We start from the raw sequence: 57,671 nt of genomic DNA, 5'->3' as shown, positions 1-57,671 counted from the left end.
CGCCGATCGCAAACTCATCCAGCATGCTCAACAAACGCAGTCGCGCCTGTTCACGGTCCTCGCCCCAGGCAATCAACTTGCCGAGCATCGGGTCGTAGAATGGCGAGATCTCATCGCCTTCTTCCACACCGCTGTCGACCCGACGTCCCGGACCATCGGCCGATTCGCGATACAACGCCAGGCGCCCGGTGGCCGGCAGGAAGTCATGGCTCGGGTCCTCGGCATACAGCCGCACTTCAATCGCATGGCCGATCAGCGGAACCTGTTCTTGAGTCATTGGCAGCGCTTCACCACGCGCCACGCGAATCTGCCAGGCGACCAGGTCGAGGCCAGTGATCGCTTCGGTGACCGGGTGCTCGACCTGCAGACGCGTGTTCATCTCCATGAAGAAAAACTCGCCGCGTGAATCCAGCAAAAACTCCACGGTGCCGGCGCCGACATAGCCGATGGCCTGTGCCGAACGCACGGCGGCTTCGCCCATGGCGCGGCGCAGTTCCGGACTCAAGCCGGGAGCGGGCGCCTCTTCGACGACTTTCTGATGGCGACGCTGAATCGAGCAGTCACGTTCGTTGAGGTACAGGCAGTTGCCGTGCTGATCGGCGAACACCTGGATTTCCACATGACGCGGTTTGAGCAGGTATTTCTCCACCAGCATCCGCGAATCGCCAAACGAGGATTTCGCTTCACGTTGCGCCGAGGCGAGGGCTTCGGCCAACTGGCTGACGTCCTCAACCACTTTCATGCCTTTGCCACCACCGCCCGCTGTCGCCTTGAGCAACACCGGATAACCGATGCGTTCGCAGGCATCGCGGAAGGTGTCGAAATCCTGAGCTTCGCCGTGATAGCCGGGCACCAGGGGCACGCCGGCGGTTTCCATCAAGGCTTTGGCAGCGGACTTGCTGCCCATCGCATCAATGGCCGAGGCGGGCGGGCCGAGGAAGATCAGGCCAGCGTCCTCAATGGCGCGGGCGAACCCGGCGTTCTCGGACAAAAAGCCATAACCGGGGTGAATCGCCTGAGCGCCGCTGGCCTTGGCCGCCGCGATCAATTTATCGATTTGTAGATAGCTGTCAGCAGCTTTGCTACCGCCGAGGTCGACGCGGATATCCGCTTCGCGGCTGTGCCGGGCGTCACGGTCAGTGGCGCTGTGCACGGCCACGGTGGTCAGGCCCAAGGCCTTGGCGGTGCGCATCACCCTGCAGGCGATTTCGCCACGGTTGGCCACCAGCAGAGAGGTAATCACAGGTGCGCTCATCAACGCGGCTCCTTGGGGGTGGTCGGTGCTTGCCAGCTCGGCGGACGTTTTTGCAGAAAGGCCCGCAGACCTTCCTGGCCTTCGGGGCTGACGCGGATGCGTGCGATGGCATTCTCGGTGTAACGGCGCAGCGCCGGGGTCAGCGCACCGTTGCCGACTTCACGCAGCAAGTCCTTGCTGACGCGCATGGCGGCCGGGCTGTTGAGCAGCAGGTTGTCGATCCACTTCTCCACGTTCTGTTCCAGCTCAGCGACCGGATAGCTCTCCGACAACAGGCCGATTTCCCGCGCCCGTTGCCCGCCGAAACGTTCAGCCGTCAGGGCATAACGGCGTGCCGCGCGCTCGCCGATGGCTTGCACTACAAACGGGCTGATCACCGCCGGCGCCAGGCCGATGCGCACTTCCGACAGGCAGAACTGCGCGTCATCGGCACCAATCGCCATGTCGCAGCAACTGATCAGGCCCAACGCGCCACCATAGGCCGCGCCCTGTACCACGGCCAGGGTCGGGATTTTCAGTTTGGCGAGGTTGTACATCAATTCCGCCAGTTCACGGGCGTCGTCGAGGTTGGTGTGGTAATCGAGCTCGGCCGATTGCTGCATCCACGCCAGGTCGGCACCGGCGCTGAAATGCTTGCCGCGACCGCGCACCAGCAGAAACCGCAGGCTGGCATCGGTCGACACCTTGTCCAGGGCGAGGATCAATTCGCGGATCATCTCGGCGTTGAACGCGTTGTTCTTTTCTTCACGGCTGAGCCACAGGGTCGCAAAACCTCGTGGGTCGGTCAGCAGTTCGAGGGTGTTGAAGTCGCTCATGGTTTTCTCCCGATCACATCCGGAACACGCCGAAGCGGCTCGGTTCGATTGGCGCATTCAGCGACGCGGACAAGGCCAGAGCGAGCACGTCGCGGGTCTGCGCCGGGTCGATGACGCCGTCGTCCCACAGCCGTGCGCTGGAGTAGTAAGGGTGGCCCTGTTCTTCGTATTGATCGAGGATCGGCTGCTTGATCTCGGCTTCCTGTTCGGCGCTGAAACCCTGGCCACTGCGCTCGGCCTGCTCGCGCTTGACCTGCACCAAAACGCCTGCCGCTTGCTCGGCACCCATCACGCCGATGCGCGCGTTCGGCCACATCCACAGGAAGCGTGGATCGTAGGCGCGCCCGCACATGCCGTAGTTGCCGGCGCCAAAACTGCCGCCAATGATCACGGTGAATTTCGGCACCTTGGCACATGCCACGGCGGTCACCAGTTTCGCGCCGTGCTTGGCGATGCCGCCGGCCTCGTATTTCTGGCCGACCATGAAACCGGTGATGTTTTGCAGGAACAGCAGCGGGATGCCGCGCTGGCAGGCCAGTTCGATAAAGTGCGCGCCTTTTTGTGCGGCTTCGGCGAACAGGATGCCGTTGTTGGCGAGGATCGCAATCGGGTAACCGTGTAGATGTGCGAAGCCGCACACCAGCGTGGTCCCGAACAGCGCTTTGAATTCGTCGAACACCGAACCGTCCACCAGCCGCGAGATCACCTCGCGCACATCGAACGGTTGCTTGGCGTCGGCCGAGACTACGCCGTACAGCTCATCGCTGGCGTAGAGCGGGGCGATGGGTGTGCGCTGCTGCAGTTCGCCGAGCTTGCGCCAATTGAGGTTGGCGACACTGCGCCGCGCAATGGCCAGCGCGTGTTCATCGCTCTCGGCGTAGTGGTCGGCGACACCGGAAATCTTGCAGTGCACATCGGCCCCGCCGAGGTCTTCGGCGCTGACCACTTCACCCGTCGCGGCTTTCACCAACGGCGGGCCAGCGAGGAAAATGGTGGCCTGCTGGCGCACCATGATCGCTTCGTCGGCCATCGCTGGCACATAAGCGCCACCGGCGGTGCAGGAACCCATCACCACGGCAATCTGCGGGATGCCCATGGCGCTCATGTTGGCCTGGTTGAAGAAGATCCGTCCAAAGTGCTCGCGGTCTGGAAACACTTCATCCTGACGCGGCAGGTTGGCGCCGCCCGAATCCACCAGATAGATGCACGGCAGGCGATTCTGCTGGGCGATAGTCTGGGCACGCAGGTGTTTTTTCACCGTCAGCGGGTAATACGAGCCACCTTTCACCGTGGCGTCGTTGGCGACGATCATGCACTCGACGCCTTCGACACGGCCGATCCCGGCAATCACGCCCGCCGCCGGAACGTCTTCGCCGTAGACCGCGTAGGCCGCCAGTTGGCTGATTTCCAGAAACGGTGAGCCCGGATCGAGCAGACGATTGATCCGCTCACGTGGCAACAACTTGCCCCGCGAGGTGTGGCGTTCTTGCGCCTTCGGGCCGCCACCTTGCTGCACTTGGGCGAGCAGGGTGTGCAACGCGTCGACTTGTTTGAGCATCGCCGCGCTGTTGGCCGCGAACTCCGCCGAACGGGGGTTGAGCTGGGTATGCAGGATAGCCATGGACAGCTCCGTTTAGCGGGTTTCGTTGAACAGTTCGCGACCGATCAGCATGCGACGGATCTCACTGGTGCCGGCGCCGATTTCGTACAGCTTGGCGTCACGCAGCAGACGACCGGCCGGGAATTCGTTGATGTAGCCGTTGCCCCCAAGAATCTGGATCGCGTCGAGGGCCATTTGCGTGGCGCGTTCGGCGCTGTAGAGGATCACGCCGGCGGCGTCCTTGCGGGTGGTTTCGCCACGCTCGCAGGCTTGGGCCACGGCATACAGATACGCGCGGCTGGCATTGAGTTGGGTGTACATGTCGGCGACCTTGCCCTGAATCAGCTGGAACTCGCCGATGCTTTGGCCGAACTGCTTGCGGTCGTGGATGTACGGAACGATCAGGTCCATGCAGGCCTGCATGATCCCGGTCGGGCCGCCGGACAGCACGACGCGTTCGTAGTCGAGGCCGCTCATCAGCACTTTCACGCCGCCGTTGAGCACGCCGAGGATGTTTTCTTCCGGGACTTCGACGTCATCGAAGAACAGCTCGCAGGTGTTGGAACCGCGCATGCCGAGCTTGTCGAATTTGTTGCTGCGGCTGAAGCCTTTCGAATCACGTTCGACGATGAACGCGGTAATGCCGTGCGGGCCTTTTTCCAGGTCGGTCTTGGCGTAGATCACGTAGGTGTTGGCGTCGGGACCGTTGGTGATCCAGGTTTTGCTGCCGTTGAGCACGTAGTGATCGCCACGTTTGTCGGCACGCAGCTTCATCGAGACCACGTCGGAACCGGCATTCGGTTCGCTCATGGCCAGGGCACCGATGTGTTCGCCGCTGATCAGCTTCGGCAGGTACTTGGTTTTCTGTTCGTGATTGCCGTTGCGGTTGATCTGGTTGACGCAGAGGTTGGAGTGCGCGCCGTAGGACAAGGCGACCGACGCCGAGCCGCGACTGATTTCTTCCATGGCGACCACGTGGGCCAGGTAGCCAAGGCCAGCACCGCCGTATTCTTCCGCGACGGTAATGCCCAGCAGGCCCATGTCGCCGAATTTGCGCCACAAGTCAGCCGGGAACAGGTTGTCGATGTCGATCTGAGCGGCGCGCGGGGCGATCTCTTTGGCGACGAAGGACTGAACCTGATCGCGCAGCATGTCGATGGTTTCACCGAGGGCAAAGTTCAGGGATGGGTAGCTCATGGGTCACCTTTTGGCTTTTTTGTAGGGTGGGGAGGGCAGTGATTCGGCTCTCACCTTTACGTTAACGTAAGCCTGTGACGAATGGCTGTCAATCACCCTTTACGTTAACGTCAACTTGAGCGAGAGTAGAGCCAGTTTATAGAAGGCGAACCACCCCGGTGGGAGCCGCCGTAACACCCACTAATAAAGACAATAGGGGTCGTCATGGATCAACCCAGTGCAAGCCCGCAGCGCAGCTATACCCGTGGTTCCCAAGAGAAAGCCTTGTTGGCGATGACCATCGGTCAGGCTTTCGACAACACGGTCGCGCAATACCCGAACGGGGAGGCGCTGGTCGTGCGCCATCAGCAGTTGCGCTACACCTGGCAGCAACTTGCCGACGCCGTCGACTTGCACGCCAGAGCCCTGTTGGCGCTCGGCTTGCAGGCCGGTGACCGCCTCGGTATCTGGGCACCGAATTGCGCGCAGTGGTGCATCATCCAGTTTGCCAGCGCAAAAATCGGTGTGATCCTGGTCAACATCAACCCGGCCTACCGCAGCTCCGAACTTGAATACGTGTTAAAGCAATCCGGTTGCCAATGGCTGGTCTGCGCCGGTGCGTTCAAGACCTCCGACTATCACGGCATGCTGCAAGGCCTGGTGCCTGAGCTGGCGGAGCAATCCATCGGAAAGCTGCAAAGCGAACGCCTCCCAGACTTGCGCGGCGTCATCAGTCTGGATGCACAACCTCCGTCGGGCTTCCTGCCGTGGTCACAACTGGGCGATCTCGCCGCCAGCGTGTCCGCCGAACAATTGCGTGAACGCCAGGACAGCCTGCACTTCGATCAGGCGGTGAACATCCAGTACACCTCCGGCACCACCGGTTTCCCGAAAGGTGCGACCCTCAGTCACTACAACATTCTCAACAACGGTTACATGGTCGGCGAAAGCCTCGGGCTGACGGCCAATGACCGCCTGGTGATCCCGGTGCCGTTGTATCACTGCTTCGGCATGGTCATGGGCAACCTCGGCTGCATCACCCACGGCAGCACCATGATTTACCCCAACGATGCGTTCGATCCGCTCCTGACCCTGACCACGGTTGCCGAAGAAAAAGCCACCGCACTCTACGGCGTGCCGACCATGTTCATCGCCATGCTCGATCAACCCAAGCGCGCCGAGTTCGATCTGTCGAGCCTGCGTACCGGGATCATGGCCGGGGCGACCTGTCCGATCGAGGTCATGCGCCGGGTCATCAGTGAAATGCACATGAGCGAAGTGCAGATCGCCTACGGCATGACGGAAACCAGCCCGGTGTCGTTGCAGACCGGCCCGTCTGACGAACTGGAACTGCGCGTGACCACCGTTGGCCGGACCCAGCCGCAACTGGAAAGCAAGATCATCGACGAGGCCGGCAACCTGGTGCCGCGCGGCACCATCGGCGAACTCTGCACCCGCGGTTACAGCGTGATGCTCGGTTACTGGAGCAACCCGCAAGGCACCGCAGAAGCCATCGATCAGGCGGGCTGGATGCACACCGGCGACCTGGCGAGCATGAACGACGAGGGCTACGTGTGCATTGCCGGGCGCAACAAGGACATGATCATCCGCGGCGGTGAGAACGTTTACCCGCGTGAGCTGGAAGAATTCTTCTTTACCCATCCGGCGGTGGCGGACGTACAAGTCATCGGGATCCCGTGTTCGCGCTATGGCGAAGAGATTGTCGCCTGGATCAAATTCCACCCGGGCCACAGCGCCACCGAACAAGAGCTGCAAACCTGGTGCAAGGAACGCATCGCGCACTTCAAGACGCCGCGTTACTTCAAGTTCGTGGAAGAGTTTCCGATGACCGTGACCGGCAAGATCCAGAAATTCCGGATGCGCGAGATCAGTATTGAGGAATTGCGCGAAAAGCAGGTCTGACAATTTCACCCTTGTGGGAGCCAGCAGGCTGGCTCCCACAAGCGGTGGTGAAAACCTGGATTGCAGAAAGCACAAAGGGGAGCCGAAGCTCCCCTTTAATTTTTCGTTGCGCGTGCTCTTTTTTTATTATTGAGGGGCGGTCTGTTGTTGTTTTTAGTGACCGTGACCCTTTACTGCTGTTTTTGTCGATCCCCATCCGGGATCAAGAGCAAACGTATTTTTTTGAGCGCTGACCTGCTTTTTCGCTGAGCGATCCAACCAGTTCGGGAGCTACCTGAAAGTAGTTTTATTGTTCTCTGCCCGGTTGCGGGTTACTCCGAAAAGCACCCTGAAAAGCACCCTGAAAAGCACATCCTCTCCAAAAAAATCTGTTAGCTGCGTCTCTGCCGTGTTGTTTTTGTTATGTCAGAGTCGTTACGTCTTATTTTTATTAGGTTTGCCGCTTTTTTTGTTCTTGTTATGCAGTAGAGATAGCAGAAGCCGTGCCAACTTTAAAAATACGTTGAAAATCAACAAGTTATGTTTTTGTCAGATTTTTCGTTCAGACAAAACCAGACAATTTGTTTCCGTGTTACTCGCTTGTGCCCCACGTTTCAGACGTAGCGGTAACACCCGCACGCCTCACTGTGCGCTGCGAGCCTTGGCCACGCGCGAGCCGGTCGGTCGCCCCAGCACGGAGCAAATCTGCTGGCCGGCCAAAATCAGAGCGTCCAGATCAATACCGGTCTCTATACCGAGGCCGTTGAGCAGGTAAACCACGTCTTCGGTGGCGACGTTACCGCTGGCGCCCTTGGCGTAAGGGCAACCGCCGAGGCCGGCGATGGAGCTGTCGAACACCGCGATACCTTCCAGCAGGCTGGCGTAGATGTTGGCCATGGCCTGGCCATAGGTGTCGTGGAAGTGCCCGGCCAGTTTTTCACGCGGCACAACAGCCGAGACCACATCGAACATCGTGCGGGTCGCGCCGGCGGTGCCGGTGCCGATGGTGTCGCCCAGGGAGACTTCGTAGCAGCCCATGGCGTAGAGCTCGCGGGCGACGCGGGCGACTTGTTCGGGCGCGACGTGACCTTCGTAAGGGCAACCCAACACGCAGGACACGTAACCGCGCACGCTGACGCCGTGTTGTTTGGCGGCGTCCATGATCGGCACGAAGCGCGCCAGGCTTTCGCTGATCGAGCAATTGATGTTGCGTTGGGAAAACGCTTCGGAGGCCGCGGCGAACACCGCGACTTCCTTGACCCCGGCCGCGATTGCATCCTCAAACCCGCGCAGGTTGGGGGCGAGTGCGCCATAGGTCACGCCCGGTTTGCGCTGGATCTGCGCAAAGACGTCGGCGGAACCGGCCATTTGCGGCACCCATTTGGGCGAAACGAAACTGCCGACTTCGATATAGCCAAGGCCCGCAGCGGTCAGCGCGTCGACCAGTTGCACCTTGTCCGCAACGCTGATGGGTTGGGGTTCGTTTTGCAGACCATCGCGAGGGCCGACTTCGACCAGGCGTACGTGGGTGGGTAGGGACATGGGAATCGACCTGTGCTAACTGTCTGAATGTTCAGAAAACCCTGTGGGAGCGAGCTTGCTCGCGATGAGGGCGTGACATTCAAAATTGATGTTGGCTGACAGTCCGCCATCGCGAGCAAGCTCGCTCCCACAGGGGACTGCGTGGACTTACTGAACCACTTCCTGGCTCTTGATCGTCTGCTCCAACGCCTGGGTGCAGCGCTCCTGCGCCGTGTCCAGTTCGAGCTTCATCTGCTCGATGTCGAGCATCTGCTGCTCCAGTTGTTCGCGGCGCTCGGCGATCTTGTTCAACATGGTTTGCAGCTGTTTCTGATTGCCGCCGGTGGGGTCGTAGAGCTCGATCAGCTCGCGGCACTCGGCCAGGGAGAAGCCAATGCGCTTGCCCCGCAGGATCAGCTTCAGGCTGACCTTGTCACGGGGCGTATACACGCGTTCCTGACCACGGCGCTCAGGACTGAGCAGGCCTTGCTCTTCATAAAAGCGAATGGCCCGGGTGGTGATGTCGAGCTCGCGGGCGAGGTCGGAAATGCTATAGGTCTGGCTGCTCATGGAAGCGCTCGAAGAAGGTCATGGCGCTAAGCTAATGTCAGGTTGACGTTTACGTCAAGGGGCATGGATCTTCATTGATATCACTGGCCTCTTCGCGCGCAAGCCTCGCTCCTGCAGTACGGCGCAGATCCCTGTGGGAGCGAGCCTGCTCGCGATGAACGATAACGCGGTAACAAGTCTTACACCTTGTCGAGCTTCTTCTCATGCGCCGTCACTTGCTGGCACAACTCGATCATCTGTTCGCGCATCCAGCGGTTGGCCGGGTCCTGGTCAGTGCTTTCGTGCCAGTAGAGGTGAGTTTCCACCGGCGGCACGTCGTTTACCGGCAGGTTCACCGAATACAGGTCATGACGACGGGCGAAGCGCTCCGGCACGGTCATGACCATGTCGGTCTGCTGCAACACTTGCGAGGCCATCAGGTAATGCTGGGACCGCAGGGCAATCTTGCGCTGGATGCCCATTTTCCCCAGGGCCAGGTCGACATGGCCCAGGCCGCTGCGACGGCTGGAGATATGAATGTGGGTCAGCGACAGATAGTCATCGAGGGTGAATTTTTCCTTGCCCGCCAGCGGATGCCCCTTGCGCATGGCACAGACATAACGGTCTTCCATCAACTTGACGTGACGCACCTGCGGGTCGGTGTTGAGCGGCGCATCCACGGCGAAATCCAGTCGCCCGGCCGCCAGTTCCTTGGTGGTCTCGCGGCGTTTGGACAGAAAGCTTTCGATGATCACCGTCGGCGCCAGGCGGCGCAGGCGCTGGAACAGCGGCGGCAAAATTACCGCTTCGGTCAGGTCGGTCATGCTGATGCGATACGTCTTGACCGCTTGCAGCGGGTTGAAAATCCGGCTTTCCTGCACCGACACTCGCAGCAGGGAGAGGGCGTTACGCACCGGCCCTATGATGTTCTGCGCCATCGGCGTCGGCACCATGCCTTGCGCGGTGCGCACGAACAACGGGTCGTTGAAGGTCTCGCGCAGGCGGGCCAGAGCGTTCGAGACGGCTGGCTGAGTAATGCCGACAATCTGCCCGGCACGGGTCAGGTTGGCTTCGGTGTAGATCGCGTCGAAGACGATGAAAAGGTTGAGGTCGACCTTGCTCAGATTCATTACGCGGCTCTCTTGTTGTAGGGCGTTTTTGGCCTTGATAATCACCCGATCATATATCGGTGATGAATGTTAATACACGCCGAGAATAGGCTAGGTAAATTTTCGTAGCTGTTCTAGCATCGATTGCATGACCTGAACAACTCCTCTGAACCCAGTCAAAAAGGTAGAGCTGCCCATGGATTTCGCTTATTCGCCCAAGGTGCAAGAACTGCGTGAGCGCGTGACCGCGTTCATGGATACCTACGTTTATCCCGCCGAAGCCGTGTTCGAGCGCCAGGTCGCCGAAGGCGATCGCTGGCAGCCGACCGCAATCATGGAAGAGCTCAAGCTCAAGGCCAAGGCTGAAGGGTTGTGGAATTTGTTTCTGCCTGAGTCCGAGCTCGGTGCCGGCCTGACCAACCTCGAATACGCGCCACTGGCGGAAATCATGGGCCGCTCGCTGCTCGGTCCTGAGCCCTTCAACTGCTCCGCACCGGACACCGGCAACATGGAAGTGCTGGTGCGTTACGCCAACGAAGAGCAAAAGCAACGCTGGCTCGAACCGCTGCTGCGTGGGGAGATCCGCTCGGCGTTTGCCATGACCGAACCGGACGTCGCTTCGTCCGACGCCACCAACATGGCTGCCCGCGCTGTGCGTGACGGCGACGAGTGGGTGATCAACGGTAAAAAATGGTGGACCTCAGGCGCCTGCGATCCGCGCTGCAAGATTTTGATCTTCATGGGCCTGAGCAATCCTGACGCGCCGCGCCACGCCCAGCACTCGATGATCCTGGTGCCGGTGGATGCCCCGGGCGTGAAGATCGTTCGTCCGCTGCCGGTGTTCGGCTACGACGACGCACCTCACGGCCACGCCGAAGTGCTGTTTGAAAACGTTCGCGTGCCGTATGAAAACGTCCTGCTGGGCGAAGGACGCGGCTTTGAAATCGCCCAGGGTCGCCTTGGCCCTGGCCGGATTCACCACTGCATGCGCTCGATCGGCATGGCCGAACGTGCGCTGGAATTGATGTGCAAACGTGCGGTGAACCGTACCGCGTTCGGTAAACCGCTGGCACGCCTGGGCGGCAACATCGATAAGATCGCCGACTCGCGGATGGAAATTGACATGGCACGCCTGCTGACGTTGAAAGCGGCGTACATGATGGACACCGTCGGTAATAAGGTGGCGAAGAGCGAGATTGCGCAGATCAAAGTCGTCGCGCCGAACGTGGCGTTGCGGGTGATCGACCGGGCTATCCAGATGCATGGCGGGGCAGGGGTTTCCAATGATTTCCCACTGGCCTACATGTATGCGATGCAACGCACCCTGCGCCTGGCCGACGGCCCGGACGAAGTGCACCGCGCGGCGATCGGTAAATTCGAGATCGGCAAGTACGTGCCGAAAGAGATGATGCGTAGCGGGCAATAACAGACACCGCGTTATCGTTCATCGCGGGCAAGCCCGGCTCCCACAGGTTCAGTGCAATCCTGTGGGGGCCGGGCTTGCCCGCGATGGCGTCAGCCCATTAACCACGGCAACATCTGACTCAATACACCCAAACCTCAACCCGCCGATTCTTGATCCGCCCCTCATCCACGCTATTCGCCGCCACCGGCATCTCGGCGCCAAAACCGCGAATCTCGCGAAACACCACGCCGCTTTTCACCAATTCCCGCCGCACCGCCATGGCCCGCAGCTTCGATAACAGATCGGCACGCGCCGGATCGCTCTTGGCATCACCAAACCCCACCAGCGTCACCTGCCGATTGGTTTTGCCGCGCTGCTTTATATAGTCGAGCACCCGTGACAAGTCTTGTCGGGCCTTGTTGTCGAGCGTCGCGCTGCCTTCCTCGAAACGGAAATTCACCGACAACCGCTGGGCGTGGCGGCTGAGTGCCTGATAACCCTCGGGCATCAAGGCGTTCGGCGTGACGCTCATGGCCTGCACGGTCTGCGCAACAAAGCCGTTGTCCGCGACAATCGCCTGGCCTTTGCTGCTTTGCGCGAAGGCCACCAGCGCTTGCGCCCATGGATTTTTCCCGTTGGGCGGCAGGTAAAAGAACAGCCGCCTTGACAGCGGGTAATCCTCCGTGGCAATCAGGCTATTGAGCGGCAACATGGCTTGGGATTGGCCATCGGCAATCGCGACGGCTTTGGCCTGGCGCACGTAAGGCAAGCCGATAAAGCCAATGCCTTGCGGATCCTGGCTGACAGCGTCGGACAATTGTTCGCTGGATTCGAAGCGTTTCGCGGCGTTATTCAGTGTTTTCCCACGGCGACTGAGGACCAATTCCTTGAAAGTGTCGTAGGTGCCCGACTGATCATCCCGCGCATACAGGTGAATCGTCCCACCACGGCCGCCGAGTTCTTCCCAGGTTTTTGCCTCACCGCTGAAAATTCGCGCCAGTTGTTCGGTGTCGAGTTGGTTCAGCGGATTTTGCGGATGAAGGATGATCGCCAGTCCGTCGATGGCAATGACCTGCTCGGCGCCGGGGCTTTTGAGGTCACCCAACGACTTGAGGTCTGCCCGTTCGCTGTCCTTGATCGGGCGCGAAGAGGCGGCGAGATCGGCGGACGCGGTTTTCAAGGCGCTGAAACCGGTGCTGGAACCATGGGCCGCAACGTCCACCACCACCCGGCGTCCCTGAACGGTTTCGCCGACGATGCGTTGTTCGTTGGCTGTATCGGGGACTTCGCTGTGAACCTTGAGCAGGCCCTGTTCGCGCATCAGCCCCTCGACCAGCGCCGGCCCCAGGGCAGCGCCGATGGTGTTGGAACCCTGGATGCGCAGGACCGGGCCGTTTTCGGGAACCGGCAGATCGCCCGCCGAGGCCGTGAAGGGCAACAAGGCGCACAGCATCAACAGGAATAATCTGCGCAGCGTCATGCCGGCACCTTATCTGGCCAAAGGAAGTGCCGGGAGATTAAGTCAGTAAGATGTCCGAAAGATGACAGTTGCTAAATGTGGGAGCGAACTGTCCCGCTCCCACAGTTTATTTATGTCGAAGTCGAGAGGATCAGCTCAACTCAAGCCAGATCGGCGCATGATCCGATGGTTTTTCCATCCCGCGCAGTTCGTAGTCAACGCCCGCATCCTTCACCCGTGGCAACAACCCATGGGACGCCATGATCAGGTCAATCCGCAGTCCGCGCTTGGGTTCGTCCTCGAAGCCGCGGCTGCGGTAGTCGAACCAACTGAAACGGTCGGCCACGTCCGGGTTCAAGTGACGAAAACTGTCTACCAGACCCCAGTTCTTCAAGCGGGCCATCCACTCGCGTTCTTCCGGCAGGAAGCTGCATTTGCCGGTTTTCAGCCAGCGTTTCATGTTGTCCGGGCCGATCCCGATGTCGCAGTCTTCCGGGGAAATGTTCACGTCGCCCATCACCACCACCGGCTGTTCATTGCTGAACTGGCTTTCCAGCAACTGCTGCAGGTCGCCGTAGAAACGCTCCTTGGCCGGGAACTTGGTCGGATGATCGCGGCTTTCGCCCTGTGGGAAATAGCCATTCATGATGGTCACCGGCACGCCATTGGCGTCGGCAAACGTGCCCCAGATAAAGCGCCGCTGGGCGTCTTCTTCGTCGGTGGCGAACCCTTTATGCAATGCAATCGGTTCTTTGCGCGAGAGCAGGGCGACGCCGTAATGGCCTTTCTGCCCGTGGAAATACACGAGATAACCCAGCGCCTGAACCTCGGCCAGCGGGAATTGGTCGTCGTGAACCTTGGTTTCCTGCAGCCCGATCACGTCTGGCTGGTGCTTGTCGATCAGCGCCGCCAGCTGATGCGGGCGAGCGCGCAGCCCGTTGATGTTGAAGGAGACGATCTTCATGGTCGGCAGTCCTGGCAAAAGGGCGATGCTAGCTGACCTGTAGGAATCGGGCCAGTGTTGAGGTGAGGGGATTCACTTCGTTCTGTCAGATCCGTATGGGCAGTGATGGCCTCTTCGCGAGCAAGCTCGCTCCCACAGGTCATGAGTCTGGTCTATACCTTTGTGGGAGCGACGGTGCGACGATTCGACCTGCTCGCGAAGACGGCTTATGCATTAGCACTGATTCGAATCAACAAGGAACTGTGCCGACACTTGTAGGCTCGTACCAATAAGAGCGCCGCCATTTTGAGTGGCGCCCCGGGGAGATCTACCGTTATGCCCGAAACCTCGACCGCCATTGCCGATATCCACATGCTCGACAGCGGCTACGCCCACGAAGCGCGCTCCCTGCTTTACCACGCTTACCGGCACGAACCGACCTTCGGCTACCTGTTCGAGGCCGAACGTCCCGGCTATGAACACCGTGTGCGGGCGACGGTGCGCGAACTGGTCAAACAACACTTTCTTCAGGATCTGCCGGCCATCGGCCTGCTGGTCAACGACCGCCTGATCGGCATCGCGTTGATCGCCCCGCCACAACGTCGCCTGGGCATCACTGAAAGCTGGGCCTGGCGTTTGCGCATGGTGCTCAGCACCGGTTTTCGTTGCACCCGTCGCTACCTCGATTACCACGCCGCCGTGGCGGCCTGCGTACCGTCCGACTCGGTGCATGTCCTGCCGTTGCTGGGGATTTATCCGCAGTTCCAGGGCAAGCACTTCGGCGAGCAACTGCTGCAAGCGGTGCATAACTGGTGCGCTGTGGATGAAACCTCCCAGGGCGTGATGCTTGATACCGGGAACCCGCGTTATCTGGAGTTTTACAAGCGTCAGGGCTATGAGGAAATTGGCGAGGTCGCCGTCGGACCGATCCGCGAACACGTGTTTTTCCACGCCAATCCCCAGGTGTTACAAGCAGCAACGGCATAACGGTAGAACTTTCACGCCACGCCAGGCTCTATCACGCTCCCAAGCTCGTGATAGCATCCGCGCCTATGAAGTTTCCAGGAAGATTTACCAGTGGCGTGCTGATGCTGTTCACCAGCTGCGCGGCACTGGCGCAAAGTGAATTGGATGTGCGGATCAAACCGTCCAACGATGAACTGAAAGCCAATATAGAGGGCTATATCGGCAGCCTCGGCGACCGTGACGAAGAAGCCTTGCTGCGCTTCAGTCGTGGCGCCGAAGAACAGGCGCGCAAAGCTGCCCAGGCCCTGGGTTATTACCAGCCGCAGATCGACAGCGACGTGAAGGGCGGCAAGACACCGCGCCTGATACTCAACATCGATCCCGGCGAGCCGGTGCATTTGCGCAACGTCACAATTCGCATCGACGGCCCGGCGGCCTCCCTCAAAGCCTTTCGTGTCCCCAAAAGCGCTGCACTTAAAACCGGCGCGGTGCTGAACCATGGCCTTTATGAAGACGCCAAGAAACTGATCCAGAACCAGGCTTCGCGCTATGGCTTCTTCAGCGGCCACTTCACTCATCAGACGTTGTCGGTGGACCCCCGCGCCGGCGTCGCCGACATCGACCTGGTCTATGAAAGCGGCCCGCGTTACGCCTTGGGCAAGGTCAGTTTCGAGGGCGACACGCCATTCGACGAAGACTTGCTGCGGCGCATGGTGCCGTTCAAGGAAGGTGCGCCTTACGACTCCGAACTGATCGCCGAGCTTAATCAGGCGATGCAATCGAGCGGCTATTTCGAAAGCGTGCGGGTGGATGCGGCACCCACGGCGTCGAAGAACGATGTGATCCCGGTCGACGTCAAGCTCGAAACCCGCAAGCCACGGACCATGGGCCTGGGGCTGGGGTATTCCACCGACGTCGGCCCCCGGATCAAGGCCAACTGGACACGGCACTGGGTCAATCCGCAGGGGCACAGCTATGGCTGGGAGACCGAAATCTCGGCGCCACGGCAGAACGTCGGGGTGTTCTACGACATCCCCCTGGACCCGCCGCTGACCGACAAATTGCGCTTCGCCGGCGGTTATCAAAACGAAGAAATCGCCGATAAGGATTCTCTCAGCAAACTCCTGACCCTCGGCCCCGAATGGCACAGCAAGTTGCCCAGCGGTTGGCAGCGGGTGGTGTCGCTCAAGTGGCAACGCGAGGAATACCGGCTCGGCGATGATTCGGGACTCAGCACATTGCTGATGCCCGGCGTCAATTATTCCTACTTGAAAAGCGACAACCGCATCGACCCGCACAACGGCTATCGCCTGGAATTCGAGACCAAAGTGGCCAAGGAAGGCTTGGGTTCGGACAACAACCTGGTCTACGGCACCGCGCTGGTCAAAGGCTTGACCACGGTCTTCGACAAGCACCGTTTCCTCGGTCGGGTGCAGGTCGGCGGCAGCGCCACCAACGGCTACAAGTCAATACCGCCGTCGTTGCGCTTCTTCGCCGGTGGCGATCAGAGCGTGCGCGGCTACGACTATCAAAGCCTGTCCCCGGAGAACTCCGAGGGCGACCGCATCGGTGGCCGCTACATGGTTGCCGGCAGCGTCGAATATCAGTACTCCGTCGCTGAAAAATGGCGGGTCGCGACCTTCGTTGACCAAGGCAACTCCTTTAATACACTCGAACTGCCGAACCTGAAGACCGGCGTGGGCATCGGCGTGCGCTGGGTTTCCCCGGTGGGGCCCATTCGCCTCGACCTGGCTCACGCGATGGACGACGACGGCGGCATTCGACTGCACTTTTCCATGGGGCCCGAGCTGTGAAGCGTGGTTTGAAAATAACGCTGCTGGCGATTCTGGCGCTGCTGATGCTGGTTGTACTGGCCGTGACCTCGGTGCTGGGCACCGCGACGGGCAGCCGTTGGGCGCTCGGCCTGGTGCCGGGCCTGACCGTGGAGAATTTCCAGGGCCGACTGGGCGGGCAGTGGAGTGCCGATCATCTGTTGTGGCAGCAGGACACCAGTCGGGTTGAGCTGAGCCAACCGATATTCGCCTGGTCGCCGCTGTGCCTGACGCGCATGACCTTGTGCATCGAGCAATTGAAGGTCGATCAGGTCAGCCTGCAATTTCCACCGGGTAGCGATGAAGACAGCAGCGGCGATATCGAGCTCCCGGAGCTGAAGTTACCGTTGGCCATCGAGTTGGGCGACGTCCAGATCGGCAGCCTGCTGTTCAACGGCAGCGAAGAACTCAAAGGCCTGCAACTGGCTGCGCACTGGACCGCACAGGGCATGCAGATCGACTCGGTGAAGTTGCAGCGTGACGATTTGAGCTTGAACCTTTCAGGCCTGCTGCAACCCAGCGGCAACTGGCCGCTCAAGGCCCAAGGCACGTTGACCCTGCCGGCCCCCGAGCCTTGGAGCCTGGCGCTGAAGGTGGACGGCGACCTGCTGAAAACCCTGAACCTGAAAGCCGACAGCAGCGGTTACCTGAACGGACAACTGACCGGTGAACTGCAACCGCTGGTGGACAACCTTCCGGCGAAAGTACGGATCACCGCCGACAGTTTCAAACCCAGCGCCGACCTGCCGGACACCTTGCAACTCAATCAACTGGAACTCACCGGCGATGGCGACCTGAAAAACGGCTACCAGTTGCTCGGCAAAGCCACGCTGCCCGCAGAAAAAGGCCCGATTGCGTTGTTGCTGCAAGGCAAGGTCGACGCCAACGGCGCGCAGATTGCCGCCCTCGACCTGACCGCCAACGACAAGCAAAGCCTGAAACTCACCGGCAACCTCGACTGGAGCAAAGGCCTGAGCGCCGATGCGAAGATCGACTGGCTGGATTTTCCGTGGCACAGCCTTTATCCACTGATCGATGAGCCCGAAGTGGCGTTGCGCAGCTTCAACGGTGAAGTCTCCTACACCGACGGAAAATACATCGGTCACTTCACATCGGCACTCGATGGTCCCGCCGGTGCGTTCAGCCTCGAAAGCCCGTTCAGCGGCGACCTGACGAAAATCTATCTGCAACAGATTCAACTCGAAGCCGGGCAGGGCAAGGCCGTGGGGCATCTGAACCTGCAGTTTGCTGATGGCATTGCCTGGGACACCGCGCTCGACCTCTCGGCGATCAACCCGGCGTATTGGGTCGCGGAGTTGCCGGGCACGTTGGCCGGGCCGTTGCGCAGCACAGGCGAAATGAAGAATGAGAAGCTCAGCCTGAGTGCCGACCTGGACCTGAAAGGCAAACTGCGCGGGCAACCGGCGGTGATCCAGGCCAAGGCCGACGGCGGCGGCGAGCAATGGAACCTCAACGCGCTGCAAATCCGCCTCGGTGACAACAGCATCAACGGCAAGGGCAGCCTGCAACAGAAGCTCGCCGGCCAGATCGACATCAAGCTGCCACGCCTGGCCCAGCTCTGGCCGCAACTGCGCGGTCAGCTCAACGGTCGCCTCGATGTCGCCGGCACGCTCAAGGCGCCGCAAGGCAAGCTCGGGTTGCAAGGCACGCAACTGGCTTTCGAAGACAATCGCCTGCAAAGCCTGAATCTGGACGCGACCCTCGACGGCGCGCAACGGGCAAAAATCGACCTCAAGGGCAGCGGCATCCAGGCCGGTGACACGTCCTTGGGAACGCTGACCGCCACTGGTCAGGGCGATATCAAGAACCAGAAACTCGCCCTCAACCTGCAAGGACCGAAGCTGAAACTGGCGCTCGGCCTTGACGGTGCGCTGGACAAGGGCAACTGGCGCGGACGTCTGGCCAGCGGTGATATCCAGGCCGGCGGCCAGGATTGGAAACTGCAAGGCCCGGCGAAGCTTGAGCGGCTGGCGGACGGCAAGATCAATTTCGGCGCCCATTGCTGGATGTCCGGCGCGGCCAGTCTGTGCGGCGAAGACCAGCGTCTGATGCCGGAACCGAAGCTGCGTTATCACCTCAAGCAATTCCCGATTGAAAGCCTCGCGCAATGGTTGCCGAAGGATTTTGCCTGGAAGGGGAAACTCAACGCCGACCTGCAACTGGACCTGCCGGCCAGTGGCCCGAACGGCCAGATCAGCGTCGATGCCAGCGGCGGCACGTTGCGCATGAAGGAGAAGGACCAGTGGCTGGACTTCCCGTACCAGACCCTGAAACTCACCAGCAAACTCACGCCCAAACGCATCGACACCGACCTCAACTTCGTCGGCGGCAAGCTCGGCGAACTGATGGTGCAGGCGCAAATCAATCCGCTGCCGAAAAACAAACCGCTCACGGGGTCGTTCCGTCTCAGTGGGCTGGATCTGTCGGTGGCGCGGCCGTTTGTGCCGATGGTCGAGAAGCTCACCGGGCGTTTGAACGGCAGCGGCACGCTTTCCGGTGATCTGCTGGCGCCGCAGGTGAACGGCAATCTGCTGCTCAGCGACGGCGAAGTGTCCGGGCCTGAATTGCCGATGGAGTTGCAGGGCTTGCAGCTACAAGCGCAGATCGCCGGCGAAACGGTTCAGTTGAGCGGCGGCTGGAAAAGCGGCAAGAGCGGGCAGGGCAGTCTCAACGGCCACATCGCCTGGGGGCAGGCGCTGGTGGTGGACCTGACGCTCAAGGGCTCGCAATTGCCCGTCACCGTCGAACCCTACGCCAAGCTGGAAGTGGCGCCGGACCTGAAGATCTCGATGAAGGACGACCAACTGGCGATCGCCGGCAAAGTGCAGGTGCCCAAGGGCGAAATCACCGTGCGCGAGTTGCCGCCGTCGACGGTCAAGGTCTCCGATGACACGGTGATCGTCGGCCAGCAGACCGAGGAGGGCAAGCCGCCGCTGGCCATGAAGATGGACATCGATGTGGTGGTGGGTGAGGACAAACTCAGTTTTGCCGGGTTTGGCCTGACCGCCAACCTGCAAGGTCATGTGCACATCGGCGACAACATGGACACCCGCGGCGAGCTCTGGCTCAACGATGGGCGTTATCGAGCCTATGGCCAGCGTCTGACGGTGCGCCGTGCACGGCTGCTGTTCGCCGGCCCGATTGACCAGCCGTATCTGGACATCGAAGCCATTCGCCAGACTGACGACGTGATCGCCGGCATTCGCCTCAGCGGCAGCGCCGAGCAGCCGACTACGCAGATTTTCTCCGAACCGGCCATGAGCCAGGAACAGGCCTTGTCCTATCTGGTGCTGGGGCGCCCGTTGAGCACTAACGGTGAAGACAACAACATGTTGGCCCAGGCGGCGCTCGGGTTGGGCTTGATGGGCAGCTCGGGGGTGACCGGCAAACTGGCCAACGACCTGGGGATTCAGGACTTCCAGCTCGACACCCAAGGCAGCGGCAACACCACCAGCGTCGTGGCCAGCGGCAATATCTCCGAGAAGCTCAGCCTGCGTTATGGCGTGGGCGTGTTCGAGCCGGCCAACACCATCGCCTTGCGCTACAAACTGAGCAAGAAGGTCTACCTCGAAGCCGCCGGCGGCGTGGCCAGTTCGCTGGATATCTTCTACAAGCGGGATTTCTAAGCCCGCGTTCCTTCAAAAAGACCGAGTCGGCCCAATCGCGGGCAAGCTCGCTCCCACAAGGTTCAGTGTGATCCCTGTGGGAGCGAGCTTGCTTGCGATGGCGTCAGATGCGTCACCGCAAATCCATCGCCATTTATCAGTCAAATAGCAAGCAACCTAACTATTACGTTGACATTCGCTGCCTAGGCAGTAACATCTCGTCATACATTCTCTGCCTAGGCAGCTAATTGGTGGTCAGATGAAACATTTCACCCCGGACGCATTCCACACCTGCCATCTCGGCCTCCTGCTCGGGCGCGCTGCGCTGCTCAAGGACCGGATCATCGACACGCACATGGAGCCCCACGGCATCACCGCCGCGCAGTTCAAAGTGCTGATCATCATGGCCCAGTTCGGCGTCGATACCCCGGCCGAGCTGTGCCGTCACCTGTCGCTGGACAGCGGTTCGATGACCCGCATGCTCGATCGTCTGGAACAGAAAGGTTTCCTCGCCCGCCAACGTTCCGAGGCGGATCGCCGTCAGGTGCAACTGGTGCTGACCGAGCAAGGCCAGCAATTGACTGACCGCCTGCCGGAAATCGGCGCCGACGCCATGAATGAGCTGGCCGGCGCGATCACCCCGGAAGAACTGAAAACCCTGGAGCAGATTCTCAAGAAAATGCTGGTAGCAGCCGGTGACTCGATCACCTTGCTGCGGGTAGGTGACCAATGAGCAGTAAAACCCTGCGTGCCGGCCTGAGCCTGGTGCTGGCGGCCATGACACTGGCCGGTTGCGCCAGTTACAGCGGCCTGACCACTGAAGGTAAAAGCCTCGATGCGAAATCCCTCAAGGCCGGGCAATCCCTGAGCGGCGTGACCTTGTCGCCTGCGGCCTGGCCAAAAAGCGATTGGTGGAAAAGCCTTGGCGATCCGCAACTCGACGGCTTGATCCGCGAAGCGCTGCACGACAGCCCCGACATGCAGATCGCCGACGCTCGCGCTCACCAGGCCAGCGCCGCTGCGTATGCCGCCGATGCCGCGCGGATGCCGACCCTCGATGCCAGCGCCGGCGTCAGCCGTTCGCGCCTGGCCCGCGATCAAGACCCGAGGGGCGAGGGTGATGCGTACTCAACCGTGCGTAATATCGGTGCCAGTTTCAATTACAACTTCGATCTCTGGGGCGGTCAGCGTGATGCGTGGGAGGCGGCATTGGGCGAGGCCCGTGCGGCGGAAGTCGATCAGCAGGCTGCGCAGTTGACCTTGTCCGCCGACGTCGCCCGGGCCTACAGCGACCTGGGCCAGGCGCACATCGTCTATGACCTGGCCAATGAAGACCTCAAACGCACCAGGCAAATGCTCGACCTGAGCCAACGCCGCCTGAGCTCGGGGATCGACAGCCAATACCAGTTCCAGCAAACCGAAAGCCTGGAAGCCAGCTCCGAAGCCAGCCTGATCGACGCCGAAAAACGCCTGCAAAGCGCAAAAATCGCCTTGGCGGTACTGCTCGGCAAAGGCCCGGATCGTGGCAATGAAATCGCCCGGCCGAAGATCCTGCAAGCCAGCGCCGTGGCGCTGCCATCGGTGTTGCCGGCCGAGTTGCTCGGTCGTCGTCCCGACCTGGTGGCCGCACGCTGGCGAGTCGAGGCAGCGAGCAAGAACATCGCCGCCGGTAAAACCCAGTTCTACCCCAACCTCAACCTGAGCGCCGCAGCCGGTGCCGAGTCGCTGCTGGGTGATGCGATGTTTGGGTCGGCAAGCCGTTTCTTCAACGTTTCGCCGACGATCTCGGTGCCGATTTTCGACGGTGGCCGCCTGCGCGCCGACCTCGATTCCCGCGACGCCGATTACGACCTCGCGGTGGCGCAGTACAACAAAAGCCTGGTGAAAGCCCTGGGCGACGTCAGCGACACCATCAACCAGTTGCGCGACATCGGCCGGCAGATCGGGGCGCAGCAGCACGCCACCGACATTGCGCAGGATTCTTACAACACCGTGGTCCAGCGGTACGGTTCCGGCATCGGTAACTACCTGGATGTGCTCAGCATCGAGCAGCAATTGCTCCAGGCCCAGCGTCAGTTGGCCAACCTGAATGCCGAGCAGATCGACCTGTCGATCCAACTGATGCAGGCGCTGGGCGGCGGCTTCCAGGGCGAAACCCTGACCGCAGCCAACGCACTCCCAGCCACGCAGCACAATTAATTCAAGGTATTGGTCATGGCCACTGCAGAAAACACCCAAACCCCTGACAACGCTCAAGACACCAGCAACCCGCGCAAACGCAAAATCATGCTGGTGATGCTCGCGATCGTGGTGATCCTCGCCGGTGTCGGCGTCTGGGGGTATCACGAATTCTACGGGCGCTGGAATGAAAGCACCGACGACGCCTATGTGAACGGCAACGTGGTGGAAATCACCCCGCTGGTGACCGGTACCGTGGTCAGCATCGGCGCCGATGATGGCGACCTGGTCCATGAAGGCCAGGTGCTGATCAACTTCGACCCGAACGACGCCCAGGTCGGTCTGCAAAGTGCCCAGGCCAACCTGGCCCGCACTGTGCGCCAGGTGCGCGGCCTGTACAGCAACGTCGATGGCATGAAAGCCCAGGTCAACGCCCAGCAGGCTGAAGTGCAAAAGGCCCAGGACAACTTCAATCGCCGGAAAAACCTTGCCGCTGGCGGTGCGATTTCCCAGGAAGAACTGTCCCATGCTCGCGACGACCTGACCTCGGCGCAAAACGCCCTGGCCAACGCCAAACAGCAACTGAAAACCACCAGCGCGCTGGTGGATGATACCGTGGTCTCGTCGCATCCGGACGTGATGGCGGCGGCTGCGCAATTGCGTCAGGCCTATCTGAACAATTCCCGCAGCACCTTGATCGCACCCGTTACCGGGTACGTGGCTAAACGTTCCGTGCAACTGGGCCAGCGCGTCCAGCCGGGCACCGCGTTGATGGCGGTTATTCCTCTGGATCAGCTGTGGATCGACGCCAACTTCAAGGAAACCCAGCTGCGCGACATGCGCATCGGTCAACCGGTGGACATCGAAGCCGACCTCTACGGCAGCGACGTGAAATTCAGCGGCACCATCGACAGCCTCGGCGCTGGTACCGGCAGCGCGTTTGCCTTGCTACCGGCGCAGAACGCCACCGGTAACTGGATCAAGATCGTGCAACGGGTGCCCGTGCGGATTCACATCAACGCCGAAGAACTGGCCAAGCACCCGTTGCGGGTCGGCCTGTCGACTCAGGTCGATGTGAACCTGCACGACCAGAGCGGCCCGGTGCTGGCGCAACAGCCGCCGCAAAAAGCTTCGTTCAGCACCAACGTCTACGACCGTCAGCTGGCCGAGGCCGACGCGATGATCACTCAGTTGATCCACGACAACAGCGCGGCGGTCAGCAAAACCGTCCAGCGCTGATTCGCCATCACACCGGTCCTGTGGGAGCGAGCTTGCTCGCGATGGCGGATTTGCATTCAACATCTTTGTTGATTGATCCACCGCTATTGCGAGCAAGCTCGCTCCCACAAGGTCAGCGGCACCCTTTGAAAGGCGCCGCGCCTGCCCAGCTTCAAGGGATTCACAATGAGCAATAACGCGTCTTTCACGCCGCCCAGCCTGCTGCTCAGCACCATCGGCCTGTCGCTGGCGACTTTCATGCAAGTGCTCGACACCACCATCGCCAACGTGGCGCTGCCGACGATTTCCGGCAACCTGGGCGTGAGTTCGGAGCAGGGCACCTGGGTGATCACTTCGTTTGCGGTGAGCAATGCGATTGCGCTGCCGCTGACCGGTTGGCTCAGTCGGCGTTTCGGTGAGGTGAAGCTGTTTCTCTGGGCGACGATTCTGTTTGTGCTGGCCTCGTTTCTCTGCGGTATCTCGACCTCGATGCCCGAGCTGATTGGCTTCCGGGTGTTGCAAGGCCTGGTGGCGGGGCCGTTGTACCCAATGACCCAGACGCTGCTGATAGCGGTCTATCCACCCGCCAGGCGCGGCATGGCCCTGGCGTTGCTGGCGATGGTCACGGTGGTCGCGCCGATTGCAGGTCCCATCCTCGGCGGCTGGATTACCGACAGTTATAGCTGGCCGTGGATCTTTTTTATCAACGTGCCGATCGGCATCTTTGCGGTGATGGTGGTGCGCCAGCAACTCAAGGCGCGTCCGGTGGAAACCAGTCGTCAGCCGATGGATTACGTGGGTTTGATCACGCTGATCATTGGTGTCGGCGCGTTGCAGGTGATCCTCGACAAGGGCAATGACCTCGATTGGTTCGAGTCGAACTTCATCCTCATCGGCGCGGCGATTTCAGTGATCGCGCTGGCCGTGTTCGTGATCTGGGAAATGACCGATAAACACCCCGTGGTCAACCTGCGGCTGTTCGCTTACCGCAACTTCCGCATCGGCACCATCGTGCTGGTGTTGGGTTACGCCGGGTTCTTCGGCATCAACCTGATCCTGCCGCAATGGCTGCAAACCCAGATGGGGTACACGGCGACGTGGGCGGGGCTGGCGGTGGCACCCATCGGGATCCTGCCGGTGCTGATGTCGCCGTTTGTCGGCAAGTATGCGCACAAGTTCGACCTGCGGCTGCTGGCTGGCCTGGCGTTTCTGGCGATTGGCCTGAGCTGCTTCATGCGCGCCGGGTTCACTAATGAAGTGGACTTCCAGCACATCGCCCTCGTGCAGCTGTTCATGGGCATTGGCGTGGCGCTGTTCTTTATGCCGACCTTGAGCATCCTGATGTCGGACCTGCCACCAAGCCAGATTGCCGATGGCGCGGGTCTGGCAACGTTTCTGCGGACCTTGGGCGGCAGTTTTGCGGCATCGCTGACCACGTGGATCTGGATTCGTCGGGCGGATCAGCATCACGCCTACATGAGTGAAAGCATCAGCACTTATGAGCCCGCGACCCGCGAGGCACTGAATGCGCTGGGCGGACCGAGCAATCCAGCGTATGCGCAGCTGGATCATGTGCTGACCAGTCAGGCCTACATGCTGTCCACCGTGGATTATTTCACGTTGCTGGGGTGGGCATTCATGGGCTTGATCGTGATTGTGTGGCTGGCGAAACCGCCGTTTGCGGCGAAGGCGGGGCCTGCGGCCTCCGGCCATTGAGCCAACCACAAACCCTGTGGGAGCGGGCTTGCCCGCGATGGCGGTGGATCAGTCAAAAAAGTTGTTGAATGTGATTCCGCTATCGCGGGCAAGCCCGCTCCCACAGGTTCTTGTGTCCGGCAGTTAGATCGTGGGGGCTGCGAGTTGTGGCGGCGGGGCGAAGTCGAAGGGGGCGAGGGCAAACCCTTGCTCATCCACCTGCAACGCCCAGCCCTGACGGTCCCAATCCCCCAGCACAATGCGTTTGGCTGCTTGTTCGCCAATCTGCAATTTGTGAATAGCCGGGCGATGGGTGTGCCCATGGATCAAGGTCTTCACGCCGTATTCCTGCATGATCCGCGGCACTTCTTCCGGCGTGACATCGACAATGTCATTGGCCTTCATCCGCGTCTGCGTCCGGCTTTCGCTGCGCAGCTTGCGCGCCAGTTTATGCCGCGTGCGCAAGGGCAGGTGCCGCAGGATGAACAGGGTGATCGGATTACGCAGGTAACGACGCAGCTTCATATAAGCTTCGTCGCGGGTGCAGAGGCTGTCGCCGTGCATCAAGAGCACCGGCTCGCCGTTGAACTGCACGACACTCGGGTCCTTCAATAACGTGCAGCCGGCCTGTTTGCAAAAGGCCTGGCCGAGCATGAAGTCGCGATTGCCGTGCATCAGAAATATGGCCGTGCCGCTGTCGCTAAGAGTGCGCAGGGCCTGGCAGATGGAACGCTGGAACGGCGTCATGGCATCGTCGCCAATCCACGCCTCGAAAAAGTCGCCCAGAATGTACAGCGCACTCGCCGAGCGGGCGCGTCCGGCGAGCAAATCCAGAAACGCCCGGGTGATGTCCGGGCGCTCCTCTTCCAGATGCAAGTCTGAAATCAGCAGTATCACGCTTCGATGATCTCGGCTTTCTCGATGATCACGTCTTCTGCTGGCACGTCCTGGTGGCCGCCTTTCATGGTGGTGGAAACACCTTTGATCTTGTCGACAACGTCGGTGCCTTCAACGACTTTGGCGAACACGGCGTAGCCCCAGCCCTGAGTGGTCTTGGCGCTGTGGTTCAGGAAGCTGTTGTCAGCCACGTTGATGAAGAACTGGGCGGAAGCCGAATGCGGCTCCATGGTGCGGGCCATGGCGACGGTGTATTTGTCGTTCGGCAGGCCGTTGTCGGCTTCGTTCTGGATGCTTGGGCGCTTGTCTTTCTTTTCTTTCATGCCTGGCTCGAAACCGCCGCCCTGGATCATGAAGTTACCGATGACGCGGTGGAAAACGGTGTTTTCGTAGTGACCGGCTTTGACGTACTCGATGAAGTTGGCCACGGTAGTCGGGGCTTTCTCGGCGTTCAGTTCCAGGACGATGTCGCCATGGTTGGTGGTCAGTTTGACTTGGGTCATGATCGGTACTCTTTCTAATAATTCGTGGGTTTCGGGGCGTTGAAGCCCTCAACCGGTCCGGCCAAATTCGGCCAAGGTGCGCAGTTTAGCGTGCCGGGCGCGAATTTCGAGGCTGTTTTTCATTTGCATCCGATTAAATGCAACCGTTTTCGGGCCTGCTCTGTCAGCGACTTGACGGCATCGGCTATGATAAGCCCCTTTGTTTTAACAGCCGCTTTGATTTGGCCAACTGGCCGCGCACTTGTACGTTCAAGGATCCTATGAGCAAGCCCACTGTCGACCCTACCTCGAATTCCAAGACCGGCCCTGCCGTGCCGGTCAATTTCCTGCGCCCGATCATCCAGGCGGACCTGGACTCGGGTAAGCACACGCAGATCGTCACCCGTTTCCCGCCTGAGCCCAACGGTTACCTGCACATCGGTCACGCCAAGTCGATTTGCGTGAACTTCGGCCTGGCCCAGGAATTTGGCGGCGTCACGCACCTGCGTTTCGACGACACTAACCCGGCCAAGGAAGACCAGGAATACATCGACGCGATCGAAAGCGACGTCAAATGGCTGGGCTTTGAATGGTCCGGCGAAGTGCGCTATGCCTCGCAGTATTTCGACCAGTTGCACGATTGGGCCGTCGAGCTGATCAAGGCCGGCAAGGCCTACGTCGATGACCTGAGCCCGGAACAGGCCAAGGAATACCGCGGCACCCTGACCGAGCCGGGCAAGAACAGCCCGTTCCGTGATCGCTCCGTGGAAGAAAACCTCGACTGGTTCGCCCGCATGCGTGCCGGCGAGTTCCCGGACGGCGCACGTGTGCTGCGAGCCAAGATCGACATGGCCTCGCCGAACATGAACCTGCGCGACCCGATCATGTACCGCATCCGTCACGCTCACCACCACCAGACCGGCGACAAGTGGTGCATCTACCCGAACTACGACTTCACCCACGGTCAGTCGGACGCCATCGAAGGCATCACCCACTCGATCTGCACCCTGGAGTTCGAAAGCCATCGGCCGCTGTACGAGTGGTTCCTCGAGAACCTGCCGGTCCCGGCGAACCCGCGTCAGTACGAGTTCAGCCGCCTGAACCTGAACTACACGATCACCAGCAAGCGCAAGCTCAAGCAACTGGTCGATGAAAAGCATGTGTTCGGCTGGGACGATCCGCGCATGTCCACGCTGTCCGGCTTCCGCCGCCGTGGTTACACGCCTGCGTCGATCCGCAATTTCTGCGACATGGTTGGCACCAACCGTTCTGACGGCGTGGTCGATTTCGGCATGCTCGAGTTCAGCATCCGTCAGGATCTGGACCAGAACGCTCCGCGCGCGATGTGCGTGCTGCGTCCGTTGAAGGTGGTGATCACCAACTACCCGGAAGACCAGGTCGAGAACCTCGAACTGCCGCGTCATCCGCAGAAAGAAGAACTGGGCGTGCGCAAGCTGCCGTTCGCCCGTGAAATCTACATCGACCACGATGACTTCATGGAAGAGCCGCCAAAAGGCTACAAGCGCCTGGAGCCGAACGGCGAAGTGCGTCTGCGCGGCAGCTACGTGATCCGCGCCGACGAAGCGATCAAGGACGCCGATGGCAACATCGTCGAACTGCGTTGCTCGTATGACCCGGAAACATTGGGCAAAAACCCTGAAGGCCGCAAGGTCAAAGGCGTGGTTCACTGGGTGCCGGCTGCGGCCAGCGTCGAATGCGAAGTGCGCTTGTACGATCGCCTGTTCCGTTCGGCCAACCCTGAGAAGGCCGAAGACAGCGCCAGTTTCCTGGACAACATCAACCCTGATTCGCTGCAAGTCCTCACCGGTTGTCGTGCTGAACCCTCGCTGGGCAACGCACAGCCGGAAGACCGTTTCCAGTTCGAGCGCGAAGGTTACTTCTGCGCGGATATCAAGGACTCGAAACCCGGTGCTCCGGTATTCAACCGTACCGTGACCTTGCGTGATTCGTGGGGCCAGTGATTCAAGGAACATAAAGTGCTTACGATCTACAACACGCTCACCAAGAGCAAAGAAGTCTTCAAGCCGCTGGATGGCAACAATGTGCGCATGTACGTCTGCGGGATGACCGTGTACGACTACTGCCACATTGGCCACGGCCGCAGCATGGTCGCGTTCGACCTGGTGACCCGCTGGTTGCGTTTCAGCGGTTATAACCTGACGTATGTGCGCAACATCACCGACATTGAAGACAAGATCATCAATCGGGCCAAGGAGAACGGCGAGCCGTTCGACGTGTTGACCGAACGCATGATCACCGCGATGCACGAGGACGAGGCGCGCCTCAATATCCTCAAGCCGGACATGGAACCGCGAGCCACCGATCACATCGCTGGCATGCAGACCATGATCCAGACCCTGATCGACAAGGGTTACGCCTACGCACCGGGCAATGGCGACGTGTACTACCGCGTCGCCAAGTTCATGGGCTACGGCAAGCTGTCGCGCAAGAAGATCGAAGACCTGCGCATCGGTGCACGGATCGAAGTCGACGAGTCGAAACAGGATCCGCTGGACTTCGTGCTGTGGAAAGGCGCCAAGCCGGGCGAGCCGAGCTGGCCATCGCCGTGGGGCGACGGTCGTCCGGGCTGGCACATCGAGTGCTCGGTGATGTCGACCTGCTGCCTCGGCGAGACCTTCGACATTCATGGCGGCGGCAGCGACCTCGAGTTCCCGCACCACGAAAACGAAATCGCCCAGAGCGAAGCGGCCACCGGCAAGACCTACGCCAACGCGTGGATGCATTGCGGCATGATTCGCATCAATGGCGAGAAGATGTCCAAGTCCTTGAACAACTTCTTCACCATTCGCGACGTGCTGGAAAAGTACCACCCGGAAGTCGTGCGTTACCTGCTGGTGTCGAGCCACTACCGCAGCGCGATCAACTATTCGGAAGACAACCTCAAGGACGCCAAAGGCGCACTCGAGCGTTTCTACCATGCGTTGAAAGGCCTGCCGAACGTGGCGCCGGCCGGCGGCGAAGCCTTTGTCGAGCGTTTCACCCAGGTGATGAACGACGACTTCGGTACGCCGGAAGCCTGCGCGGTGCTGTTCGAGATGGTGCGCGAGATCAACCGTCTGCGCGAGAGCGATCTCGATGCAGCGGCGGGTCTGGCGGCGCGCTTGAAGGAACTGGCCAGCGTGCTGGGCGTGTTGCAGCTTGAGGCCGATGACTTCTTGCAGGCCGGCGCTGAAGGGCGGGTGGATGCGGCAGAGGTTGATGCGCTGATTGCTGCGCGTTTGGCGGCACGTGCTGGCAAGGACTGGGCGGAATCCGACCGTATCCGCGACCAGCTCACCGCCATGGGCGTGGTACTGGAAGACGGGAAGGGCGGCACGACCTGGCGGTTGGCTGACTGACAGCGTTATCCGCTACAAAACAAAACCCGCCTTGTGCGGGTTTTTGTTTGTGGGTAGGAGCAAGTGCAGCGCTGCCCCGGCTGGACCCATCGCGGGCAAGCCCGCTCCCACAGTGATGGTGGTGGCTTCCGATTTTGTGGACGACACAAAACCCTGTGGGAGCGGGATTGCCCGCGATGGTCTCAAGCCGAACACCATCACCGCAGTTCACTCAATTACTCAGCCTGGCGCAATCGCTTGTAAAGGGTATTCCGGCTCACCCCAAGACGCCGGGCGAGGTGCGAGATATTGCCTCCAGCCGCCTGCAATAACCGATTCAAATCCTCGGCATCATTCAAATCCACCGCCAACGGTTCCGGCGAATCCACCGGCTCCAGCTCCAGATCGACAAAAAAATCATCCGGCAAATGCTCCGGCCGCACCGGTTGTTCTTCGGCCATGGCCAGCGCTACCTGCATCACGCTGCTGACCTGCCTTAAATTCCCCGGCCACGGATGACGGCCGAACAACTCCATCACCTCACGGCTCAACCCGGCCCACTGCGACGGCTCGCGATGCTGTTCCCATATACGTTTGAACAGCGCCTGTTTGTCACTGCGTTCCCGCAGCGGCGGCAACTCCAGGGTCAAACCGCCGATGCGGTAATAAAGGTCTTCGCGAAACCGCCCCAACTGCACTTGCTCACGCAACGAGCGGTTGGTCGCCGAGATGATGCGGATGTCCACCGGGAACAACTCGCTACTGCCCACCGGTTGCACGCAACGTTCCTGCAAAACCCTTAACAGACGGGCTTGTGTCGGAAGTGGCATGTCGCCGATTTCATCGAGGAACAGGGTGCCTTTGTCGGCCTTGCGGATCAGTCCGATGCTGCCTTTCTGATTGGCACCGGTGAACGCGCCTTTCTCGTAGCCAAACAGCTCGGATTCCACCAGTTCGGCGGGGATCGCTGCACAGTTGACGGCGATGAATGGCTGTTTGCTCCGAGAACTGGCTTGATGCAGGGCTTTGACGAAGACTTCCTTGCCGACCCCGGTTTCACCGTGGATCAACAGCGGAATGTCTTTCTCCAGCAAACGCTCGGCCTGGCGCACGGCTTTTTCCACGCGACTGTCGCCGAAATGCAAGGTATTGAGGCTGATCGCAGCGGGCGCGGCCGCAGCAGGTTCTGCGCGCTTGGTTTCAGAAAACAGGCGAGCCTGAATCGGCACCTGTTTCGGCCGTTTCAACAGGCATTGAAAACGGTTGCGCCCCGAGGCTTGCAGGGCGAAGGGCAGGCCATCGGGCTGGTTCAGCAGTTCCAGCAACGACACCTTGAACAGGCTCTCGACGCTGACCCGCGACAGGCTGATGCCCAGCAGATTGTCAGCCCGGCGATTCGCCGACAGCACCTGGCCGGTTTCATCGAAGATCAGCAAACCGGCCCATTGGCTGTCGAGGTTATTCAGGCCGGTGTTGAAGGTCAGTTGAAAGTGCTGGCCGTGAAAGAGGTTGAGGATCAGCCGGTTTTCCACGGTCTGGCTCATCATCTTGACCATGCCGAGGGTGTGGGACGGCGGCAGGTAGCTGTCGCTGGACACGTCCAGCACCGCGATCACCTTGCGCTCGGCATCGAAAATCGGCGCGGCGGAACCGGTCATGAAGCGGTTGGCCTTGAGGAAGTGTTCATCGTGCTCGATGTGCACTGCCTGCTCGCAGGCCAGCGCGGTGCCGATCGCATTGGTGCCGCTGCAACGTTCCATCCAACTGGCGCCGGCGCTGAAACCGCGGGTCAGACTCGGCTCGATAAAGCGTTGGGTGCCCCAGGACGTCAACACCTGGCCCTGATTGTCGGCGAGCATGATCAGGCAGTTGGAATTGCTCAGGATGTTTTCGTAATACGGCAGGACTTCCTGGTGGGTGGTTTGCACCAGGGAATGCTGGCTCTCCAGCAACTGGGCGATGCCATCGGCGGGCAGTTGATCGAATGCCGGGGCGCTTTGATGGTTGAGGCCGAACGCGCGACAACGGGACCAGGAGTCCTGGATGATGGTGTCGTGGGAGAGCGGCGAGGCGGGTACGGCCATGGCAGTCGATCTCTGAGCATTTATTATTTTTATGGGTTTTGCACATCACGTGAATTTCTCACGTGATGGTTCTGGCACACCACGACTTTGTAGGAGCCGGCTTGCTGGCGATGGCGTCATCTAAATCGCCATCGCCAGCAAGCCGGCTCCTACAGGGATCGTGAACAGTCCGTAGAGTGTTGTTCACTATTGTTCATTGTCAACGGCTGGATTGTTCAATTGTTCAGTCGCGGTTGTTCATTTCTGTTCAGCAACGAAAGTGGTTTTCCCACTGTCTAGAAGATTTTCCAGGCGGTTCAATCACTTACATTTTCTGGCATGAAACTCGCTCTACAGCCTGGGTCGCTTGACTCCAAATAATAAAAAAGGCCGAGCCATGTCATTAACCCTGGAGCACGTCAGCCGCACCGTCGAGGGCCAGACCTGGATCGACGATGCGTGCCTTAGTTTTGAACCCGGATCCTTCAACGTTTTGCTCGGGCGCACGCTGTCCGGCAAAACCAGTCTCATGCGCCTGATGGCGGGCCTGGACAAGCCCGACAGCGGCCGCATCTTGATGAACGGTGTCGACGTCACGCAACGCCCGGTGCGTTTGCGCAACGTGTCGATGGTCTATCAGCAGTTCATTAATTACCCGACCATGACCGTGTTCGAGAACATCGCCTCGCCCTTGCGCCAGGGCGGTGTCTCCCATGAACTGATCCAGAGCAAAGTGCTGGAAACCGCGAAGATGCTGCGCATCGAGAAGTTTCTTCAGCGCTATCCGCTGGAACTCTCCGGCGGTCAGCAACAGCGCACCGCAATGGCCCGGGCGCTGGTCAAGGATGCCGAGTTGATCTTGTTCGATGAGCCGCTGGTCAACCTCGACTACAAACTGCGCGAGGAACTGCGTCAGGAAATGCGCGAGCTGTTCAAGGCCCGGCACACCATCGCCATCTACGCCACCACCGAACCCAACGAAGCGCTGGCGCTGGGCGGCACCACCACCATTCTTCACGAAGGTCGGGTGATCCAGAGCGGCAAATCCTCCGAGGTCTATCACCAACCGCAGACGGTGCTGGCGGCGGAGCTGTTCTCTGAACCACCGATCAACCTGATGCCGGGGCGGATTGCCGGCAACGAAGTGAGCTTCGCCAATTTCGTGCACTTTCCGTTGAACGTCGATTTGCGCCCGGTCGGCGAGGGTGAGTTCCGCTTTGGCGTGCGCCCGAGCCATATCTCACTGGTGCCGAGCAACGACGATGACCTCGAGCTCGCCGTCACCGTTGAGGTGGCCGAGATCAGCGGCTCTGAAACCTTCCTGCACGTGCGCAATGAGCATTTCCTGCTGGTGCTGCACTTGCCCGGTGTTCACGAATACGACGTCGACGCGCCGATCCGCATCTATATCCCGACCCATAAACTGTTTGTGTTCGATGCGCAGGGGCGGCTGGTCCAGGCGCCCGGTCGCCGTATCGCGAGGGTTGCTTGATGGCCGAAATCCGTTTGCAGAACCTCGCCCACAGCTACACCAGTGCGCCGACCGGCCCCGAGGATTACGCGATCCGCGAGATGGACCACGTTTGGGAGCAGGGCGGTGCTTATGCCTTGCTCGGGCCTTCGGGCTGCGGCAAGTCGACATTGCTCAACATCATTTCCGGGTTGCTCAGCCCGTCTCAGGGCCAGGTGCTGTTCGACAGTAAAGTGGTCAACGACTTGACCCCCGAGAAGCGCAACATCGCTCAGGTTTTCCAGTTTCCGGTGGTGTACGACACCATGACGGTGTTCGACAACCTGGCCTTCCCCCTGCGCAATCAGGGCATGGCCGAGGCGAAAATTCACAGCAAGGTGCAGGAAATTGCCGAGGTCCTTGACCTCCAGGCGCTGTTGAGCAAAAAGGCGCGCAACCTCACCGCCGACGAAAAACAGAAAGTCTCCATGGGCCGAGGACTGGTCCGCGACGACGTCTCGGCCATCCTCTTTGATGAACCGCTGACGGTGATTGACCCGCACCTGAAGTGGAAGCTGCGGCGCAAGCTCAAGCAGATCCACGAGCAGTTCAACATCACCATGGTTTACGTCACCCACGATCAGCTCGAAGCGTCGACCTTCGCCGACAAGATCGCGGTTATGTACGGCGGCCAGATCGTGCAATTTGGCACCCCGCGGGAATTGTTCGAGCGACCGACCCACACCTTTGTCGGTTACTTCATCGGCAGTCCGGGAATGAACCTGATCGAGGTGCAGCCACAACCGGGCGGTGTCGGGTTTGCGTCGACGCATCTGCCTTTGTCTGACGCGCAACAGAAACGCATCGCCGAGTCCGAGTGGAAAACCCTGAAGGTCGGTATCCGTCCCGAGTTCGTGCATGTATGGGACGAGCCGTTCGATGACGCGATGCAGGCCCACGTCATACACGTCGAAGACCTTGGCACCTACAAGATCATGACCCTGAACCTCGACGGCGCCCCGTTGAAAGTAAGGCTGGCCGAAGACAAACCGGTGCCCGAAGGCACTGCCTGGATCAGTTTTCCGGCGCAGTGGTTGATGGTCTATGCCGACGATTACCTGCTGGAGGTGCAGCCATGAACAAGGTGCAGAACAACAAGGCCTGGTGGCTGGTGTTGCCGGTGTTTCTGCTGGTGGCGTTCAGTGCGGTGATCCCGATGATGACCGTGGTCAACTACTCGGTGCAGGACATCTTCGACCAGTCCAGCCGCTACTTTGTCGGTGCCGACTGGTACAAACAGGTGCTGCTTGATCCTCGCCTGCACGACTCGCTGTTGCGGCAGTTCATCTACTCCGCCTGCGTATTGCTGATCGAAATCCCGCTGGGTATCGCCATCGCCCTGACCATGCCGACCAAGGGCCGCTGGTCATCGTTGGTGCTGATCATTCTGGCGATTCCGCTGCTGATCCCGTGGAACGTGGTCGGCACCATTTGGCAGATCTTTGGCCGGGCCGACATCGGCCTGCTGGGATCGAGCCTCAATGCGATGGGTATCAACTACAACTATGCGGCGAACACCATGGACGCCTGGGTCACGGTGCTGGTGATGGACGTCTGGCACTGGACGTCGCTGGTGGCGCTGTTGTGCTTCTCCGGGTTGCGGGCGATTCCGGACGTGTATTACCAGGCGGCGCGGATTGATCGGGCATCGGCCTGGGCGGTTTTCCGACACATCCAGCTGCCCAAGCTCAAGAGCGTGCTGCTGATCGCGGTGATGCTGCGGTTCATGGACAGTTTCATGATCTACACCGAGCCGTTCGTGCTCACGGGCGGCGGGCCGGGGAATGCCACGACCTTCCTCAGCCAGACCCTGACGCAAATGGCCATCGGGCAGTTCGACCTCGGCCCCGCGGCGGCTTTCTCGCTGGTGTACTTCCTGATCATCCTGTTGGTGTCCTGGCTGTTCTACACCGCCATGACTCACTCTGACGCCAACCGCTGAGGCCCATCATGAGCAAGAGAAAGCTGATTCCACTGCTGATCTACATCCTGTTCCTGCTGGTGCCGATCTACTGGCTGCTGAACATGTCCTTCAAAAGCAACACGGAAATCCTCAGCGGCCTGACGCTGTTTCCGCAGGATTTCACTTTCGCCAATTACAAAGTGATCTTCACTGATCCGGCCTGGTACACCGGTTACCTCAACTCGCTGTACTACGTGAGCCTGAACACGATCATTTCCCTGAGCGTGGCGTTGCCGGCGGCTTACGCGTTCTCCCGTTACCGCTTTCTCGGTGACAAGCACCTGTTTTTCTGGCTGCTGACCAACCGCATGGCACCACCGGCGGTGTTCCTGTTGCCGTTCTTCCAGCTGTATTCCTCGATTGGTCTGTTCGATACGCACATCGCCGTGGCGCTGGCTCATTGCCTGTTCAACGTGCCGTTGGCGGTGTGGATTCTGGAAGGTTTCATGTCCGGCGTTCCAAAAGAAATCGACGAGACCGCCTACATTGACGGCTACAGTTTCCCCAAGTTCTTCGTGAAGATTTTCGTCCCGCTGATTGGCTCCGGGATCGGTGTCACGGCGTTCTTCTGCTTCATGTTTTCCTGGGTCGAACTGCTGCTGGCGCGGACGCTGACATCGGTGAACGCCAAACCGATTGCGGCGGTGATGACCCGCACGGTCTCGGCGTCGGGTATCGACTGGGGCGTGCTGGCGGCAGCGGGGGTGTTGACCATTCTGCCGGGCATGCTGGTGATCTGGTTTGTTCGCAACCACGTGGCCAAGGGCTTTGCCCTGGGCCGGGTCTGAGGAGCTGATGATGGAATGGATGAGCTGGACTGTCCCCACGGCGGCGTTCTTCATCGCCATTGGCCTGATCCTGGCGGGCATGACGACCTGGGAATTACGTTCGCCGAGTGTCCCTCGGCGTGGTTTCTTGCCGATTGCCACCACCCGTGGCGATCGGCTGTTTATCGGTCTTCTCGGCAGCGCCTACCTGCATTTGCTGGTAATCGGCGTCACCGACTGGAGCATCTGGGTTGCGTTCGCGTTGTCCCTGGTGTGGCTGTTGGCTGTGATGCGTTGGGGCTAGTCGAAATCGATCGGCAATGTTGCTCCGAAAACCAAACAGGAGGTCTCTATGTTCGACAAAAACAATAAGCTGCGACATAGCATTTCATTGGCAGCCATGCTGGCACTCAGCGGTCTGAGCGCTTCGGCCTGGGCCGATGCCTACGAAGACGCCGCGAAGAAGTGGATCGGCAGTGAATTCAAACCGTCCACCCTCACGCCAGAGCAGCAGCTCGAAGAGCTGAAGTGGTTCATCAAGGCCGCCGAGCCGTTTCGCGGGATGAGCATCAAGGTGGTGTCGGAAACCATCGCGACCCACGAATATGAATCCAAAACCCTGGCCAAGGCTTTCACCGAAATCACCGGGATCAAGCTGACCCACGACTTGCTGCAAGAAGGCGACGTGGTGGAAAAGCTGCAGACCCAGATGCAGTCGGACAAGAACATCTATGACGGCTGGGTCAACGACTCGGACTTGATCGGTACGCACTTTCGCTACGGCAAGACCGAATCGATCACCGACCTGATGGCCAACGAAGGCAAGAACTTCACCTCGCCAACCCTCGACCTCAAAGACTTCATCGGTATCTCGTTCACCACCGCGCCGGACGGCAAGATCTATCAATTGCCTGACCAACAGTTCGCCAACCTGTACTGGTTCCGCGCCGACTGGTTCGAACGGCCGGAACTCAAGGCCAAGTTCAAGGAGAAATACGGCTACGAATTGGGCGTACCGGTGAATTGGTCGGCCTATGAAGACATCGCCAAGTTCTTCAGCGAAGACGTCAAGGAGATCGACGGCAAGCGTGTCTACGGGCACATGGACTACGGCAAGAAAGACCCGTCCCTCGGCTGGCGCTTCACCGATGCCTGGTTCTCCATGGCCGGTGCCGGCGACAAAGGCATCCCTAACGGTTTACCGGTGGACGAGTGGGGCATCCGCGTCGAGGATTGCCACCCGGTCGGCTCCAGCGTGACCCGTGGCGGCGACACCAACGGCCCGGCGGCGGTCTATGCGACGCAGAAATACGTCGACTGGCTCAAGGCCTACGCGCCACCGGAAGCGGCGGGCATGACCTTTTCCGAATCGGGCCCGGTACCGTCCCAAGGCAACATCGCCCAGCAGATCTTCTGGTACACCGCGTTCACCGCCGACATGACCAAACCGGGCCTGCCGGTAATGAATGCCGACGGCACGCCGAAATGGCGCATGGCGCCATCTCCCCGCGGACCGTACTGGGAAGAGGGCATGAAGCTGGGGTATCAGGACGTGGGTTCGTGGACGTTCATGAAGTCCACGCCTGAGAAGCAGAAACTGGCGGCCTGGCTCTATGCGCAATTCGTCACGTCGAAAACCGTGTCGCTGAAGAAAACCATCGTCGGCCTGACGCCGATTCGTGAGTCGGACATCAACTCGCAAGCCATGACCGACCTGGCACCTAAACTCGGTGGCCTGGTCGAGTTCTATCGCAGCCCGGCCCGCGTGCAATGGACCCCGACCGGGACCAACGTGCCGGACTATCCACGGTTGGCACAACTGTGGTGGAGCCACATCGCGGAAGCGGCCAGCGGCGAGAAAACCCCGCAGCAGGCGCTGGATGGCCTGGCCAAGGATCAGGACGCGATCATGACGCGTCTGGAACGCTCGAAGGCGCAAGCCACCTGCGCACCGAAAATGAACCCGGAGCGCGATGCTCAGTACTGGTTCGATCAGCCGGGTGCACCGAAGCCGAAACTGGCGAACGAGAAGCCTAAGGGTGAAACCGTGAGTTATGCCGAACTGCTGAAATCGTGGGAGGCGGCGCGTAAATAAATAGCTGGATCATGTGAGTCAGAACGGCACCGAGAGGTGCCGTTTTTTTTGGCGTCTGATCCATTGCTATCGCGAGCAAGCTAGCTCCCACAATGATCTGCGGTGTTCAAAGCCTGTGTGACCGGCTCAGCGCGCCAGCCCCTCAACCGCGGGAAATCCCAACCGAAACACCGTCATCGCACCCGGCAGGCTCTTCACCTCGGCCACTCCCTGATGCAGGCTCATGATCGACCGCACAATCGCCAATCCCAGCCCGGTGCTGCCTTGTGAACGCGAGCGGCTGCTGTCGACTCGGTAGAACCGATCAAACAGGTGCGGCAGATGCTGTGCCTCAATCCCCGCGCCAGGGTTGCTGACCAGCAATGAGGCCTGGCTCGCGCCGCGCTCAATCAACAGCGTCACGGTTTTCCCGACCGGGCAATGGCGCAGCGCGTTGGACAGCAAATTAGAGATCGCCCGTTGAATCATCAACCGGTCACCCATCACCCGCGCATTGCCGACCACGTTCAGCTGGATCTGCTTGTCCTGCGCCGACAGGGAAAACATCTCGACGACTTTCCAGGCTTCTTCTTCCAGGGCAACCGACTCGAACGGCGCGAGCGCTGACGGGTGACTGACCTGTGCCAGAAACAGCACGTCCTTGTACTCATCCACGCTGCGTTCGCGGGACAACGTCACCTGCGCCTTGCCCATCAAATTGCTGATCGGGGTACGCAGCTCATGCGCCAGATCATCAGAGAACTGCGACAGCTGCTGCACGCCGGCGTCGAGGCGGTGCAGCATGAAGTTGATGCCCTGCGCCAGTTCGCTCAGCTCCTGGGGCATGTTCACCACCGACAGCCGATGATCCAGATCCTGGGTCGAGACCATCGCCGCCACTTTGCGAAATTCACGCATCGGCGCCAGACCACGCTGGACCGCGCCCCAGGCAGTCAGCCCTATAAAGATCAGCAGCAACGGCAAGGCAATCAGGGTCGAGCGCAGGTAGGCGCTGAGCAAGGCCTCATTGTGGGCGTTGTCCATCGATAGCAGCACCGGGACGCGGGTGCCGTCCTTGAGGCTGATCAGCCTGGACGCCGTGAGGAATTTCGCACCCCCGGCGTCAGTGCTGGTGGCGTAGGTTAACTCGTTGCTGACTGCCCGCACCGCCTTCAATTCAAGTCGTGGATCGGCCATGCCGGTGCCGGATTTGAGCAGTGGTGTGCGCAGGTTGCTGTAGTCGTAAATCGTTAGCGTGAGGTTGTCGTGCCCCATGACCTGATCAAGCAGAATGTGCGGTTTCGTGCTGATTTCCCCGGTGTCGGTGTACAGCGTCAGGCTGTGTTCAACCTGCACCATTTTCTTTTCCAGACTGCCTTTGGATAACGCGTTCAGCTCATGGGTCAGGGCGAAATACGCCAGGATCGCCAGGAACACCACCAGCAGCGCGCCGAGAATACTGACTGTCAGCCCCAGCCGCATCGACAGGCTGGCCGGCTTCATTCCCGCGACTCCAGCACGTAGCCGACACCGCGCAGGGTGTGGATCAACTTGTTGTCGAACGGGTCATCGATCTTCGCCCGCAAACGTCTGATCGACACTTCGACCACGTTGGTGTCGCAGTCGAAGTTCATGTCCCACACCAGCGAAATGATCTGGGTACGGGTCAGCACTTCGCCAGACTGGCGCATCAACAGATGCAGCAGGGCGAACTCCTTGGTGGTCAGGTCAATACGCTGTTCGCCACGAAACGCACGATGACGGCCAGGGTCGAGTTCCAGGTCGGCGACTTTCAGTACCTGCGGTACCGGGATGTATTCGCTGCGGCGCATCAAAGTGCGCACCCGTGCCAGCAATTCCGGAAACTCGAACGGCTTGAGCAGATAATCATCGGCGCCCAGATCGAGGCCACGAATTTTGTCCGCCAGGCGACCGCGCGCGGTGAGCATCATCACTCGCGTGGTGTGGGTGCGCCGCAGGTGTTCCAGCACGCCCCAGCCGTCCAGTTCCGGCAGATTCACATCCAGAATGATCAGGTCATAAACCTGTTGTTGCGCCAGATGCAATCCATCGGCGCCATTGGCGGCGTGGTCAACGATATAACCACTTTCCGTCAGTCCCTGTTGTAAGTATTCGGCAGCTTTAAGCTCGTCCTCGACGACAAGGATTCGCATGATCAATCACCACTTTTATTTAATGGATATTTAATTAAGGTGGTCGGGAAAGGTGTTGTTTTTGTAAGGGCTTCCGGACGGGTTTGAATAACGAACAACTATTTCCCTACAGCGTTTTCTCCGTTTGCAGGCGTGCAAGGTAAAGGCTTTAGTGACTACAGAGTCAACCGATAACTCGCTGTTTAGGCATTAAAAAAGAGGTCTGCGACAGCCTGTCGCAGCGAACGGGAACAAAAGTCCATCTGCCCCATGAGAGCTGAATTGAAGCAAGTACTGTTCGGCAGATGACGGTGCATCATTTGTTTCTATGTATTGCTACTTAGCTGATTGCACTTTGCATGCTAGAGCAAAACAACTTGGTGCAACCGTGGATAACGGATTTGTAATGTTTCAGTCACCTTGTCGATAAGTTCAAAACCCTACCGTGACGGCATCGAAAACTCTTGATTAAAGGAAGTACTCAATTGCCCGGTTTAAGAGAGCTGACGGCGCGGTCACGCCTGAAAAAGACTGCGAGGGTGGTTATGGTCAGCGGCGGTTTGTTGCTGGTCGGGGTGCCTCTCGCAAATGCATCGACCCTGACCCTCGATCAGGCCCTGCAAACCGCATTCGCCGGTAACCCGGATTTGGCAGCGGCGCGATGGGAAATCGGCATCGCCGAAGGTGACCGCCAGCAGGCCGGTCTGATCCCCAATCCCGAAGTGTCCTGGGAAGCCGAGGACACCCGCCGCGATTCGCGCACCACCACCGTGATGCTCAGCCAGCCAGTTGAACTGGGCGGCAAGCGCGGAGCGCGGATCGATGTCGCCAGCCACGCGCAGGACGCCGCCGGGCTCGAACTGGAGCGCAAGCGCAATGCTTTGCGCGCCGATGTGATTCAGGCGTTCACCAGCGCCCAGACTGCGCAGCAACGGTTGCAGTTGTCGCGCCAGTCGCTGCAACTGGCCGAGCACGGTTTGCGCGTGGCGTCGGGGCGGATCGAGGCGGGCAAGTCGTCGCCGGTCGAAGGCACACGGGCACAAGTGCAACGCTCCGAAGTGCGACTGGAACTGAGCCGCGCCGAGCGCGATCAGGCCAACGCCTATCAGCAACTGGCGCAGGTCATGGGCGCACCGTTACCGACTTCGACCACCGTGCAGACGGCCACGCAAAGCTTGCCCGTCGTGCCGCCGCCGACCCGCTTGCTGGAGCGCCTGAACGAGACCGCCGAGCTTCGACTGGCCAAGTTGCAGATCGATCAGCGCGAGGCGTCGTTGGGGCTGGAAAAGGCGCAACGGATTCCCGACCTGACCGTCAGCATTGGCAGTCAGTACAGCGAACGGGAGCGCGAGCGGATCAACGTGGTCGGGCTGTCGATGCCGATTCCGCTGTTCAACCGCAATCAGGGCAACGTGCTGGCGGCGGCGCGCCGTACCGATCAGGCGCGTGATCTGCGCAACGCCACCGAACTGCGCTTGCGCACCGAAATACAGACCACCCTTGAGCAATGGCGGACCGCCAACGGCGAAGTACAGGCGTTCAACCAGACCATCCTGCCCGCCGCACAAAGTGCAGTGGACAGCGCCACGCGCGGCTTCGAAATGGGCAAGTTCGGTTTCCTCGACGTGCTCGACGCCCAGCGCACCCTGATTAGCGCCCGCACTCAATACATCCAGGCCGTTGCCGAGGCGACGGACGCGCGGGTGCGTATCGAACGCATTTTCGGCGACCTCGGCGCATTGGCCGTCAGCCCTTGAATTTCACCTTTTAGATCACTGCGCGATGACAGGGCGCAGAGGAGTTTCCATGGATAAAAAACTGATCGTTGTCGCGGTGGCAACGTTGGCGCTGGGCCTTGGTATGGGCTCGATGTGGACGGGCAACAGGTCCATCGATGCCCACGCCGATGACGCGGCGGAGCATGCGGACCACGCCGAAGAAGGCGCTGCAGCCGACGGCGAACATGCCGAAGGCGAAGAGGGGCATCTGACGTTGAGTACCGAGCAGATCGCGGCGGCGGGCATCCAACTGGCCGAAGCGCGGGCGCAAAGCATCAGCCTCGGTTTGTCTTTCCCCGGCGAAGTGCGCTTCGACGAAGACCGCACCGCCCACGTCGTACCGCGGGTGCCGGGGGTGGTCGAGTCGGTGTCGGTCAATCTCGGGCAGTGGGTGAAGAAGGGCCAACTGCTGGCGGTGATCGCCAGCCAGCAGATCTCCGATCAACGCAGCGAACAGGCTGCGGCGCAACGACGCCTGGCCTTGGCGCGCACCACCTACGAGCGTGAGAAGCAGTTGTGGCAGGACAAGATTTCCGCCGAGCAGGATGTGTTACAGGCGCGCCAGGCGCTGGAAGAAGCTGAAATTGCCGTGAGCAACGCCCGGCAAAAAATCAGCGTGCTCAGTGGCAGCGTGGTTACCACCGGCGGCAATCGTTATGAATTACGCGCGCCGTTCGACGGCATGGTGGTGGAAAAGCACCTGACCCCAGGAGAAGTGGTCGACGAAACCACGGCGGCGTTCACGCTCTCGGACTTGTCGCGAGTATGGGTGACCTTCGGCGTTTCGCCCAAGGATCTGAACAAGGTGCAAGTGGGCAAAGCAGTCACCGTCAGCGCCCCGGAACTCAATGCGGAAGTCTCCGGCACGGTGGCTTACGTCGGCAGTTTGCTCGGCGAACAGACCCGCACCGCCACCGTTCGCGTCACGTTGGAAAACCCTCAAGGTTCGTGGCGTCCAGGATTGTTCGTCACCGCACGGGTCGCCACCGACAGCCGTCAGGCCAAAGTGGCGGTGCCGGAAGCTGCGATCCAGACCGTCGAGGACAAACCCACGGTGTTCATGCGCACCGACGACGGTTTCCAGGCGCGGGCCGTGGAGCTGGGCAGTCGTGCAGCGGGTCAGGTGGAAGTCACGCAGGGGCTGGAGGCTGGTGCGCAAGTCGCTGCGGCCGGCAGCTTCGTTCTCAAATCGGAACTGGGCAAGGGCTCGGCCGAGCACTCTCATTGAAGAAGCTCGTTGAAAACTCCCACTAAAGTCGCCCATCGATTCGCCCCCTCGACGAGAAGGTTCTCATGTTCGAACGCCTGATCCAGTTTGCTATCGAGCAGCGCATCATCGTGCTGCTCGCTGTTCTGCTCATGGCCGGCCTCGGGATCGCCAGTTATCAAAAACTGCCGATCGACGCCGTGCCCGACATCACCAACGTCCAGGTGCAAATCAACACCGGCGCCGCCGGGTTCTCACCGCTGGAAACCGAACAACGCATCACCTTCCCGATTGAAACCGCCATGGCCGGTCTGCCGGCGCTGGAGCAGACCCGTTCGCTGTCGCGTTCGGGGCTGTCGCAGGTCACGGTGATCTTCAAGGACGGCACCGATCTGTTCTTCGCCCGGCAATTGGTCAACGAGCGCTTGCAGATCGCCAAGGAGCAATTGCCCGAAGGCGCCGAAGCGGTCATGGGGCCGATTTCTACCGGGCTCGGGGAGATTTTCCTGTGGACGGTGGAGGCGAAGGAGGGCGCGCTGAAGGACGATGGCACGCCCTACACGCCGACCGATCTGCGAGTGATCCAGGACTGGATCATCAAGCCGCAATTGCGCAACGTGCCGGGTGTCGCCGAGATCAACACCATCGGTGGTTTTGCCAAGGAATATCAGATTGCGCCAGACCCGAAACGGCTGGCGGCGTACAAGCTGACCCTCACTGATCTGATCACAGCGCTGGAGCGCAACAACGCCAACGTCGGCGCCGGGTACATCGAGCGCAGCGGCGAGCAGTTGCTGATTCGTGCGCCGGGGCAAGTGGCGAGCACCGAGGACATCGCCAACATCGTCATGGCCAACGTCGATGGCACGCCGATCCGGGTGAAGAACGTCGCCACCGTGGACATCGGCCGCGAACTGCGCAGCGGTGCGGCCACGGAAAACGGCCGTGAAGTGGTGCTCGGTACCGTGTTCATGCTGATCGGTGAAAACAGCCGCACCGTGTCCCAGGCCGTCGCCAGCAAGCTGGAACAGATCAACCGTTCGCTGCCCAAGGGCGTGATCGCGGTGCCGGTGTACGACCGCACGCACCTGGTGGACAAAGCCATTGCCACGGTGAAAAAGAACCTGATCGAAGGCGCGATTCTGGTGATCGCGATTCTGTTCCTGTTCCTCGGCAACATCCGCGCGGCATTGATTACCGCGATGGTGATTCCGCTGTCGATGCTGTTCACCTTCACCGGCATGTACAGCAACAAGGTCAGCGCCAACCTGATGAGCCTGGGCGCACTCGACTTCGGCATCATCGTCGACGGCGCGGTGGTGATTGTCGAAAACACGCTGCGACGGCTGGCCCATGCGCAGCAGCATCACGGGCGTTTGCTGACCCGTTCCGAGCGTTTCCATGAAGTGTTTGCGGCGGCCAAGGAGGCTCGGCGACCGCTCATTTTCGGCCAGTTGATCATCATGGTCGTGTACCTGCCGATCTTCGCCCTGAGCGGCGTCGAAGGGAAAATGTTCCACCCGATGGCGTTCACTGTGGTGATCGCGTTACTCGGCGCCATGCTGCTGTCGGTGACCTTTGTTCCTGCCGCGATTGCGCTGTTCGTCACCGGCAAGGTCAAGGAAGAAGAGGGCATGGTGATGCGCGGTGCGCGTCGGGTGTATGCGCCGGCGCTGGCGTGGGTGATGAGCCATCGGGCAGTGGCGGTGGGGGCGGCGTTGGGCGTGATTGTGCTCAGCGGCGTGCTGACCAGCCGCATGGGCAGCGAGTTCGTGCCGAGCCTCAGCGAGGGCGATTTTGCCCTGCAAGCCTTGCGTGTGCCGGGCACCAGCCTCACACAATCGGTGGACATGCAGCAGCGTCTGGAAACCCTGATCCTCGGCAAAGTGCCGGAAGTCGAGCGCGTATTCGCCCGCACCGGCACCGCGGAAATCGCCTCCGACCCGATGCCGCCGAATATCTCCGACAGCTACGTGATGCTCAAGCCCAAGGAGCAGTGGCCGGACCCGGGCAAGTCTCGTGAAACCCTGATGGCCGAACTCCAAGCCGCCGCCGCGACGCTGCCGGGCAGCAACTATGAACTATCGCAGCCGATCCAGTTGCGCTTCAACGAACTGATCTCCGGCGTGCGCAGCGATGTGGCGGTCAAGGTGTTCGGCGATGACATGGACGTGCTGAACGCCACGGCGGCGAAGATTGCCGCCGCCATGCAGAAGGTCAACGGCGCCTCTGAAGTGAAGGTCGAGCAAACCACCGGGCTGCCGGTGCTGACCATCAACATCGATCGCGACAAGGCTGCGCGTTACGGGCTCAACGTCGGCGATGTGCAGGACACCATTACCGTGGCGGTGGGTGGGCGTCAGGCCGGAACGTTATATGAGGGTGACCGGCGTTTCGACATGGTTGTGCGTTTGTCCGATGCCATGCGCAAGGACATCGACGGCTTGTCGGCGCTGTTGATTCCAGTGCCGGCGCCGCTGAATGGCGATGCGGCGCAGATCGGTTTCATTGCCTTGAAGGAAGTCGCCAGCCTCGATCTGGTGCTCGGCCCGAACCAGGTCAGCCGCGAAAACGGCAAGCGCCTGGTGATCGTCAGCGCCAACGTGCGCGGACGCGATATCGGCTCGTTCGTCAGCGAAGCGGGTGAGGTGATCGAGCGTGACGTGCAGGTGCCGGCCGGATACTGGATCAGTTGGGGCGGCCAGTTCGAACAGTTGCAGTCGGCGGCCAAGCGTTTGCAGATCGTGGTGCCGGTGGCGTTGCTGCTGGTGTTTGGGTTGTTGTTCATGATGTTCAACAACCTCAAGGATGGCCTGTTGGTGTTTACCGGGATTCCGTTTGCGCTGACCGGGGGTGTCATGGCGCTGTGGCTGCGGGATATTCCGCTGTCGATTTCAGCGGGTGTCGGTTTTATCGCGCTGTCGGGTGTCGCAGTGCTCAACGGTCTGGTGATGATCGCGTTTATCCGCAATCTACGGGAGGAGGGGCGTTCGCTGTTTGACGCGATCAACGAAGGTGCGCTGACCCGGCTGCGCCCGGTGTTGATGACGGCGCTGGTAGCATCGCTGGGCTTCATCCCGATGGCGCTGGCGACCGGCACCGGGGCCGAAGTGCAACGCCCATTGGCGACGGTGGTGATCGGCGGAGTCCTGTCCTCGACCATCCTCACCCTGCTGATATTGCCTGCGCTGTATCAGCTCGCCCATCGCCGCGATGAGGACGTTGTACCCGCCGCATAGTTTTACTTTGTGGGAGCGAGCCTGCTCGTGATAGCGGTGGGTCAATTAACAATGATGTTGAATGTTGTTAAGTCATCGCGAGCAGGCGCGCTCCCACAGGTTTTGCGCCACATAACGGATATGTAATTTCCCCGCCACCGTGGCGATAGGTTCGGATTGTTAACCTGATTCCGTTAGTTAATTAAACGAGGAATCAACGATGAAATTTACACAATTGAGTACGTTTGCGGCGGCGTTGCTGATGTCTTCTCTGGCCATGGCTGAAGGTGGCGGCGACAGAACCTTCGAAAAAATGATGGCATCCAATGACCGATCGGTGGAGCTGTTTGTCGCCAAGGAACAGACCCGCGATCCGGTCGTCGTCAACGAAAAGAAGGACGAAAAAACCAAAGATCTGTAAGCGTGCCGCATCACACCAGGCCTGTCATCGAACGCCGATGCCGGGCTTTTTCATGAGTCCGGACTGGAGGGATATGGATATGGAAGGTTTCAAGTTGCTCGCGTTTGCCGGCGTCATGGCCGTGTCTCTGAATGCACTGGCCGAAGGTGGTGGCGACCGAACCTTTGAGCGCGCGTTTAGCGCCAACTACAAAGCCATGGAGCAATACGCCGTGAGCCAAGGCAAAGCGGCGCCGGTAGTGAAGAACTATGAATACGGCATGAAGCTGGATGTAGTGAAAATTGTCAGCGTTGTGAAGCCGCAGCCAGCCTGCGCTGTCACCCCCGCCGCAATGACTTATGAAGATTCGAAAGGACAGCTCAACACCCTCAAATACAGCGTGGCGGGTCTCTGCCGAAACAGCGGTGGCTGAGGCCACACAATCCCCCAACAGTGCGTATTTCAATTCAGGATGTTTAAAGGTTGTTTGGGAAATGGGGAGCCTTCTGTCTAACTAATCCACCTTTAGCTGCTGGAGGGGGATTTAGCGCTTTGGCATTCCTTGAATAACCGCGACCTGTTGAGGGGCGCGGTTTTTCAGTGTTCTGGATGACTCAGTTTTTGCTGCTCTTTACGACAGAAAACATCATTCCTGTGTGACGAGTCGTCGTCGCTGAGTAATTAAGGTCGCCAACCTTGCGCTCGGTGGGTTCTTTAGAGTCGAAATTCTTAACAGACTCATGGAAAACGTCCATGACCATTTTTTTGTTCTGATCCACTGGGATGCCAGGGTTGAGTGCTTCAGTGATCGCAAGCAGAACAGAAAATATCTGAAGTGATTGCTCCTCATTTGGTGAGATGTTAAGGATCACCATGTCGACGTTGCCGTCATTTTTATCGAGGGTTCCCATCATCGCCAGGTCCTCGCTGAAAGCATGCGAGAACGTGTCGGTGGCCCCACCCGTCTGAACTTCAAAGTCGGCAGTTTTGAATGCCTTGTTGTATCGGCCTATCGCGTCGTTGAACGCGTTATGGAACTCATTGACCGTCAAGCCCATGGAGTTTGCGGAACGGTTGGCGTTTGCTTCAACAGTTGCCACGGACTCGAAGCCTTGAGTTTTGGGGTTGAGGTAGTCAACAAGAGCAGAGGCAAGCAACATGAAGCCCAACCCACCCATGAACAAGGTCCATCGTGTCGGGACCTTGCCGGTTTTTTTGCTCTTGAAAACAGTCGGCGCTATCAGCCCGACAACCGCCACCACCAAAGACAGCAATCCAAACAACGCCACCAGCCCTATTAGTACGATCACGATTCATTCCTTTTGATTTACAGCTTTGAAGTGATGCCATTCTAATGTCGCGCACCTGAAAAGCCCACGGCGGTGTAGTCGTCGCAAACCGCAATACGCTGCTTGGCATTGCGCAAGCGGCGACGTTGGTTGCGCAGCAGCCCTGAAACCTGAGTGATTCGGATGGCCGGTTTTGCGATGGTTGCGCCGCCGAGCGGGACCAAGCTCCTTCGCCACAAAATCGGTTATTCAGCGGGCGAAAAAAGGCGCCCCGAAGGACGCCAAAGGATTCACCTCTTACCAAAGGAGCAAGGAGCTTCTAAAGGTGAATGGGTATGAAGGGTTAACTCAGAGAATCGCCAACGGGTACTCGACAATCAGCCGTACTTCATCCAGATCCGACTCAAACGCCGTGGCGCGGGTAGTGGCCTGGCGCAAACGCAGAGACATGTCTTTCAACGAGCCGCTCTGCACCACGTATTTGACTTCGACATCACGCTCCCAGCGCTTCTGGTCCGTCAGTGGATTACCGTCAGCATCGCGGCGCATGTACACGGCGTTGGCGTTGGAGTAATTGGCGTCGGTGCCACGGGCGTAACGAGTCATGAACGAGAGCCCCGGTACGCCGTAAGGGGTCATGTCGAGGTCGTATCGGACCATCCACGAACGTTCCTTGGGCGAGTTGAAGTCGCTGTACTGGATGGAGTTGTCGAGGAAGATCGAGTCGGATTGACGCAGGTAATCGAAGTCGTCGTTGCCGTTGTTGCGCTGGTGCGAAAGAGCAACGGAGTGCGCGCCGAGTTTCACGCCGACCCGACCGCTCCAGATGTTGTTGTCGAACTTGCCGAGCAGTTGTTTGCCTTCGTCGACAGCCTTGTAATAATTCAGGCCGCCAAACAGCGACAGGTCATCCGATAGCGGATAGGTCCAGGCAGTGCCGGCGTAGTACTGATTCCAGGCATCCTTGAGGCGGCTGGAGTACAGGCTGAAACTGAGGTTTTTGTTCAGTACATAGTCGCCGCCGCCGTAAGCGATCCATGGCGAATTGACCGGGCCGGCATAAAACGTGGAGAAGTTCTCGCGCATGTCGCTGGACACGGGCTGGCTCATCGCATGCAACCGGCCGCCCTGAACCGACAGCCCTTCGATGCTGGTGTTGACCGCCGTCACACCGCGAAAGCTCTCCGGCAGCAATCGCGAGTCACCTGCCGCCACCACCGGATTGGCCGGGAACACGTCACCGACCTTGACCACCGTATCGAAGGCTCGCACTTTGGCGGCGCCGCCGACCTTGGTGTACTCGTCCCGCGCCTCGCCATCATTGTTGACTGGCAGCACATCAAACGAGCTACGGCCACCGTTGCGCCCATCACCGGTGTCGAGCTTCAAGCCGATCATCGCAAACGCATCGACACCGACCCCAACGGTGCCTTGGGTAAACCCGGATTCGAACTTGCTGATCACCGCATGGGCCCAGGCTTCGGAATAACCATTGCCGGTGGGGCTGGACTGGCCGTTGCGGTAATCACGGTTGAAGTAGAAATTACGGTTGAGCACCGTCAGGCTGCTGCCCTCGACAAACCCTTCGGCTTTATCATCCGCCATCACCATGGACGGCCCGGAGCCGACCACCACCGCTAAAGCGGCGATCGACATTTTTGTATTGTTAACCATTAATCACTCCTTGGGTTCGGCAGAACGGGAACGTGCTTCGGCGTGGGTTTTATTGTTCGGCGGAGAAGGCCCGCCGGCATGGTCGCCGGGTGACATCGTTGCAAGCTGCGGATAACGCCAAGGTGATGCGGGAATTACAATTTCGTTATGTGGTTGGAGTAACAGCCCTGAGCATTCAGGTCAGGGCTGCGAGTTGTTCGATCGTCTGCGGAAAGCGTTCAACCAGACGTATCAGGGTCGTGGCTTGGGCATTGGGTATTGCCCGTCCCTGTTCCCAGTTCTCCAGGGTTCGGGTGTTGGTGCGCAGATACATGGCGAACACAGACCGGGAGAGGTTGAGCTGTTGGCGGATGGCTACCACTTCCTCGGCCGTGATGGGCACCAGTTTTGGCAACTGAACCTTGTGGGTTCGCAAAGTGATTTTGCCTTGGCGCTCATCCGCCAGGGCTTCGAGGCCATCCATCAGCTCGGAAAAAATGTCACGTTTCATAGTGGGATCTCGTGTTGATTTCTCTTTCTAGCGCTTGTCTGAAAATTTTTTTCTGGGAGGGCGACAGGTCGTCTTGCTCGTTTTTGTCATACACGGTGAACAGCCAGAATTGATCGAAGCCTGACCACCAGTAGTAAATCACCCGTAATCCGCTGCGCTTGCCCTTGCCTCGGCGTTGATCGCAGAAGCGGATTTTGCGCAGGCCACCGGCGCCCTCAATGAGATCGCCTGCTTCCGGATTCCTCAGCAACTCCAGCTGAAAGCTGCGAAACAGATCGTCATCCAGGTAATTGTCCCGATGTTTCTGAAACATACGTAATTCGATAAAAAGAGCATCCATGTTCTGTACGCTACCTACGTATAGTGTTGTCTCGATAATCGAATCGGTCAAGGCATTAAAGCCATCCTTTTCGCTCCCGTTTTCAACGGTAGACCTCGGTTGTAAAAACACCTGTAGGACGAATCGACCCGTGCGGTGAGAGCGTTCGATAAAAGAGAGGGGATACTTCGCAGTGGGACTGAACTCTGAGGCGGTGCATAAATCGATGCTTGAAAATCACGATCCCGCAAATGCAAAAACGGCACCCGAAGGTGCCGTTTCTGTTTCTACCGAGTATCGCTATGCAATCAGCCCGCCAGACCCGCCTGCTGAACCAGGGTCAGCAATGGCTGCGGGTAGACGCCGAGGAAGAACGCGACCAGCGCGATAGCCAGCAGCATCACGCCGCCTGCCTTTTGCTCCCAGTGCAGTTGCGCATCGTGGCGACGCAGGTTGGGCTCGATCAGGTACAGGGTGACCATCACGCGCAGGTAGTAGAAGACGCCGATGGCGCTGCCCAGTACCAGGGAACCGACCAGCCACCATTGGTGCGACTCGACACCGGTGGCGATGATGTAGAACTTGCCGATGAAGCCCGCGGTCAGCGGGATACCGGCCAGGGACAGCATCATCACGGTCAGGACGGCGGTCAGGTACGGACGGCGCCAGAACAGGCCGCGGTATTCGTACAGGGCATCGGCGTCACGGCCGTTGTACGGCGAGGACATCAGCGTGATCACGCCGAACGCGCCGAGGCTGGTGATGACGTAGGTGACCAGGTACACGCCGATGGCTTCCACGGCCAGACCCTTGCTCGCCACCAGGGCGATCAGCAGGTAGCCGAAGTGGGCGATGGACGAGTAACCCAGCAGACGCTTGAGGTTGCTCTGGGTCAGTGCCAGCAGGTTACCGAACAGGATCGACGCGATGGCGATGATGGTCAGCACGTCGCTGAGTACACCGCTGCTCGCCGCTGGCGAGATCTGGAACAGACGCACCATCACCGCAAACACAGCGACTTTCGAAGCGGTGGCCAGGAACGCCGCCACCGGTGCCGGAGCACCTTCGTAAACGTCCGGGGTCCAGAGGTGGAACGGTACCAGCGACAGCTTGAACGCCAGACCGATCAGCATCATGCCCAGGCCCAGTTGCGCCAGCGAGCTTGGCAGACCGGTGGCCGCTAGCGCCTGGCCGATACCGACGAAGCTCAGGCTGCCGGAGTCGGCGTAGAGCAGGGCCATACCAAACAACAGGAACGCGGAACCGGCGGCCGACAGCACCATGTACTTGATACCGGCTTCCAGCGAGCGCTTGTTGAAGAAGGCATAAGCCACCAGACCGTAGACCGGTACCGAGAGCAGTTCCAGACCGATGAACAACCCGGCCAGGTGCTGCGCGCTGACCAGCACCAGGCCACCGGCGGCGGCCATCAGGATCAGCAGGTAAAGTTCTTCACGGTTGCCCGGATAACCCGAACCGCCATCGCCGAGGTAGGCGTGGGCGAGGGTCACACAGGCGAGGGTGGCGACCAGGATCAGCGCCATGTACAGGCAGGCGAAGGTGTCGATCTGCAGCAACGGAGTCACGGCCAGAGGCGCGACTTTCAGGGCTGGCAGGATCGACAGCAATGCCAGGTTCAGACCCGCCACGGAAATCAGGAAGGTCTGCGAGTGGTTGCGGCGCCAGGCGATCGCCAGCATCACCACGATGATCGTGGCGCTGGTGATCAACAACGGCGCAAGCGCGATAAAGTGTTGAGTCGTGAATTCCATAGCGCTCTTACCGGGCCGAAGCGAGTTGAGTGAAGGCGGTGCCGAGCCACTGCTGCACGCCATGCATCGTCGCGGCAGAGGTGTCGAGGAACGGTTGCGGGTACACGCCGATGTAAATCAGCAATGCCGCCAGACCGACCACCATGATCAGTTCGCGACCGTCCATGCCATGCAACACCGCGTCCGATTTGGACGGGCCGAAGTAGGCACGGTGGATCATGATCAGCGAGTAGACCGAACCGAACACCAGACCGGACGTCGCGATGATTGTGATCCATGGGGCGGCAGGGAATGTGCCGATCAGGATCAGGAACTCACCGACGAAGTTACCGGTACCCGGCAAGCCCAGGGACGCGGCTGCAAAGAACAGGCTGATGGCCGGCAGGTAAGCGATCTTCGACCACAGGCCACCCATTTCACGCATGTCGCGGGTGTGGGTGCGTTCGTACAACTGACCGCTGAGGATAAAGAGTGCCGCGGCCGACAGACCGTGCGCCAGCATCTGCATTACCGCGCCCTGCAGCGCCAGTTGGCTGCCGGAGTAGATGCCGATCAACACGAAACCCATGTGGGAAACGGAGGAGTAGGCAATCAGACGCTTGATGTCGGTTTGGGCGAAGGCCAGGAACGCACCGTAGAAGATCCCGATCAGACCCAGGGTCATGGCGATCGGCGCGAACTCGGCCGAGGCATTCGGGAACAACGGCAGGGCGAAACGCAGCAGGCCGTAAGCCGCCGTCTTCAACAAGATACCGGCCAGGTCGACCGAACCCGCGGTTGGCGCCTGGGCGTGAGCATCAGGCAACCAGGAGTGGAACGGCACCACCGGCAGCTTCACCGCGAAAGCGATGAAAAAACCGAGCATCAGGATGTACTCGGTCGTGAGCGACATCTTGGTTTTCAGCAGGTCGGCGTAGTTGAACGTGATCACGCCGGTGCTGTTGAAGTTGACCAGCACCAGACCCAGGATCGCCACCAGCATGATCAGGCCGGACGCCTGAGTGAAGATGAAGAACTTGGTCGCCGCGTAGATCCGGGTTTTCTTGCCGTCCGAAGAACTGTGACCCCAGAGCGCGATGAGGAAGTACATCGGCACCAGCATCATTTCCCAGAAGAAGAAGAACATGAACAGGTCGAGGGCGAGGAACACGCCGACGACACCGCCCAGGATCCACATCAGGTTCAAGTGGAAGAAGCCAACGTGACGCTGGATCTCTTTCCACGAGCAGAGTACCGAGAGGATACCCAGCAGACCGGTCAGCAAGATCATCAGCAGCGACAGGCCATCGAGGGCCAGGTGCACGCTGATGCCGAAGCGCTCGATCCAGATGTGCTTGAACTCAAGCGCCCAGGTCGGATCGGCGCCAGGCGCCGGAGCAAATGAATAATTACCGTGGGCCCACAGCCAGAGGCCGAGCGCGAGTTCCAGGGTCATGGTCAACAGCGCAATCCAGCGGGGGAGGGTAGCGCCGAAGCGCTCACCCATCCAGCACAGCAGGCCGCCGATGAAGGGGATCAGGATTAGCCAAGGCAGAATCATGACGGGCTCAATTCCTTTCGCAAGTTCGCAAGGTTCATATCAGACCGCTACCAGCACGATGGCGCCGATGACCAGCACGGAGCCGGCTGCCATCGATGCCGCGTACCAACGCAGTTGACCGGTTTCGGTACGGCTCAGGGCGGTGTGACCGCCTTTGGCCATACGCGGGATCAGACCGATGGTCTGGTCGAGCGGGTCTTTGCGCAGTGCGTGGCTGATCGCAAGGTATGGCTTGACGAACAGTTTGTCGTAGATCCAGTCGAAGCCCCAGGCAGCGAACCACCAGGCCGAAAGGAAGCGGCCGATGCCGCTGTTGGCGATTGCAGTGACGAAACGACGCTTGCCGAGGAACAGCAGCGCGGCCAGCAGGATACCGGCCAGGGCGATGGCGCCCGAAGCGATTTCCAGACTGTGCTTGGCTTCGCCGCCGGCATGGCCGACGCTTTCCGGCAGTACACCGTGCAGCGGCGGAACGATCATCGCGCCGACGAACGTCGACAGGACGATCAGCACCGACAGTGGCAACCAGTGAGCGATGCCGTGACCGGCGTGGGCTTCGGTCTTCGCTTCACCGTGGAACGCGATGAAGATCAGGCGGAAGGTGTACAGCGAAGTCATGAATGCGCCGACCAGACCTGCATACAGCAGACCGTGGTTGCCGCTGGCGAACGCTTCCCAGAGGATTTCGTCCTTGGAGTAGAAACCTGCGGTCACCAGTGGCAGGGCAGACAGTGCCGCGCCGCCGACGATGAAGCTGGCGTAGGCCAGTGGCAGTTTCTTCCACAGGCCGCCCATCTTGAAGATGTTCTGCTCGTGGTGGCAGGCAACGATCACCGCACCGGACGCAAGGAACAGCAGCGCCTTGAAGAAGGCGTGGGTCATCAAGTGGAAGATCGCGCCATCCCATGCGCCAACGCCCAGCGCCAGGAACATGTAGCCGATCTGGCTCATGGTCGAATAGGCGAGGATACGTTTGATGTCGGTCTGCACCAGTGCGGCAAAACCGGCGAGTACCAGGGTCACGCCGCCGACGATGCCGACGAGGTGCAGGATGTCCGGCGCCAACGCAAACAGGCCGTGGGTACGGGCAATCAGGTAGACACCGGCGGTTACCATGGTCGCGGCGTGGATCAGTGCCGAAACCGGGGTAGGACCGGCCATCGCATCTGCCAGCCAGGTTTGCAGCGGCAGTTGCGCGGATTTACCGACAGCGCCGCCCAGCAGCATCAAGGTGGCCATGACCATCCAGAAGTCGCCGGCCTGGAATTTCTGCGGTGCCAGCACCAGCAGTTCCTGGATATTTAGCGTGCCCAGTTGCGCGAACAGGATGAACAGGCCGATGGCCATGAACACGTCGCCGATACGGGTGACGATAAAGGCTTTGAGTGCCGCGTTACCGTTGTTGCGGTTGCTGTAGTAGAAACCGATCAACAGGTACGAGCACAGGCCCACGCCTTCCCAACCGAAGTACAGGAACAACAGGTTATCGCCCAGGACCAGGAACAGCATGCTGGCGATAAACAGGTTGGTGTAGGCGAAGAAGCGCGAGTACCCGGCTTCACCGCGCATGTACCAGGACGCAAACAGGTGGATCAGGAAGCCGACACCGACGACCACGCCGAGCATGGTCACGGACAGGCCGTCCAGGTACAGCGCGAAGTTCGGCGTGAAGCCTTCCACCGCCATCCACTGCCACAACACCTGGGTGTAGTGACCGCCTTCAGGCGGGGCGACGTTGAATTGCCAGATCACGTAGGCCGTGACGATGGCAGACAGGCCGATGGAGCCGACGCCAATCAGCGCCGACAGGTTTTCCGAAAAGCGGCCGCGTGAGAACGACAGCAGCAGGAAACCTATGAGAGGGAATACGAAAGTCAGATAGAGAAGATTCATCCGCGCATCTCGCTGGCAGCGTCGATATCGAGAGTGTGGAAGCGGCGATACAGCTGCAACAGAATCGCCAGGCCAATACTGGCCTCGGCGGCTGCCAGGCTGATCACCAGGATGAACATGATCTGTCCATCCGGCTGACCCCAGCGGCTACCGGCGACGATGAAGGCCAAAGCGGAGGCATTCATCATGATCTCCAGGCTCATCAGCACGAAGAGAATGTTGCGGCGGACCATCAGGCCGACCAGACCGAGGCAGAACAAGATGCCGGCGACCGCCAGACCATGCTCCAAAGGGATAGCAGGCATCGTCATTGCTCCTTGGCTTCGTTGCGGCCCAAGTGGAACGCCGTGACGGCTGCGGCAAGCAGCAGCATCGAGGCGAGTTCGACCACCAGCAGATAAGGACCGAACAGGCTGATGCCCACGGCCTTGGCGTCTACGGTGGTGTGGCCGATGGCCTGACCGCTGGAGTGGCTGAACAGCACGTACAGCAGTTCAACTAGCAGCAGGGTGCCGAGGGCGACGGGGCCGAGCCAGATGCCGGGCTTGAGCCAGACGCGCTCTTGCTGAACCGAGGCCGGGCCCAGGTTCAGCATCATCACCACGAACACGAACAGCACCATGATGGCGCCAGCGTAGGCGATCACTTCCAGCACACCGGCAAACGGTGCGCCGAGGGCGAAGAACGTCATGGCCACGGCGATCAGCGAAATGATCAGGTAGAGCAGGGCGTGCACAGGGTTGGTGTTGGTGATCACGCGAAGCGTGGACACCACAGCGATACCCGATGCGAAATAGAAAGCGAATTCCATCTTTCTTCCTTAAGGCAGCAAGCTCTTCACGTTGATCGGCTGGGCTTCATTCTGCGCGGAGCCTTTGGGCTTCCCGGCAATCGCCATACCTGCAACACGATAGAAGTTGTAATCAGGGTTTTTGCCGGGGCCGGAGATCAGCAGATCTTCTTTCTCGTACACCAGGTCCTGACGTTTGAACTCGGCCATCTCGAAATCCGGTGTCAGCTGGATCGCGGTGGTCGGGCAGGCTTCCTCGCAGAGGCCGCAGAAAATGCAGCGCGAGAAGTTGATGCGGAAGAAGTCCGGGTACCAGCGACCGTCTTCGGTTTCAGCTTTCTGCAGCGAGATGCAGCCAACCGGGCACGCCACGGCGCACAGGTTGCAGGCTACACAACGCTCTTCACCATCCGGGTCACGGGTCAGGACGATACGGCCACGGAAGCGCGGCGGCAGGTACACGGCTTCTTCCGGGTACTGCAGCGTGTCGCGCTTGCGGAAGGCATGGCCGAAGATCATCACCAGGCTGCGAAGCTGGGTGAAGAAGCCATGCACGATGTCAAAAATGTACTTCATGATTCTCTATCCTCACTGAGCCGCGACGGCGGGCGTGTTGAGCAACACGATCGCAGCGGTCACCAGCATGTTGACGAGGGTCAGCGGCAGGCAGAACTTCCAGCTGAAATCCATCACTTGGTCATACCGTGGGCGCGGGATCGAGGCGCGCAGCAGGATGAAGAACATGATGAAGAACGCGGTTTTGAGCGCGAACCAGATGAACGGG

47 protein-coding genes (2 of these 47 running past the window's edge) are annotated in these 57,671 nt (G+C 59.9%); 22 read left to right on the top strand and 25 right to left on the bottom strand.

The window, feature by feature from the left end; genetic code table 11:
• The 4 genes in view from K0F88_RS25645 to K0F88_RS25630 are tightly spaced (at most 13 nt apart) and all read right to left on the bottom strand, a layout consistent with a single transcriptional unit that may run on beyond the window.
• On the bottom strand, positions 1–1,255 hold the 5' portion of the coding sequence (locus K0F88_RS25645) for an acetyl/propionyl/methylcrotonyl-CoA carboxylase subunit alpha (protein ID WP_219097082.1). 701 nt of this gene lie to the left of the window's left edge; 1,255 of the gene's 1,956 nt are visible here — the first part of the coding sequence; its start codon is at positions 1,253–1,255; its stop codon lies off the left edge, out of view.
• Entirely contained in the window at positions 1,255–2,070 is an 816-nt protein-coding gene (locus tag K0F88_RS25640) for a gamma-carboxygeranoyl-CoA hydratase (RefSeq protein WP_219097081.1), read from the bottom strand. Before K0F88_RS25640 ends, K0F88_RS25645 begins: the two co-directional genes overlap by 1 nt.
• Before the next feature lie 13 nt (positions 2,071–2,083).
• Entirely contained in the window at positions 2,084–3,691 is a 1,608-nt protein-coding gene (locus tag K0F88_RS25635; protein ID WP_219097080.1) for a carboxyl transferase domain-containing protein, read from the bottom strand.
• A gap of 12 nt (positions 3,692–3,703) precedes the next feature.
• Positions 3,704–4,867 carry an isovaleryl-CoA dehydrogenase gene (locus K0F88_RS25630; RefSeq protein WP_219097078.1) on the bottom strand — a complete coding sequence of 388 codons (1,164 nt, stop codon included), beginning with the start codon at positions 4,865–4,867 and terminating at the stop codon, positions 3,704–3,706.
• A 204-nt stretch (positions 4,868–5,071) separates the two neighbouring features.
• On the opposite strand from K0F88_RS25630, the gene K0F88_RS25625 reads away from it, so the two are divergent.
• Positions 5,072–6,769 carry an AMP-binding protein gene (locus K0F88_RS25625; protein WP_219097077.1) on the top strand — a complete coding sequence of 566 codons (1,698 nt, stop codon included), beginning with the start codon at positions 5,072–5,074 and terminating at the stop codon, positions 6,767–6,769.
• Positions 6,770–7,390: 621 nt separating this feature from the next.
• On the opposite strand, the gene K0F88_RS25620 is transcribed toward K0F88_RS25625, so the two are convergent.
• From K0F88_RS25620 to K0F88_RS25610, 3 genes are all read right to left on the bottom strand, one after another.
• Complete coding sequence (locus K0F88_RS25620; protein WP_219097075.1) at positions 7,391–8,290, bottom strand: hydroxymethylglutaryl-CoA lyase; 900 nt, start codon at positions 8,288–8,290, stop codon at positions 7,391–7,393.
• Between the two features lie 147 nt (positions 8,291–8,437).
• A complete protein-coding gene (locus K0F88_RS25615) occupies positions 8,438–8,839 on the bottom strand; it encodes a MerR family DNA-binding transcriptional regulator (protein ID WP_219097073.1) in 402 nt (133 codons plus the stop codon).
• Between the two features lie 179 nt (positions 8,840–9,018).
• The gene (locus K0F88_RS25610) at positions 9,019–9,948 is read right to left on the bottom strand and encodes a LysR family transcriptional regulator (RefSeq protein ID WP_008148497.1); all 930 of its coding nucleotides are present in this window, start codon (positions 9,946–9,948) and stop codon (positions 9,019–9,021) included.
• Between the two features lie 175 nt (positions 9,949–10,123).
• Between K0F88_RS25610 and K0F88_RS25605 the strand changes: the two genes are divergently transcribed.
• A complete protein-coding gene (locus K0F88_RS25605) occupies positions 10,124–11,353 on the top strand; it encodes an acyl-CoA dehydrogenase (protein WP_219097072.1) in 1,230 nt (409 codons plus the stop codon).
• 118 nt (positions 11,354–11,471) lie between these two features.
• Here K0F88_RS25605 and K0F88_RS25600 read toward each other — a convergent pair whose 3' ends face one another.
• Both K0F88_RS25600 and xthA read right to left on the bottom strand, forming a co-directional pair.
• Positions 11,472–12,812, bottom strand: coding sequence for a substrate-binding domain-containing protein (locus K0F88_RS25600; protein WP_219097071.1), 1,341 nt, complete (start codon positions 12,810–12,812; stop codon positions 11,472–11,474).
• Positions 12,813–12,942: 130 nt separating this feature from the next.
• On the bottom strand, positions 12,943–13,755 hold the full coding sequence (gene xthA, locus K0F88_RS25595) for an exodeoxyribonuclease III (RefSeq protein WP_219097070.1): 813 nt from the start codon (positions 13,753–13,755) through the stop codon (positions 12,943–12,945).
• A gap of 315 nt (positions 13,756–14,070) precedes the next feature.
• Here xthA and K0F88_RS25590 point away from each other — a divergent pair, with 315 nt between their 5' ends.
• The 7 genes from K0F88_RS25590 to K0F88_RS25560 all read left to right on the top strand — a co-directional run bounded on the left by K0F88_RS25590 (position 14,071) and on the right by K0F88_RS25560 (position 25,270).
• Positions 14,071–14,721: an N-acetyltransferase gene (locus K0F88_RS25590; RefSeq protein WP_219097069.1), complete on the top strand. Its 651-nt coding sequence runs from the start codon at positions 14,071–14,073 to the stop codon at positions 14,719–14,721.
• 65 nt (positions 14,722–14,786) lie between these two features.
• On the top strand, positions 14,787–16,514 hold the full coding sequence (locus K0F88_RS25585) for an autotransporter assembly complex family protein (RefSeq protein WP_219097068.1): 1,728 nt from the start codon (positions 14,787–14,789) through the stop codon (positions 16,512–16,514).
• Entirely contained in the window at positions 16,511–20,179 is a 3,669-nt protein-coding gene (locus tag K0F88_RS25580; protein ID WP_219097067.1) for a translocation/assembly module TamB domain-containing protein, read from the top strand. Before K0F88_RS25585 ends, K0F88_RS25580 begins: the two co-directional genes overlap by 4 nt.
• 238 nt (positions 20,180–20,417) lie before the next feature.
• Positions 20,418–20,891: a MarR family winged helix-turn-helix transcriptional regulator gene (locus K0F88_RS25575; RefSeq protein WP_219097066.1), complete on the top strand. Its 474-nt coding sequence runs from the start codon at positions 20,418–20,420 to the stop codon at positions 20,889–20,891.
• Positions 20,888–22,357 (top strand): efflux transporter outer membrane subunit, encoded by a 1,470-nt coding sequence (locus K0F88_RS25570; protein WP_219097065.1) that lies wholly within the window; start codon positions 20,888–20,890, stop codon positions 22,355–22,357. Before K0F88_RS25575 ends, K0F88_RS25570 begins: the two co-directional genes overlap by 4 nt.
• Positions 22,358–22,372: 15 nt before the next feature.
• Positions 22,373–23,575: an efflux RND transporter periplasmic adaptor subunit gene (locus K0F88_RS25565; RefSeq protein WP_219097064.1), complete on the top strand. Its 1,203-nt coding sequence runs from the start codon at positions 22,373–22,375 to the stop codon at positions 23,573–23,575.
• A 165-nt stretch (positions 23,576–23,740) separates the two neighbouring features.
• The gene (locus tag K0F88_RS25560) at positions 23,741–25,270 is read left to right on the top strand and encodes a DHA2 family efflux MFS transporter permease subunit (protein WP_219097063.1); all 1,530 of its coding nucleotides are present in this window, start codon (positions 23,741–23,743) and stop codon (positions 25,268–25,270) included.
• A 123-nt stretch (positions 25,271–25,393) separates the two neighbouring features.
• Here the strand turns inward: K0F88_RS25560 and lpxH are convergent, their stop codons facing one another.
• Positions 25,394–26,146, bottom strand: a complete 753-nt coding sequence (gene lpxH / locus K0F88_RS25555) for a UDP-2,3-diacylglucosamine diphosphatase (RefSeq protein ID WP_219097062.1) — start codon at positions 26,144–26,146, stop codon at positions 25,394–25,396.
• A complete protein-coding gene (locus K0F88_RS25550; RefSeq protein ID WP_219097061.1) occupies positions 26,143–26,649 on the bottom strand; it encodes a peptidylprolyl isomerase in 507 nt (168 codons plus the stop codon). Before K0F88_RS25550 ends, lpxH begins: the two co-directional genes overlap by 4 nt.
• A 260-nt stretch (positions 26,650–26,909) precedes the next feature.
• Here K0F88_RS25550 and K0F88_RS25545 point away from each other — a divergent pair, with 260 nt between their 5' ends.
• Positions 26,910–28,610: a glutamine--tRNA ligase/YqeY domain fusion protein gene (locus tag K0F88_RS25545; RefSeq protein WP_219097060.1), complete on the top strand. Its 1,701-nt coding sequence runs from the start codon at positions 26,910–26,912 to the stop codon at positions 28,608–28,610.
• Between the two features lie 15 nt (positions 28,611–28,625).
• Entirely contained in the window at positions 28,626–30,008 is a 1,383-nt protein-coding gene (cysS, locus tag K0F88_RS25540) for a cysteine--tRNA ligase (protein ID WP_219097059.1), read from the top strand.
• 215 nt (positions 30,009–30,223) lie between these two features.
• Here the strand turns inward: cysS and K0F88_RS25535 are convergent, their stop codons facing one another.
• Positions 30,224–32,071 (bottom strand): sigma-54-dependent Fis family transcriptional regulator, encoded by a 1,848-nt coding sequence (locus K0F88_RS25535; RefSeq protein WP_219097058.1) that lies wholly within the window; start codon positions 32,069–32,071, stop codon positions 30,224–30,226.
• Between the two features lie 376 nt (positions 32,072–32,447).
• On the opposite strand from K0F88_RS25535, the gene K0F88_RS25530 reads away from it, so the two are divergent.
• The 6 genes from K0F88_RS25530 to K0F88_RS25505 are packed head-to-tail and all read left to right on the top strand — an operon-like array spanning position 32,448 to position 38,385.
• The gene (locus K0F88_RS25530; protein ID WP_219097057.1) at positions 32,448–33,542 is read left to right on the top strand and encodes an ABC transporter ATP-binding protein; all 1,095 of its coding nucleotides are present in this window, start codon (positions 32,448–32,450) and stop codon (positions 33,540–33,542) included.
• Entirely contained in the window at positions 33,542–34,639 is a 1,098-nt protein-coding gene (locus K0F88_RS25525; protein WP_219097056.1) for an ABC transporter ATP-binding protein, read from the top strand. Before K0F88_RS25530 ends, K0F88_RS25525 begins: the two co-directional genes overlap by 1 nt.
• Complete coding sequence (locus tag K0F88_RS25520) at positions 34,636–35,502, top strand: carbohydrate ABC transporter permease (RefSeq protein ID WP_219097055.1); 867 nt, start codon at positions 34,636–34,638, stop codon at positions 35,500–35,502. The genes K0F88_RS25525 and K0F88_RS25520 overlap by 4 nt, the downstream gene beginning before the upstream one ends.
• 8 nt (positions 35,503–35,510) lie before the next feature.
• On the top strand, positions 35,511–36,311 hold the full coding sequence (locus tag K0F88_RS25515; RefSeq protein WP_131062347.1) for a carbohydrate ABC transporter permease: 801 nt from the start codon (positions 35,511–35,513) through the stop codon (positions 36,309–36,311).
• 10 nt (positions 36,312–36,321) lie between these two features.
• The gene (locus tag K0F88_RS25510; RefSeq protein WP_109629387.1) at positions 36,322–36,594 is read left to right on the top strand and encodes a DUF2160 domain-containing protein; all 273 of its coding nucleotides are present in this window, start codon (positions 36,322–36,324) and stop codon (positions 36,592–36,594) included.
• A gap of 48 nt (positions 36,595–36,642) precedes the next feature.
• Positions 36,643–38,385: an ABC transporter substrate-binding protein gene (locus K0F88_RS25505; RefSeq protein ID WP_219097054.1), complete on the top strand. Its 1,743-nt coding sequence runs from the start codon at positions 36,643–36,645 to the stop codon at positions 38,383–38,385.
• A 126-nt stretch (positions 38,386–38,511) separates the two neighbouring features.
• Here the strand turns inward: K0F88_RS25505 and K0F88_RS25500 are convergent, their stop codons facing one another.
• Both K0F88_RS25500 and K0F88_RS25495 read right to left on the bottom strand, forming a co-directional pair.
• Positions 38,512–39,867, bottom strand: coding sequence for a heavy metal sensor histidine kinase (locus K0F88_RS25500; protein WP_219097053.1), 1,356 nt, complete (start codon positions 39,865–39,867; stop codon positions 38,512–38,514).
• On the bottom strand, positions 39,864–40,538 hold the full coding sequence (locus K0F88_RS25495) for a heavy metal response regulator transcription factor (RefSeq protein ID WP_094468071.1): 675 nt from the start codon (positions 40,536–40,538) through the stop codon (positions 39,864–39,866). Before K0F88_RS25495 ends, K0F88_RS25500 begins: the two co-directional genes overlap by 4 nt.
• Before the next feature lie 464 nt (positions 40,539–41,002).
• Here K0F88_RS25495 and K0F88_RS25490 point away from each other — a divergent pair, with 464 nt between their 5' ends.
• The 5 genes from K0F88_RS25490 to K0F88_RS25470 all read left to right on the top strand — a co-directional run bounded on the left by K0F88_RS25490 (position 41,003) and on the right by K0F88_RS25470 (position 47,553).
• Positions 41,003–42,274, top strand: coding sequence for a TolC family protein (locus K0F88_RS25490; RefSeq protein WP_094468070.1), 1,272 nt, complete (start codon positions 41,003–41,005; stop codon positions 42,272–42,274).
• A gap of 49 nt (positions 42,275–42,323) precedes the next feature.
• The gene (locus K0F88_RS25485; protein WP_094468069.1) at positions 42,324–43,523 is read left to right on the top strand and encodes an efflux RND transporter periplasmic adaptor subunit; all 1,200 of its coding nucleotides are present in this window, start codon (positions 42,324–42,326) and stop codon (positions 43,521–43,523) included.
• A gap of 65 nt (positions 43,524–43,588) precedes the next feature.
• Complete coding sequence (locus K0F88_RS25480) at positions 43,589–46,741, top strand: CusA/CzcA family heavy metal efflux RND transporter (RefSeq protein WP_219097052.1); 3,153 nt, start codon at positions 43,589–43,591, stop codon at positions 46,739–46,741.
• Positions 46,742–46,940: 199 nt separating this feature from the next.
• Positions 46,941–47,141, top strand: a complete 201-nt coding sequence (locus K0F88_RS25475) for a co-regulatory protein PtrA N-terminal domain-containing protein (protein ID WP_094468067.1) — start codon at positions 46,941–46,943, stop codon at positions 47,139–47,141.
• Positions 47,142–47,220: 79 nt separating this feature from the next.
• A complete protein-coding gene (locus tag K0F88_RS25470; protein WP_219097051.1) occupies positions 47,221–47,553 on the top strand; it encodes a DUF2790 domain-containing protein in 333 nt (110 codons plus the stop codon).
• A 181-nt stretch (positions 47,554–47,734) separates the two neighbouring features.
• Here the strand turns inward: K0F88_RS25470 and K0F88_RS25465 are convergent, their stop codons facing one another.
• The 11 genes from K0F88_RS25465 to nuoH all read right to left on the bottom strand — a co-directional run.
• Positions 47,735–48,430, bottom strand: a complete 696-nt coding sequence (locus tag K0F88_RS25465) for a hypothetical protein (RefSeq protein ID WP_219097050.1) — start codon at positions 48,428–48,430, stop codon at positions 47,735–47,737.
• Between the two features lie 327 nt (positions 48,431–48,757).
• Entirely contained in the window at positions 48,758–50,083 is a 1,326-nt protein-coding gene (locus K0F88_RS25460) for an OprD family porin (RefSeq protein WP_219097049.1), read from the bottom strand.
• A 175-nt stretch (positions 50,084–50,258) separates the two neighbouring features.
• Positions 50,259–50,573, bottom strand: a complete 315-nt coding sequence (locus K0F88_RS25455; RefSeq protein ID WP_094468064.1) for a DNA-binding transcriptional regulator — start codon at positions 50,571–50,573, stop codon at positions 50,259–50,261.
• Positions 50,563–50,913: a toxin gene (locus K0F88_RS25450; protein WP_094468063.1), complete on the bottom strand. Its 351-nt coding sequence runs from the start codon at positions 50,911–50,913 to the stop codon at positions 50,563–50,565. Before K0F88_RS25450 ends, K0F88_RS25455 begins: the two co-directional genes overlap by 11 nt.
• Positions 50,914–51,200: 287 nt before the next feature.
• Entirely contained in the window at positions 51,201–52,664 is a 1,464-nt protein-coding gene (gene nuoN, locus K0F88_RS25445) for an NADH-quinone oxidoreductase subunit NuoN (RefSeq protein WP_219097048.1), read from the bottom strand.
• Between the two features lie 7 nt (positions 52,665–52,671).
• On the bottom strand, positions 52,672–54,204 hold the full coding sequence (nuoM, locus tag K0F88_RS25440; protein WP_010458848.1) for an NADH-quinone oxidoreductase subunit M: 1,533 nt from the start codon (positions 54,202–54,204) through the stop codon (positions 52,672–52,674).
• 39 nt (positions 54,205–54,243) lie between these two features.
• Positions 54,244–56,097 (bottom strand): NADH-quinone oxidoreductase subunit L, encoded by a 1,854-nt coding sequence (nuoL, locus tag K0F88_RS25435; RefSeq protein ID WP_219097047.1) that lies wholly within the window; start codon positions 56,095–56,097, stop codon positions 54,244–54,246.
• The gene (gene nuoK / locus K0F88_RS25430; protein WP_010458852.1) at positions 56,094–56,402 is read right to left on the bottom strand and encodes an NADH-quinone oxidoreductase subunit NuoK; all 309 of its coding nucleotides are present in this window, start codon (positions 56,400–56,402) and stop codon (positions 56,094–56,096) included. Before nuoK ends, nuoL begins: the two co-directional genes overlap by 4 nt.
• A 2-nt stretch (positions 56,403–56,404) precedes the next feature.
• Positions 56,405–56,908 (bottom strand): NADH-quinone oxidoreductase subunit J, encoded by a 504-nt coding sequence (nuoJ, locus tag K0F88_RS25425; protein WP_027925107.1) that lies wholly within the window; start codon positions 56,906–56,908, stop codon positions 56,405–56,407.
• Positions 56,909–56,917: 9 nt separating this feature from the next.
• Entirely contained in the window at positions 56,918–57,463 is a 546-nt protein-coding gene (nuoI, locus tag K0F88_RS25420; protein WP_007905075.1) for an NADH-quinone oxidoreductase subunit NuoI, read from the bottom strand.
• A 12-nt stretch (positions 57,464–57,475) separates the two neighbouring features.
• Positions 57,476–57,671: the 3' portion of an NADH-quinone oxidoreductase subunit NuoH gene (gene nuoH / locus K0F88_RS25415; RefSeq protein WP_008146046.1), read on the bottom strand. Its footprint extends 812 nt past the window's final position; 196 of the gene's 1,008 nt are visible here — the last part of the coding sequence; its start codon lies off the right edge, out of view; its stop codon occupies positions 57,476–57,478.

The sequence above is a fragment of the Pseudomonas sp. UMAB-40 genome, from assembly GCF_900095275.1.
GTDB classification, from domain to species: domain Bacteria; phylum Pseudomonadota; class Gammaproteobacteria; order Pseudomonadales; family Pseudomonadaceae; genus Aquipseudomonas; species Aquipseudomonas mandelii_B.
The sequence above is the reverse complement of the archived record's forward strand: the minus strand, read 5'-3'. Positions and strand labels throughout refer to the sequence as shown.

Excerpts from the sequence above, each read along its gene's own strand:
- K0F88_RS25640 (WP_219097081.1), bottom strand. The coding sequence starts at position 2,070 with ATGAGCGACTTCAACACCCTCGAACTGCTGACCGACCCACGAGGTTTT.
- K0F88_RS25635 (WP_219097080.1), bottom strand. The coding sequence starts at position 3,691 with ATGGCTATCCTGCATACCCAGCTCAACCCCCGTTCGGCGGAGTTCGCG.
- K0F88_RS25630 (WP_219097078.1), bottom strand. The coding sequence starts at position 4,867 with ATGAGCTACCCATCCCTGAACTTTGCCCTCGGTGAAACCATCGACATG.
- K0F88_RS25625 (WP_219097077.1), top strand. The coding sequence starts at position 5,072 with ATGGATCAACCCAGTGCAAGCCCGCAGCGCAGCTATACCCGTGGTTCC.
- K0F88_RS25620 (WP_219097075.1), bottom strand. The coding sequence starts at position 8,290 with ATGTCCCTACCCACCCACGTACGCCTGGTCGAAGTCGGCCCTCGCGAT.
- K0F88_RS25615 (WP_219097073.1), bottom strand. The coding sequence starts at position 8,839 with ATGAGCAGCCAGACCTATAGCATTTCCGACCTCGCCCGCGAGCTCGAC.
- K0F88_RS25610 (WP_008148497.1), bottom strand. The coding sequence starts at position 9,948 with ATGAATCTGAGCAAGGTCGACCTCAACCTTTTCATCGTCTTCGACGCG.
- K0F88_RS25605 (WP_219097072.1), top strand. The coding sequence starts at position 10,124 with ATGGATTTCGCTTATTCGCCCAAGGTGCAAGAACTGCGTGAGCGCGTG.
- K0F88_RS25600 (WP_219097071.1), bottom strand. The coding sequence starts at position 12,812 with ATGACGCTGCGCAGATTATTCCTGTTGATGCTGTGCGCCTTGTTGCCC.
- xthA (WP_219097070.1), bottom strand. The coding sequence starts at position 13,755 with ATGAAGATCGTCTCCTTCAACATCAACGGGCTGCGCGCTCGCCCGCAT.
- K0F88_RS25590 (WP_219097069.1), top strand. The coding sequence starts at position 14,071 with ATGCCCGAAACCTCGACCGCCATTGCCGATATCCACATGCTCGACAGC.
- K0F88_RS25585 (WP_219097068.1), top strand. The coding sequence starts at position 14,787 with ATGAAGTTTCCAGGAAGATTTACCAGTGGCGTGCTGATGCTGTTCACC.
- K0F88_RS25575 (WP_219097066.1), top strand. The coding sequence starts at position 20,418 with ATGAAACATTTCACCCCGGACGCATTCCACACCTGCCATCTCGGCCTC.
- K0F88_RS25570 (WP_219097065.1), top strand. The coding sequence starts at position 20,888 with ATGAGCAGTAAAACCCTGCGTGCCGGCCTGAGCCTGGTGCTGGCGGCC.
- K0F88_RS25565 (WP_219097064.1), top strand. The coding sequence starts at position 22,373 with ATGGCCACTGCAGAAAACACCCAAACCCCTGACAACGCTCAAGACACC.
- K0F88_RS25560 (WP_219097063.1), top strand. The coding sequence starts at position 23,741 with ATGAGCAATAACGCGTCTTTCACGCCGCCCAGCCTGCTGCTCAGCACC.
- K0F88_RS25550 (WP_219097061.1), bottom strand. The coding sequence starts at position 26,649 with ATGACCCAAGTCAAACTGACCACCAACCATGGCGACATCGTCCTGGAA.
- K0F88_RS25545 (WP_219097060.1), top strand. The coding sequence starts at position 26,910 with ATGAGCAAGCCCACTGTCGACCCTACCTCGAATTCCAAGACCGGCCCT.
- K0F88_RS25535 (WP_219097058.1), bottom strand. The coding sequence starts at position 32,071 with ATGGCCGTACCCGCCTCGCCGCTCTCCCACGACACCATCATCCAGGAC.
- K0F88_RS25530 (WP_219097057.1), top strand. The coding sequence starts at position 32,448 with ATGTCATTAACCCTGGAGCACGTCAGCCGCACCGTCGAGGGCCAGACC.
- K0F88_RS25525 (WP_219097056.1), top strand. The coding sequence starts at position 33,542 with ATGGCCGAAATCCGTTTGCAGAACCTCGCCCACAGCTACACCAGTGCG.
- K0F88_RS25520 (WP_219097055.1), top strand. The coding sequence starts at position 34,636 with ATGAACAAGGTGCAGAACAACAAGGCCTGGTGGCTGGTGTTGCCGGTG.
- K0F88_RS25515 (WP_131062347.1), top strand. The coding sequence starts at position 35,511 with ATGAGCAAGAGAAAGCTGATTCCACTGCTGATCTACATCCTGTTCCTG.
- K0F88_RS25510 (WP_109629387.1), top strand. The coding sequence starts at position 36,322 with ATGGAATGGATGAGCTGGACTGTCCCCACGGCGGCGTTCTTCATCGCC.
- K0F88_RS25505 (WP_219097054.1), top strand. The coding sequence starts at position 36,643 with ATGTTCGACAAAAACAATAAGCTGCGACATAGCATTTCATTGGCAGCC.
- K0F88_RS25500 (WP_219097053.1), bottom strand. The coding sequence starts at position 39,867 with ATGAAGCCGGCCAGCCTGTCGATGCGGCTGGGGCTGACAGTCAGTATT.
- K0F88_RS25495 (WP_094468071.1), bottom strand. The coding sequence starts at position 40,538 with ATGCGAATCCTTGTCGTCGAGGACGAGCTTAAAGCTGCCGAATACTTA.
- K0F88_RS25485 (WP_094468069.1), top strand. The coding sequence starts at position 42,324 with ATGGATAAAAAACTGATCGTTGTCGCGGTGGCAACGTTGGCGCTGGGC.
- K0F88_RS25480 (WP_219097052.1), top strand. The coding sequence starts at position 43,589 with ATGTTCGAACGCCTGATCCAGTTTGCTATCGAGCAGCGCATCATCGTG.
- K0F88_RS25475 (WP_094468067.1), top strand. The coding sequence starts at position 46,941 with ATGAAATTTACACAATTGAGTACGTTTGCGGCGGCGTTGCTGATGTCT.
- K0F88_RS25470 (WP_219097051.1), top strand. The coding sequence starts at position 47,221 with ATGGAAGGTTTCAAGTTGCTCGCGTTTGCCGGCGTCATGGCCGTGTCT.
- K0F88_RS25460 (WP_219097049.1), bottom strand. The coding sequence starts at position 50,083 with ATGGTTAACAATACAAAAATGTCGATCGCCGCTTTAGCGGTGGTGGTC.
- K0F88_RS25455 (WP_094468064.1), bottom strand. The coding sequence starts at position 50,573 with ATGAAACGTGACATTTTTTCCGAGCTGATGGATGGCCTCGAAGCCCTG.
- K0F88_RS25450 (WP_094468063.1), bottom strand. The coding sequence starts at position 50,913 with ATGGATGCTCTTTTTATCGAATTACGTATGTTTCAGAAACATCGGGAC.
- nuoN (WP_219097048.1), bottom strand. The coding sequence starts at position 52,664 with ATGGAATTCACGACTCAACACTTTATCGCGCTTGCGCCGTTGTTGATC.
- nuoM (WP_010458848.1), bottom strand. The coding sequence starts at position 54,204 with ATGATTCTGCCTTGGCTAATCCTGATCCCCTTCATCGGCGGCCTGCTG.
- nuoL (WP_219097047.1), bottom strand. The coding sequence starts at position 56,097 with ATGAATCTTCTCTATCTGACTTTCGTATTCCCTCTCATAGGTTTCCTG.
- nuoK (WP_010458852.1), bottom strand. The coding sequence starts at position 56,402 with ATGCCTGCTATCCCTTTGGAGCATGGTCTGGCGGTCGCCGGCATCTTG.
- nuoJ (WP_027925107.1), bottom strand. The coding sequence starts at position 56,908 with ATGGAATTCGCTTTCTATTTCGCATCGGGTATCGCTGTGGTGTCCACG.
- nuoI (WP_007905075.1), bottom strand. The coding sequence starts at position 57,463 with ATGAAGTACATTTTTGACATCGTGCATGGCTTCTTCACCCAGCTTCGC.